46 protein-coding genes, 1 tRNA gene and 1 riboswitch (1 of these 48 running past the window's edge) are annotated in these 57,089 nt (G+C 73.3%); of the genes, 11 read left to right on the forward strand and 36 right to left on the reverse strand.

Annotated features, from left to right (window positions below; all coding sequences use genetic code 11):
• Window positions 1–49: 49 nt before the first annotated feature.
• The 3 genes from ACWCOM_RS15425 to ACWCOM_RS15435 form a co-directional block, all read right to left on the reverse strand.
• Window positions 50–1,219: a mannitol-1-phosphate 5-dehydrogenase gene (locus tag ACWCOM_RS15425; protein ID WP_454549636.1), complete on the reverse strand. Its 1,170-nt coding sequence runs from the start codon at window positions 1,217–1,219 to the stop codon at window positions 50–52.
• 232 nt (window positions 1,220–1,451) lie between these two features.
• A complete protein-coding gene (locus ACWCOM_RS15430) occupies window positions 1,452–1,646 on the reverse strand; it encodes a hypothetical protein (protein WP_454549637.1) in 195 nt (64 codons plus the stop codon).
• Between the two features lie 210 nt (window positions 1,647–1,856).
• Window positions 1,857–3,050 carry a nucleotide disphospho-sugar-binding domain-containing protein gene (locus ACWCOM_RS15435; RefSeq protein WP_454549684.1) on the reverse strand — a complete coding sequence of 398 codons (1,194 nt, stop codon included), beginning with the start codon at window positions 3,048–3,050 and terminating at the stop codon, window positions 1,857–1,859.
• A 181-nt stretch (window positions 3,051–3,231) separates the two neighbouring features.
• On the opposite strand from ACWCOM_RS15435, the gene ACWCOM_RS15440 reads away from it, so the two are divergent.
• Window positions 3,232–4,098, forward strand: coding sequence for a UbiA family prenyltransferase (locus tag ACWCOM_RS15440; protein WP_454549638.1), 867 nt, complete (start codon window positions 3,232–3,234; stop codon window positions 4,096–4,098).
• Entirely contained in the window at window positions 4,095–5,534 is a 1,440-nt protein-coding gene (locus tag ACWCOM_RS15445) for a phytoene desaturase family protein (RefSeq protein WP_454549639.1), read from the forward strand. Before ACWCOM_RS15440 ends, ACWCOM_RS15445 begins: the two co-directional genes overlap by 4 nt.
• Before the next feature lie 34 nt (window positions 5,535–5,568).
• Here ACWCOM_RS15445 and ACWCOM_RS15450 read toward each other — a convergent pair whose 3' ends face one another.
• Window positions 5,569–7,032 carry a protein adenylyltransferase SelO gene (locus tag ACWCOM_RS15450; protein WP_454549640.1) on the reverse strand — a complete coding sequence of 488 codons (1,464 nt, stop codon included), beginning with the start codon at window positions 7,030–7,032 and terminating at the stop codon, window positions 5,569–5,571.
• Between the two features lie 692 nt (window positions 7,033–7,724).
• On the opposite strand from ACWCOM_RS15450, the gene ACWCOM_RS15455 reads away from it, so the two are divergent.
• Entirely contained in the window at window positions 7,725–9,311 is a 1,587-nt protein-coding gene (locus ACWCOM_RS15455) for a ribonuclease J (protein WP_454549685.1), read from the forward strand.
• 122 nt (window positions 9,312–9,433) lie between these two features.
• On the opposite strand, the gene ACWCOM_RS15460 is transcribed toward ACWCOM_RS15455, so the two are convergent.
• Window positions 9,434–10,657 (reverse strand): glycosyltransferase 87 family protein, encoded by a 1,224-nt coding sequence (locus ACWCOM_RS15460; protein ID WP_454549641.1) that lies wholly within the window; start codon window positions 10,655–10,657, stop codon window positions 9,434–9,436.
• 64 nt (window positions 10,658–10,721) lie between these two features.
• A complete protein-coding gene (locus ACWCOM_RS15465) occupies window positions 10,722–12,029 on the reverse strand; it encodes a glycosyltransferase 87 family protein (RefSeq protein WP_454549642.1) in 1,308 nt (435 codons plus the stop codon).
• Window positions 12,030–12,314: 285 nt separating this feature from the next.
• On the opposite strand from ACWCOM_RS15465, the gene mptB reads away from it, so the two are divergent.
• The 4 genes from mptB to ACWCOM_RS15485 all read left to right on the forward strand — a co-directional run bounded on the left by mptB (window position 12,315) and on the right by ACWCOM_RS15485 (window position 17,579).
• The gene (mptB, locus tag ACWCOM_RS15470; protein ID WP_454549643.1) at window positions 12,315–13,889 is read left to right on the forward strand and encodes a polyprenol phosphomannose-dependent alpha 1,6 mannosyltransferase MptB; all 1,575 of its coding nucleotides are present in this window, start codon (window positions 12,315–12,317) and stop codon (window positions 13,887–13,889) included.
• A gap of 47 nt (window positions 13,890–13,936) precedes the next feature.
• On the forward strand, window positions 13,937–15,583 hold the full coding sequence (locus tag ACWCOM_RS15475; RefSeq protein ID WP_454549644.1) for a peptide chain release factor 3: 1,647 nt from the start codon (window positions 13,937–13,939) through the stop codon (window positions 15,581–15,583).
• Window positions 15,584–15,793: 210 nt separating this feature from the next.
• Window positions 15,794–16,351: a dihydrofolate reductase family protein gene (locus ACWCOM_RS15480; RefSeq protein ID WP_454549645.1), complete on the forward strand. Its 558-nt coding sequence runs from the start codon at window positions 15,794–15,796 to the stop codon at window positions 16,349–16,351.
• Between the two features lie 280 nt (window positions 16,352–16,631).
• Window positions 16,632–17,579 (forward strand): helix-turn-helix transcriptional regulator, encoded by a 948-nt coding sequence (locus tag ACWCOM_RS15485; protein ID WP_454549646.1) that lies wholly within the window; start codon window positions 16,632–16,634, stop codon window positions 17,577–17,579.
• A gap of 18 nt (window positions 17,580–17,597) precedes the next feature.
• On the opposite strand, the gene ACWCOM_RS15490 is transcribed toward ACWCOM_RS15485, so the two are convergent.
• Entirely contained in the window at window positions 17,598–19,097 is a 1,500-nt protein-coding gene (locus tag ACWCOM_RS15490) for an MFS transporter (protein WP_454549647.1), read from the reverse strand.
• Between the two features lie 145 nt (window positions 19,098–19,242).
• Between ACWCOM_RS15490 and ACWCOM_RS15495 the strand changes: the two genes are divergently transcribed.
• Complete coding sequence (locus tag ACWCOM_RS15495; protein ID WP_454549648.1) at window positions 19,243–19,863, forward strand: dihydrofolate reductase family protein; 621 nt, start codon at window positions 19,243–19,245, stop codon at window positions 19,861–19,863.
• A gap of 49 nt (window positions 19,864–19,912) precedes the next feature.
• Here the strand turns inward: ACWCOM_RS15495 and ACWCOM_RS15500 are convergent, their stop codons facing one another.
• The gene (locus tag ACWCOM_RS15500) at window positions 19,913–20,458 is read right to left on the reverse strand and encodes a hypothetical protein (protein WP_454549649.1); all 546 of its coding nucleotides are present in this window, start codon (window positions 20,456–20,458) and stop codon (window positions 19,913–19,915) included.
• Window positions 20,459–20,526: 68 nt separating this feature from the next.
• On the opposite strand from ACWCOM_RS15500, the gene ACWCOM_RS15505 reads away from it, so the two are divergent.
• Window positions 20,527–21,159, forward strand: coding sequence for a TetR/AcrR family transcriptional regulator (locus ACWCOM_RS15505; protein ID WP_454549650.1), 633 nt, complete (start codon window positions 20,527–20,529; stop codon window positions 21,157–21,159).
• A 187-nt stretch (window positions 21,160–21,346) separates the two neighbouring features.
• Here the strand turns inward: ACWCOM_RS15505 and nrdF are convergent, their stop codons facing one another.
• The 22 genes from nrdF to ACWCOM_RS15615 form a co-directional block, all read right to left on the reverse strand.
• Window positions 21,347–22,345 carry a class 1b ribonucleoside-diphosphate reductase subunit beta gene (gene nrdF, locus ACWCOM_RS15510; RefSeq protein ID WP_454549651.1) on the reverse strand — a complete coding sequence of 333 codons (999 nt, stop codon included), beginning with the start codon at window positions 22,343–22,345 and terminating at the stop codon, window positions 21,347–21,349.
• An 88-nt stretch (window positions 22,346–22,433) separates the two neighbouring features.
• On the reverse strand, window positions 22,434–24,593 hold the full coding sequence (nrdE, locus tag ACWCOM_RS15515; protein ID WP_454549652.1) for a class 1b ribonucleoside-diphosphate reductase subunit alpha: 2,160 nt from the start codon (window positions 24,591–24,593) through the stop codon (window positions 22,434–22,436).
• The gene (gene nrdI / locus ACWCOM_RS15520; protein ID WP_454549653.1) at window positions 24,590–25,084 is read right to left on the reverse strand and encodes a class Ib ribonucleoside-diphosphate reductase assembly flavoprotein NrdI; all 495 of its coding nucleotides are present in this window, start codon (window positions 25,082–25,084) and stop codon (window positions 24,590–24,592) included. The genes nrdE and nrdI overlap by 4 nt, the downstream gene beginning before the upstream one ends.
• A gap of 92 nt (window positions 25,085–25,176) precedes the next feature.
• Complete coding sequence (gene nrdH, locus ACWCOM_RS15525; protein ID WP_454549654.1) at window positions 25,177–25,413, reverse strand: glutaredoxin-like protein NrdH; 237 nt, start codon at window positions 25,411–25,413, stop codon at window positions 25,177–25,179.
• Window positions 25,414–25,712: 299 nt separating this feature from the next.
• The gene (locus ACWCOM_RS15530) at window positions 25,713–27,185 is read right to left on the reverse strand and encodes an aldehyde dehydrogenase family protein (protein ID WP_454549655.1); all 1,473 of its coding nucleotides are present in this window, start codon (window positions 27,183–27,185) and stop codon (window positions 25,713–25,715) included.
• A gap of 58 nt (window positions 27,186–27,243) precedes the next feature.
• Window positions 27,244–28,314 carry an App1 family protein gene (locus ACWCOM_RS15535; protein ID WP_454549656.1) on the reverse strand — a complete coding sequence of 357 codons (1,071 nt, stop codon included), beginning with the start codon at window positions 28,312–28,314 and terminating at the stop codon, window positions 27,244–27,246.
• A gap of 60 nt (window positions 28,315–28,374) precedes the next feature.
• Window positions 28,375–29,592, reverse strand: a complete 1,218-nt coding sequence (gene fdhA / locus ACWCOM_RS15540; RefSeq protein WP_454549686.1) for a formaldehyde dehydrogenase, glutathione-independent — start codon at window positions 29,590–29,592, stop codon at window positions 28,375–28,377.
• Between the two features lie 280 nt (window positions 29,593–29,872).
• Window positions 29,873–29,948, reverse strand: a tRNA-Ala gene (locus tag ACWCOM_RS15545).
• Window positions 29,949–30,063: 115 nt separating this feature from the next.
• On the reverse strand, window positions 30,064–30,486 hold the full coding sequence (gene rsfS / locus ACWCOM_RS15550; protein WP_454549657.1) for a ribosome silencing factor: 423 nt from the start codon (window positions 30,484–30,486) through the stop codon (window positions 30,064–30,066).
• Between the two features lie 105 nt (window positions 30,487–30,591).
• Window positions 30,592–31,470 (reverse strand): hypothetical protein, encoded by an 879-nt coding sequence (locus ACWCOM_RS15555; protein ID WP_454549658.1) that lies wholly within the window; start codon window positions 31,468–31,470, stop codon window positions 30,592–30,594.
• Complete coding sequence (gene nadD / locus ACWCOM_RS15560) at window positions 31,470–32,096, reverse strand: nicotinate-nucleotide adenylyltransferase (protein ID WP_454549687.1); 627 nt, start codon at window positions 32,094–32,096, stop codon at window positions 31,470–31,472. The genes ACWCOM_RS15555 and nadD overlap by 1 nt, the downstream gene beginning before the upstream one ends.
• 121 nt (window positions 32,097–32,217) lie before the next feature.
• Complete coding sequence (locus tag ACWCOM_RS15565; RefSeq protein ID WP_454549659.1) at window positions 32,218–32,466, reverse strand: hypothetical protein; 249 nt, start codon at window positions 32,464–32,466, stop codon at window positions 32,218–32,220.
• A gap of 120 nt (window positions 32,467–32,586) precedes the next feature.
• Window positions 32,587–33,945: a glutamate-5-semialdehyde dehydrogenase gene (locus ACWCOM_RS15570; RefSeq protein WP_454549660.1), complete on the reverse strand. Its 1,359-nt coding sequence runs from the start codon at window positions 33,943–33,945 to the stop codon at window positions 32,587–32,589.
• Window positions 33,942–35,195: a glutamate 5-kinase gene (gene proB / locus ACWCOM_RS15575; protein WP_454549661.1), complete on the reverse strand. Its 1,254-nt coding sequence runs from the start codon at window positions 35,193–35,195 to the stop codon at window positions 33,942–33,944. The genes ACWCOM_RS15570 and proB overlap by 4 nt, the downstream gene beginning before the upstream one ends.
• Window positions 35,196–35,284: 89 nt before the next feature.
• Window positions 35,285–36,850: a GTPase ObgE gene (gene obgE / locus ACWCOM_RS15580; protein ID WP_454549662.1), complete on the reverse strand. Its 1,566-nt coding sequence runs from the start codon at window positions 36,848–36,850 to the stop codon at window positions 35,285–35,287.
• A 154-nt stretch (window positions 36,851–37,004) separates the two neighbouring features.
• Window positions 37,005–37,262 carry a 50S ribosomal protein L27 gene (rpmA, locus tag ACWCOM_RS15585; RefSeq protein ID WP_017834601.1) on the reverse strand — a complete coding sequence of 86 codons (258 nt, stop codon included), beginning with the start codon at window positions 37,260–37,262 and terminating at the stop codon, window positions 37,005–37,007.
• Between the two features lie 61 nt (window positions 37,263–37,323).
• Window positions 37,324–37,635: a 50S ribosomal protein L21 gene (gene rplU / locus ACWCOM_RS15590; protein ID WP_454549688.1), complete on the reverse strand. Its 312-nt coding sequence runs from the start codon at window positions 37,633–37,635 to the stop codon at window positions 37,324–37,326.
• A 220-nt stretch (window positions 37,636–37,855) separates the two neighbouring features.
• The gene (thiD, locus tag ACWCOM_RS15595) at window positions 37,856–39,376 is read right to left on the reverse strand and encodes a bifunctional hydroxymethylpyrimidine kinase/phosphomethylpyrimidine kinase (protein WP_454549663.1); all 1,521 of its coding nucleotides are present in this window, start codon (window positions 39,374–39,376) and stop codon (window positions 37,856–37,858) included.
• On the reverse strand, window positions 39,373–40,053 hold the full coding sequence (thiE, locus tag ACWCOM_RS15600) for a thiamine phosphate synthase (protein WP_454549664.1): 681 nt from the start codon (window positions 40,051–40,053) through the stop codon (window positions 39,373–39,375). The genes thiD and thiE overlap by 4 nt, the downstream gene beginning before the upstream one ends.
• Complete coding sequence (gene thiM, locus ACWCOM_RS15605; RefSeq protein WP_454549665.1) at window positions 40,050–40,922, reverse strand: hydroxyethylthiazole kinase; 873 nt, start codon at window positions 40,920–40,922, stop codon at window positions 40,050–40,052. Before thiM ends, thiE begins: the two co-directional genes overlap by 4 nt.
• A riboswitch (TPP riboswitch) is annotated at window positions 40,914–41,007 on the reverse strand. (Overlaps the previous gene by 9 nt.)
• Before the next feature lie 39 nt (window positions 41,008–41,046).
• Complete coding sequence (locus ACWCOM_RS15610) at window positions 41,047–41,781, reverse strand: nuclear transport factor 2 family protein (protein ID WP_454549666.1); 735 nt, start codon at window positions 41,779–41,781, stop codon at window positions 41,047–41,049.
• Window positions 41,782–42,021: 240 nt separating this feature from the next.
• The gene (locus tag ACWCOM_RS15615; RefSeq protein WP_454549667.1) at window positions 42,022–45,366 is read right to left on the reverse strand and encodes an Rne/Rng family ribonuclease; all 3,345 of its coding nucleotides are present in this window, start codon (window positions 45,364–45,366) and stop codon (window positions 42,022–42,024) included.
• 416 nt (window positions 45,367–45,782) lie between these two features.
• On the opposite strand from ACWCOM_RS15615, the gene ACWCOM_RS15620 reads away from it, so the two are divergent.
• Entirely contained in the window at window positions 45,783–46,415 is a 633-nt protein-coding gene (locus ACWCOM_RS15620; RefSeq protein ID WP_454549668.1) for a vitamin K epoxide reductase family protein, read from the forward strand.
• 125 nt (window positions 46,416–46,540) lie between these two features.
• On the opposite strand, the gene ndk is transcribed toward ACWCOM_RS15620, so the two are convergent.
• From ndk to ileS, 4 genes are all read right to left on the reverse strand, one after another.
• The gene (gene ndk / locus ACWCOM_RS15625; RefSeq protein WP_454549669.1) at window positions 46,541–46,957 is read right to left on the reverse strand and encodes a nucleoside-diphosphate kinase; all 417 of its coding nucleotides are present in this window, start codon (window positions 46,955–46,957) and stop codon (window positions 46,541–46,543) included.
• Between the two features lie 43 nt (window positions 46,958–47,000).
• On the reverse strand, window positions 47,001–47,444 hold the full coding sequence (locus ACWCOM_RS15630) for a DUF4233 domain-containing protein (RefSeq protein WP_454549670.1): 444 nt from the start codon (window positions 47,442–47,444) through the stop codon (window positions 47,001–47,003).
• A 79-nt stretch (window positions 47,445–47,523) separates the two neighbouring features.
• Window positions 47,524–48,897 carry a bifunctional folylpolyglutamate synthase/dihydrofolate synthase gene (locus tag ACWCOM_RS15635; protein ID WP_454549671.1) on the reverse strand — a complete coding sequence of 458 codons (1,374 nt, stop codon included), beginning with the start codon at window positions 48,895–48,897 and terminating at the stop codon, window positions 47,524–47,526.
• Window positions 48,894–52,244, reverse strand: a complete 3,351-nt coding sequence (gene ileS / locus ACWCOM_RS15640) for an isoleucine--tRNA ligase (protein ID WP_454549672.1) — start codon at window positions 52,242–52,244, stop codon at window positions 48,894–48,896. The genes ACWCOM_RS15635 and ileS overlap by 4 nt, the downstream gene beginning before the upstream one ends.
• Window positions 52,245–52,582: 338 nt before the next feature.
• Between ileS and valS the strand changes: the two genes are divergently transcribed.
• Complete coding sequence (gene valS / locus ACWCOM_RS15645; protein ID WP_454549673.1) at window positions 52,583–55,219, forward strand: valine--tRNA ligase; 2,637 nt, start codon at window positions 52,583–52,585, stop codon at window positions 55,217–55,219.
• Between the two features lie 89 nt (window positions 55,220–55,308).
• Here valS and ACWCOM_RS15650 read toward each other — a convergent pair whose 3' ends face one another.
• Both ACWCOM_RS15650 and clpX read right to left on the reverse strand, forming a co-directional pair.
• Window positions 55,309–55,905 carry a mycothiol-dependent nitroreductase Rv2466c family protein gene (locus tag ACWCOM_RS15650; RefSeq protein WP_454549674.1) on the reverse strand — a complete coding sequence of 199 codons (597 nt, stop codon included), beginning with the start codon at window positions 55,903–55,905 and terminating at the stop codon, window positions 55,309–55,311.
• Window positions 55,906–55,972: 67 nt separating this feature from the next.
• Window positions 55,973–57,089: the 3' portion of an ATP-dependent Clp protease ATP-binding subunit ClpX gene (clpX, locus tag ACWCOM_RS15655; protein ID WP_454549675.1), read on the reverse strand. Its footprint extends 179 nt past the window's final position; 1,117 of the gene's 1,296 nt are visible here — the last part of the coding sequence; the start codon falls outside the window, past its right edge; its stop codon occupies window positions 55,973–55,975.

Consider the following 57,089-nt stretch of genomic DNA (forward strand, 5'->3'; position numbering starts at 1 on the left):
TCCCGGACTCGGGGTCCGGGACGCCCGCCCCGTGCGGCGCCGGCTCGCCTCAGCCGCGCCGCGACGCCCGCGCGGCGGCGACGACGCCCACGACGTCCTCGAAGAGCGGGTGACCGGGCTCCAGGCCGGTCAGCCGCCCCGCCAGGGCCTCGTCCGGGTCCGGCCCGTCCAGCAGCTGCGCGAGCTCGGCGGCCTCGGGGTCGTCCGGGGCGTCGAAGCGCAGGGCCGCGGACATGGCCTCCTGCAGGGCGGCGGTGCCCAGTCCGCGCTCGGCCAGCTCCGCGGCCGGCCCGGTGAAGCGCTCGTTCCGGCTCAGCTTGCGCAGCGGCGCCCGGCCCACCCGGTCCACGGTGTCCGGCAGCTCGGCGTTGGCGAAGCGGGTGAGGATCTTCTGCACGTAGGCCTCCTGCTCCGCGGGATCGAAGCCGTGCTTGGCCACCAGCAGCGCCTTGGTCTCCTGCAGCACCGCCTCGACCTTGGCCCGGATCCGCGGGTCGGCCAGCGCGTCCGAGAGCTTGTGCTTGCCGGCGGCGCGGCCGAAGTAGGCCGCCGCCGCGTGGCCGGTGTTCACCGTGAACAGCTTGCGCTCGATGTAGGGGCCCAGCGTCTCCACCCAGGTCACCCCGGGGATCTCCGGGACGGCGTCGCCGAACGGGCCCTGCTCGATCGCCCACTCGAGGTAGGGCTCCACCCGCACGTCCAGGCCCGCGCCCGGCTCCTGGTTCGGCACGATGCGGTCCACGGCCGTGTTGGCGAACAGCGCCCGGGCGTCGACCGCCGCGTCGTCGAGACCCTGGTCCCGGGCCGCGGCGCGCACCTCCCGCTCCAGGATGTCCGTGGCGTTGATCGCGTTCTCGCAGGCCATCACCGCCTGGCGGCCCGCCCCGGCCGGGCGCGCGGCCAGGCCCTTGGCGATGGCCGGGGCCACGAACCGCAGGATGTTCGGCCCCACCGCCGTGGTGACCAGCTCGGCCCGGCTCAGTTCGGCGACCAGCCCCGCCTCGTCCGCGGCGGAGTTGACCGCCCGGTAGCCCTCGACGACGTGGTCGCGGCCCCCCTCACCGGCCTCGTGCACCGTGTAGCTGGGGGTCGAGGCCAGCGCGTCGATCAGCGGCGCCGCCACGTCCGCGAAGACCACCTCGTAGCCCGCCTCGTGGAGCAGCAGCCCCACGAAACCCCGTCCGATGTTGCCCGCACCGAAGTGCACTGCCGTGCTCATGGGTTCACCCTTTCGAAGACGTCCATCACCTCGCCCACGGTACGCGCCGCCCGCGGACAGGACACCTGCCGGCGTCCCGGACGGCGTGGCCGCCGCCCCGGGGAGCCGGATTCCGGCCCGGGCACGGGTGCGCGAGCAGACCGGGGCCACGACGTGGCGCGTCGCCCCCCGGGGGCGACGGGCCGCGGGCGACACCCGGCGACATCTTCGACCCCGCCGGGGCCGCGGCGGGTCATCCGGCGGCGGCCCACCGTGACCGCACCGCGCGCGGGCGGGGCAGCGCGCTCCACACGGAGCCGACAGCCATGCCCACGAGCCACAGGCACGGGAACCACCACTGCCATCCGCCCAGGTGCAGGGCGAACCCCACGACGAGGACGATCGTCAGCAGCAGGTTCATGAACAGCAGCGTCATCTGGTTCGGCATGGCGGTCCCCCTCCGCTCGGCAACGTGCCTCGGGCATCCTGGCACGGGTGGACCGTCGCCGTCTGACCCCTCTTCCGGGGGCAGGCCGGGTGGCCGGACGCACCGACGGGGGCCCGGGCGAGCAGGGCGGGCCGCACGGGCCGGCGGAGCAGGAGCCGCACGACGCGCCGGAGGCACGGGGGGTGGGCGGCCGGGGCGGGCCGGCCCGGCTCAGAGACCGGTGAGGACGTCCAGTGCGCTCCGCAGCCCCTGCTCCCGGCGCAGGACGTGCCCCAACCGTTCGGCCTGCCCGGCCCGGGCCAGGGCCTCGCCCAGCGCCGGGACCAGCGTCTCCGCCGTCAGCCTCCGGTGGGGCACCGGGGCCGCCGCGATCCCCAGGCGGTGGAGCTGCCGCGCCCAGAACGGCTGGTCGGCGAGGAAGGGCACGACCACGGAGGGCACGCCCGCACGGGCGACGGCGTGCACGGTCCCGGCCCCGCCGTGGTGGACCGCCGCGGCGGCTCCCCGGAGCGCCGCGCCCAGCGGCGCGGAGGGCACGACCAGCACGTCCTCGCCGCGGTGCTCCTCCGGCAGGGCCAGACCGCCCCATCCGCTGAGCAGCAGGGTCCGCAGGCCGTGGGCGCGCGCCCCGGCCACGACCGCCCGGGCCCGGGCCTGCGCGTCGCCCGCCCGCATCGACCCGAAGGTCGCCACCAGGTGCGGTCCGCCGCGCACGAACTCGTCCACCGCGGGCTCCGCCGCGGGCCCCGCCGCCCCGTCGTGCCACGGCCCGGTCAGGTGGACCGCGGCCGGCCAGTCCGCGGGCCGCGGCAGCAGGTGCGGGCTGACCCCGATCAGCGTGGCCCGGGAGGGCGAGCGCGGCGCGGGGGCCCGGCCGCCGGGCAGCGCCGCGCAGGCATCCCGGACGTCGGCGCGGAACAGCCGCGCGGCGCCGCGGGGCACCGCGTAGGTGGCACGGTTGAACCGTCCGAGGTCCGCGCTGACCGTGGGCCCGCCCGGGGCGGAGAACTCGCGGGTGGGCGTGGCCACGGGGACGAACTCGCTCAGCACGCGCGGGACCCGCAGGGCGTCGGCCACCGCCGGGGCGGTGAGGACCAGCGGGTGGTGCACGACCAGGTCGGGGCCGAAGGCCAGCGTCTCGCGCACCGCGGCCGAGAGCATCCGCCGCATGCCGGGCCGCACCTCGGTGCGGTAGTGGCGCAGCGCCGTGCGCGGGGAGAGCCCGTCGGTGCGCAGCAGGCGGTGGAAGTCCACCCCGAGCGCCACGGTGTCGATCCCGGACAGGTCGGCGCCGGAGCGCTCCGGCACGCCCAGCCGGACCTCGTGCCCCCGGGCGGCGGCGTAGCGGGCCAGGGCGGCGAACGGCTCGACGTCGCCGCGGGTTCCGGAGGTCAGGAGCATCATGCGCACGCCCCCAGTCTGCCCGGCCGCACGGCCGGGCACGAACCGTCGCGGGCGCACCGTCCGTGCCGTGCCCGGCCCGGGCGCACCGTCCGGTCCGGAAGACCCGGCGGTGCCCGCGGCCACGTAGAGTGGAGGCCACCGGGGCCTCCCGGGTGCCCGCCGTCCGAGGAGGACCACCACCGTGCCAGCAGCAGGCCCCGCCCCCGCTCTCCGGCGGATGGTGCACATCTCGCGGCCGGTGCTCTGGATCAACACCCTGGGCCCGGGCGTGCTGGGCATGTGGCTGACCGGCGCGCTGCTGCGGTGGGAGGCGGTGCCGCTGCTGCTGTGGCTGACCCTGCCGTTCAACTTGCTGATCTACGGCGTCAACGACATCTTCGACCAGGACACCGACGCCCTGAACCCGCGCAAGGGGTCGCTGGAGGGCGCGCGGATCAGGTCCTCCGAGGTGCGCACGATCTGGCTGTCGGTGCTGGCGACCAACCTGCCGTTCGTCCTCTGGTTCGCCCTGGCCCTCCCCCCGGCGGCGCTGGGCTGGATCGCGCTGTACGTGCTGGTGTTCGTGTTCTACTCGGCCCCGCCGCTGCGCTTCAAGGCGCGGCCCGTCCTCGACTCCCTGAGCAACGCCGCCTACGCCTTCCCCCTGGTCATCCTGGCCTACGCGCTCGGGGACACCCCCGTGTGGCCGGCGGCGCTGGGCCTGATGGCCTGGAGCGTGGCCAAGCACGCGTTCGACGCCGTCCAGGACATCGAGGAGGACCGGGCGGTGGGCATCACCACGACCGCGGTCCGGCTCGGCGCGCGCGGCACCGGCTGGTGGAGCGGCGCGTGGTGGGCCGTGTCCGTGCTGGGCTTCGCGCTCGTCAGCGCCCCGGTGGCGGTGGTCAACGCGCTCATCGCCGGGTGGCTCGTGCTCTGCCTGCTGCGGGCCCCGTCACCGGCCACCGGCCACCGGCTCTACCGGCACTCCATCGCGTTCCCCTACGTCGCCGGCACCGTGGCCGGGGTCCAGCTGGCGGGCGCGCTGATCCTGGGACGGTACCCGTGAGCCGCGTGGTCGTGGTCGGCGGCGGCATCGGCGGGCTGACCGCCGCCGCCCTGCTGGGCCACGCCGGCCACCGGGTCACCGTGCTGGAGGCCGCCGACCACGTCGGCGGCAAGAGCCGGCGCATCGACCAGGACGGGCAGCGGACGGACACCGGCCCCTCGCTGGTCACGTTCCCGGGGGTGTGGCAGGAGCTCCTCCGGCGCCTGGACACGCTGCGCGGCGCGAGCGCCGGTGCCGGCGAGCCCGACGCGGCGGCGGTGGCCCGCCTGGAGCTGGAGCGGCTGCCCGACGTCGGGACGTACTACTACCGCGGCACCCGCAGCGAGCTGCCCGTGCCGCCGGGCCACCCCTGGCACGCGGCCTGGACGCGCTTCGAGGCCGAGCACGGCGGTCTGGGCCCGGACGTCACCCGGCTGCTCACCACCGCCCCCCTGGACCGCAGCGCCTATCCCGCGCTGGCCGCGCTCGGACGGCTCTACGGGCCGCGCCTGACCACCCGCAGCTACCTCGACGGCCTCGAGTGGATGCCGGAGGGCCTGCGCGAGGTGATCGCCATCCACACCCTCAACGCCGGCGTGAGCCCCGCCCGCACCCCGGCCCTCTACGCGAGCATGCCCGCGGTGATGGCCCGGGACGGGGTGTGGATCCCCCGCGGCGGGGTGTACGAGCTCGTGGAGGCCCTGGCCCGGCTCGCCCGGCGGGCCGGCGTGGAGATCCGCACCGGGGAGCCGGTCACCGCCGTCGCGCGACGGCGGGTCGAGACCGGCCGCGGCACCTACCGGGCCGACGCGGTGGTCAGCGGGGTCGACGCCCACCGGCTGGGCGGCCTCCTGGCCGGGCGCGCCCCCCGGCGGCCGCGCCGGCTCAGCTGCTCGGCGATCGCGATCTACGCCGTCCTCGACGCCGCGCTGCCCGAGGGCACGCCCCGGCACGGGGTCGTCCTGCCGGACCGCCCGGCGGAGCTCTACGCCAGCCTGGAGGCCGGGGAGGAGCCCGCCCAGACCATGGCCTTCGCGAACTACTACCCGGCCCACGGCGTCTACCCGAACAGCTCCCCCACCCTGGCCCTGCTCCTGACCGCCCCGGCCAACGGGAAGTCCTACACCCTCGACGACCCCTTCGTGGCCCGTGAGCTCGACCGCGTCGGCCGGGTCCTGGGGCTGCGGGCCCCGCTGCGGGAGCACTTCCGCCGCACGGAGATCCTCGACCCGGCCTCCTTCGCGGTGCACGGCTCGGCCCGGGGAGCGCTCTACGGGGCGGTGCGCCCGACGTGGCGGAGCGGGCCCCTGCACACCCCGTCCCACCGGAGCCTGCTGCGGCCGTGGCTGTGGCGGGTGGGGGCCTCCGTGCACCCGGGCGGCGGGCTGCCCGCCGTCCTGGGCGGGGCGATGATCTCGACGGAGAAGCTGCTGCAGCACCTGGGCCCGGCGGCCTGAACGGCGCGCCCGGCGGGCACCGCCCGCCCGGGTCTCAGGTCCCGCAGAACGTGGTGTACGGACCGAAGTCCTCCGCCGCGGGGGCGGCGTAGCGCTCCAGGCCGGGGCGCTCGTCGTACGGGGCGGTCACCGCCTCCAGGAGCCGTCCCAGCGGCTCGAGGTCGTCGTCCTCGGCCGCCGCGAGCGCCTCCTCGACGAGGTGGTTGCGCGGGATGTAGACGGGATTGGTGCGGTCCATGGTCTCGGGGTCCGGGCCCAGGGCCCGCCAGCGCTCGGCCCAGCGGTCGAAGCCCTGCAGGTCGAGCACCAGGTCCCGGGCGGGCCGGGCGTCGCCGCGGGCGGCCGCACCGAGGTGGCGGAAGAAGGACGTGTGGTCCACGTGGTTGGCCTGGAGCAGGGCGAAGAGGTCGTCGGCCAGCGCGGAGACGACGTCGGTGCCCAGTCCCGCGGGCAGGCCGAGCTTGGCGCGCAGGCCGGCGGTCCAGGCGGCGCTGAAGTGCCCGGCGAACGCGCCGAGCGACGTCTGCGCCAGGCCCACCGCACGGTCCTGGTCCTCGTCGAAGAGGGGCAGCATGGCCTCGGCGAGCCGCGCGAGGTTCCACTCGGCCACGACCGGCTGGTTGCGGTAGGCGTAGCGCCCGCGCTCGTCGATCGAGCTGTAGACCGTGGCCGGGTCGAAGGCGTCCATGAAGGCGCACGGCCCGTAGTCGATGGTCTCGCCCGAGATGGTCATGTTGTCGGTGTTCATGACGCCGTGGACGAAGCCCACCAGCATCCACTGCGCGACCAGGGACGCCTGGGCTGCGACGACGGCCTCGAACAGGGCGAGATGGGGCTGGTCGGCCGACGCCGCGTCGGGGTAGTGCCGGTCGACGGCGTGGTCGGCGAGGCGGCGCAGGAGCCCGAGGTCGCCGGTGGCCCGGGCGTATTGGAAGCTGCCGACCCGCAGGTGGCTGGCGGCCACCCGGGTCAGCACGGCTCCCGGCAGCAGGCGCTCACGGCGCACCCGGCGTCCTGTCGCCACGACGGCGAGGGACCGTGTCGTGGGGATGCCCAGGGCGTGCATCGCCTCGCTGACCACGTACTCGCGCAGCATCGGGCCGACCGCGGCGAAGCCGTCGCCGCCGCGCGCGAACGGCGTGCGGCCGGAGCCCTTCAGGTGCAGGTCGCGCACTCGTCCCCCGGCGTCGGCGATCTCGCCCAGCAGCAGGGCGCGGCCGTCGCCCAGGCGCGGGTTGAAGGAACCGAACTGGTGCCCGGAGTAGGCCTGCGCCACCGGGGTGGCGCCGTCGGGAACGGCGTTGCCGACCAGCAACCGCACGCCGGCCGGGCTCTCCAGCGCGGCGGGGTCGAGGCCCAGCTCGGTGGCGAGGGGTTCGTTGAGCACGAGCAGCCGGGGCTCGGGCACCGCCTCGGCGCGCCAGGGCACGGCCAGCTCGCCGAGCTCACGGGCGAAGCGCCCCTCGAGGGTGACGGTCGACAGCGGAGTGATGGTCACGCTGTCGACGATACAGGGGACGGCGGACAGCGGGAACGGCGGTCCTGTCCGCGGTCGCACGGCCGGTCGCCCGGGCAGCGGCCCCGGGGCCCCCCGGCCCCGACGCCACCTCCGGCCCGGGCGGGTCGCCCCGGAGCACGCCACCCCCGAGGCCTTCCGGCCTCCGGCGATTCCCGGGCCCGCGGTCCGAGCCGCACACCACCATACTGCTCAGTACGCTTAGTTGCATCTTCGCGGCGGACGCGCAGGCGTGATAAGGACGCGCCCGTGCCCTCCGTGCCGGAGGACGCCGCCGCGGCGGCGAGGCGCACGGCCGCGAATGGCCCGGAAGGAGAGCTCCGCACCCCCGGAGGAGCCGCTGCGAGCAACCGGCTGCCGGCCCGTCGCACGGGACCCGGGCGCCCTCCGCACCGGCTCACCTTCCCACCACGTTAGAGTTGACCCAGACTTCGCGGGGCACTTCCACCCCGCATGCGAGCCGCGCTCCGCGCGAGCCGGCCGCGCCACCGTGCCCGCACCGACCATGAAAGCGTGATCCGTTGACCGATTCCTCCCGTTCCTCCCGTTCCTCCCGTTCCTCCCGCTCTTCCCGTTCCCCCCGCTCCTCGCGCAGGCCCAAGTCCCCGCCGCCGCTGCCCGCCGGGGGCCTGCGGGTGACCCCGCTGGGGGGCCTGGGCGAGATCGGGCGCAACATGACCGTCTTCGAGCACGCCGGCAAGCTGCTCGTCGTCGACTGCGGGGTGCTGTTCCCCGAGGAGCACCAGCCGGGCATCGACGTCATCCTGCCCGACTTCACCTCCATCCGGGACCGGCTGGCCGACGTCGTCGGCATCGTCCTCACCCACGGGCACGAGGACCACATCGGCGGCGTGCCGTACCTGCTCAAGGAGCGCCCGGACATCCCGCTGATCGGCTCCGAGCTGACCCTGGCGTTCATCACCTCCAAGCTCACCGAGCACCGGATCACCCCGAGGACGGTCCACGTGGAGGCCGGGGACCGTCACCAGGCGGGCCCCTTCGACTGCGAGTTCGTCGCGGTCAACCACTCGATCCCGGACAGCCTGGCCGTGGCCGTCCGCACGGACGCCGGGCTGGTGCTGCACACCGGGGACTTCCGCATGGACCAGTTCCCGCTGGACGACCGGATCACCGACCTGCGCCACTTCGCCCGGCTGGGCGACGAGGGCGTGGACCTGTTCCTCACCGACTCCACCAACGCGGAGGTCCCCGGGTTCACCACCTCGGAGCAGGAGCTGACCCCGGCGATCGACCACGTCTTCGCCACCGCGCCGAAGCGCATCATCGTCTCCAGCTTCGCCAGCCACGTGCACCGGATCCAGCAGGTCCTCGACGCCGCCCACGCCCACGGGCGCAAGGTCGCCTTCGTGGGCCGGTCCATGGTGAAGAACATGGGCATCGCCAGCGAGCTGGGCTACCTGAAGATCCCGCGCGGGCTGGTGGTCGACTTCAAGAAGCTGCACTCCATGCCCGACGCGAAGGTCACCCTGGTGTGCACCGGCTCCCAGGGCGAGCCCCTGGCCGCGCTCTCGCGGATGGCCAACGAGACCCACCAGATCCAGCTCAACCCCGGGGACACGGTGCTGATGGCCAGCTCGCTGATCCCGGGCAACGAGAACGCGATCTACGGGATCATCAACAAGCTCACCGACCTCGGCGTGAAGGTCGTGCACAAGGGCAACGCCAAGGTGCACGTCTCCGGTCACGCCTCCGCCGGTGAGCTGGTCTACTGCTACAACATCGTCAAGCCCACCCACGTGATGCCCGTGCACGGGGAGTCCAAGCACCTCCACGCCAACGCCGCGCTGGCCGTGCGCACCGGCGTGGACCCGCAGAACGTGCTCATCGCCAAGGACGGCAGCACCATCGACCTCGTCGACGGCCGGGCCCGGATCTCCGGGCAGGTGGAGGCCGGTCTGGTCTACGTCGACGGCCACACGGTGGGCAAGGTCACCGAGGAGACCCTCGTCGAGCGGCGGCTGCTGCAGGAGGGCGGGGTGGTCACCGTCGTGGCCATCGTCGACGCCGACACCAACGCGCTGGCCGAGCCGCTGGAGTTCATCGCGAAGGGCTTCGTCCACGACGAGCACATCTTCGACAAGGCCGCCGAGAAGGTCGAGCACGCCCTGGCCCGCCCGGCCACGCAGAAGCTCGAGGACCTCGACGAGCTCGAGTCGCTCATCGGCGACACCGTGGCCCGCCACCTGGAGCGCGCCTACCGGCGGGCGCCGCTGGTCACCGCGGTGGTCATCGACGCCTGATCCACACCCCTCCGGCCGCCCCGGCGGACCTCCCCGATCCTCCGGGAGGTCCGCCGGGGCGGAGCACGTCGGAGGGCCGTCCGCCCCGGCGCCAGGGCCGGGCCCGGCGCCGGTCGGCGGGCTCAGGCGTCGACGGTCCGGGGTGCCGGGCGGGCGGGGCGGCCCAGCTCCACCGTGCGCCGCACCGACCAGCACAGCAGGAGGACGAGGAGCGCGTTGCGCACGGTGAGGACGGCCGCCATCACCGGGTGCGCGTGGATGAGCGGGGTGTAGAAGAGCGGGTAGATCACGAACGTGGTCACCGCGATGCCCATCAGCAGCGCCGCCGGGGCCCTCCACCGCCGGGGGTCGTGCACCAGGCCGACCACGACGACCGGGGCGAGCCAGATCATGAACTGCGGGGAACCGACCTTGTTGAAGACGATGAACACGGTGGTCATCATCAGCGCCCCCTCGTAGAAGAGCTCCTCGCGCTCGGCCCCGCGCCGGAGCGCACGGACCAGCAGGGCGGAGCCCGCGAGGACGGCCAGCACGAGCAGGGGCTGCATGAGGAACGCGGCGACCTCGGTGCCGGGCCCGTAGACCTCGGTGGAGTTGATGGCCACGTTGTCGGCCATCCGCGCCCAGGCCGCGTCGAGGACGCTCAGCCAGACCCAGGGGGTGGAGAACGTGGCCTCCAGCTGCATGCCGCGTTCGCCCTGGTTGACGAGGAAGTCCGCGATGCGCGCGATGCCGCCGGACAGGTACGTGCCCAGCACCACCACGGCGGTGACCACCACCCCGGCGGCCACGATGCGGAGCCGCTGCCGGGAGGCGATGACCAGGGCGAGCAGGACGGCCGCCGGCCAGACCTTGATCCAGGTGGCGACGCTGAGCAGCACCGAGCCCAGCACCGGACGCCCGGTCGCACAGAGCAGCCCGACGAGCACGATCGGGGCCGCCACGCCCTCCACCCGGGCGAAGCCGAGGTAGCCCAGGAAGACGGTGAAGACCAGCCACCACCATGCCGGGAGGACGCTGCGGGGCCGCCACGGGCCACGGGTGAGACAGGCCAGCGCCACGGCGTCGAGCACCGTGATGAGCAGCGTCCACACCAGCAGGTAGGGGCCGGGCCCGGCGATCCCGGCCAGGTGGATCGGGATCTGCGCCAGCACCGGGTACACCCACGGGCTGATGTCGTCCGCGCCACCGGTCGGGTCGTAACCCGCCATGGCCCACCGGCGGTACTGCTCGGTGTCGCTGAAGGCGTCGCCGTGGACGACGAAGGACATCATCCAGCCCAGGAAGTAGAGGTGGACGACGGCGAAGCCCCACCACACGCTGGACGGGCGGGCGAACCAGGCCACGGCGCGGGCGGGCAGGACGGTGTCGCGCAGACCGGTCAGCCGGTCGCGGAGGGCGGCGGGGATCTCAGGACTCCTTGCCCGTGAGCACGGCGGCCGGCCGCGGTGAGCCGAGCCGGTACAGGCGGCGCCCCGACCACCAGAGCAGCACCACGAGCATGGCGTTGCGCAGGGTCAGCACCAGGGCCATCAGCGGGTCGTTGTGGCTGAGCTCGTAGTAGAACAGCGGGTAGACGAAGAATGTGGCCACGGCGATGACGATCAGCATCGCCGCCGGCACCCGCCACACCGTCCGGTGGTGGGTCAGCCCCACCGCCACGGCCGGGGCGAGCCAGACCATGAACTGCGGGGAACCGACCTTGTTGAACACGATGAAGGCGGTCACCATGGTGAGCGAGCCGGCCAGCAGCAGCTCGGTGCGGTCGACGGCGCCGGACTGCTCCCCGCGGCGCAGCCCCCGGGCGATCAGGAGCGTCACCACGGCGGCGGCCAGCAGCAGCAGGGGCTGCATCAGCACTGCCATGGTCGCGGTCCCCGGACCGTCCACCTGCATGGAGTTGATCTCGGTGTTCATGTACATCCGGGACCCGCCCACCCCGAGCACGGACAGCCACAGCCACGGGGTGGTGAACGTGGCCTCCAGCTGCATGCCCCGGTCCCCCTGCTGGGTGAGGAAGTCGAGCAGGCTCGGCAGCTCGCCCATGGCGGCGGCGACCCCCGCCGCGGCCACGCTGACCAGCAGGCCCGCCACGACGACCTGCACCCGTCGGCGCACCACGGTGACCAGGGCGAGCACCACGGCGGCCGGCCAGACCTTCATCCAGGTGGCCACGCTCAGGAGCACCGAGGCGACGACCGGCTGCGCCGCGCCGTGGACCAGGGCGACGAGCACCAGCGGAGCCGTGAGCCCGTCGACCCGGGCGAAGCCCAGCCAGCCCATGAGGAAGACGAAGCCCAGCCACCACCACGCGGCCGGAACGGCGTGGCGGTCGCGCCCCCAGTCCGTCAGCTTGCCCACGGCCCAGCCGTTGAGCACGGTGATCATGAGCACCCACAGGAAGAAGAACGGCCCCGGCCCGGCCGCTCCGGCGACCGCGATCGGCAGCAGCGCCAGCACCGGGTAGACCCAGGGGCTGGGCTCGGGCCCGAGGTTCTGCTCGTCGAAGCCGGCCTGGGCCCAGGCACGATAGATGTAGGTGTCGCTGAAGGCCCCGCCGTGCAGGGACGTCACCAGGGCGAACACCAGGAACACCAGGTGCACCGCGACGAAGCCGGTGAGCAGTCCGCGCGGGGAGTTCGCCCGGACCTGCCACCGCCGGGGCAGCAGGCGGTCTCGGAACCGGGTGAGCAGGCTGAAGGTCTTGTCCGTGGACATGCGGCGATCCTCGTCAGGGGCGGAGAGACAGGGCCGCGGAGCGTCCCGGCGAGCCGTCGCCGGGACCGTCGCGCGGCGCTCCCATGCTACGTGCCCGGGCGGGGGCGGGCGGACACCCGTGCCCCGGACGGGCCGGCCCGGTCACCGCCTCCGGGGCGGGATGCCCGGCGAAACCCGGCGTTCTCCCGGGGCCGGGACGCCCGCGACTGCTAGGATCGGGCTCCCGGAGAGATCCGGCACACCTGTCCGCCCAGCAGCGACACACCTAGGGGATCAGCACACGTCATGACGGCAGGTGGTTCGCGTCGGGGGGCACCGGGGAACCGTCACGCGCGGGCCGAGGAGCCCGCCGGAGCACGGCCGGCGCCGGCCGCCGCACGGCCGCCGCGAGCGCACGTCGCCGTCCTGCAGGGGTTCGTCGGCTCCGTGCTGATGTTCCTCGGATCGATCGGCACCGGGTGGATCGCCAGCGGCTCCCCCATGGTCCGCCATCCCCTGGTCATCGCGCTGCGCGTCGAGGGGTGGGGCGTCTACTGCTCCACCGTCCTGCTGACCGTGGGCGCGATGCTGCTGGTGCGCTCCTGGCTGCGGCTCGGGCAGCGGCTGCAGGGCTGGCCCGCCGGCGCGCGGCGCACCGTCCTGGTGGCCGTGTGTGCCTGGTCGCTGCCCCTGCTGTTCGCGGTGCCGATCTACTCCCGGGACGTCTACGCCTACATCGGCCAGGGGCGGCTCATGCTGGCCGACCAGAATCCCTACACCACCGGGATCTCCACGCTCGAGAACTGGTTCATGCTGGGCGCCGATCCGGCCTGGGCCGAGGCCCGCACCCCCTACGGGCCGTACTTCCTGTGGGCGGCGCGGGGGGTCGTGGCCCTCACCGGCGCCCAGCCGGACCTCTCGGTCCTGCTCTTCCGCCTCCTGGCCTGCGCCGGCGTCCTCCTCTGCGTGGTCTACGTGCCCCGGCTGGCGCAGCTGCACGGGGTCGACCCGGCCCGCGCCCTGTGGATCGCCGTGGCCAATCCCCTGTTCCTCATCAGCTTCGTGGCCAGCGCGCACAACGACGCGCTGATGCTCGGGCTGGCCGTGGCGGGCACCTACGCCGCCGCCACGGGCCGGCCGGTCGCCGGTGTCCTGCTCGTGACCGCATCGATCGCCGTCAAGCCCATCACCATCCTGCTGCTGCCGTTCATCGGGCTGCTGTGGGCGGGGCCGAAGGCGTCCTGGGGTCGGAAGTTCGGCCTCTGGGCGGCGACGGCGGCCCTGAGCCTCGGCGTGCTGCTGCTGAGCGGGCTCCCCTACCAGCTGGGCACCGGGTGGGCCTGGGCGCTCGTGGATCCCACCCCGGGCTTCACCGGCTACTCGCCGTCCGGGTTCCTGAGCCAGCGGGTCGGCCACCTCGCGGACGCGGTGGGCCTGCCGGGCGCCCAGCTGGCCTCGGCACTGCGCAGCGCCCTGCAGTACACCGCCATCGGCCTGGTGCTGCTCCTGATGTTCCGCGGCGACGACCGGCGCGTGGTCCGCAGGCTCGGCCTGGCCTTCGCGGCCGTGGTGCTGCTCTCGCCGATCATCCAGCCCTGGTACATCCTCTGGTTCCTGCCGTTCCTCGCCGTGACCGGCATCAAGGACGACTGGCAGATCCGCTCGCTGTACGTCGTGATCACCTTCTTCGTCATCTTCGGCGCCCAGGACCAGCTCTCGGTGTGGCCGTTCATCGAGCTGCCGGTGGACGCGTCGACGATCGCGTTCGTCACAGCGCTGGCGTTCACCGCCTACCTGATCCTGCTGGACCCCCACACCCGGCACCTGCTGCTCCGCGGAGGGCCCGTGCGCTGGCTGGCCCGCCGGCGCCTCCGGCGCTGAACCCCGCGCCGGCGGGCCCGTCGGGGCGTCGGGCTAGAGTCGTGGGCATGGCCGGACAGCAGACAGCACGCACCCCGTCGAGCCCGCTCGAGGAGTCCGCGCCGGAGACGGTCGCGGCGGAGGCCGCGCGCCGGCGCACGTTCGCGGTGATCTCGCACCCGGACGCGGGCAAGTCGACGCTGACGGAGGCCCTGGCCCTGCACGCGCGCGCCATCGAGGAGGCGGGGGCGACCCACGGGAAGGCCAGCCGGAAGGCCACGGTCTCGGACTGGATGCAGATGGAGCAGGACCGGGGCATCTCGATCAGCTCGGCCGCGCTGCAGTTCAGCTACCGGGACACGGTGGTCAACCTGCTCGACACCCCCGGCCACGCCGACTTCTCCGAGGACACCTACCGGGTGCTGGCCGCGGTGGACTGCGCGGTGATGCTCGTGGACGCCGCCAAGGGCCTGGAGACCCAGACGCTGAAGCTCTTCGACGTGTGCGCACGGCGGGGCCTGCCGGTGGTCACCGTGATCAACAAGTGGGACCGCCCCGGCAAGGACGCCCTGGAGCTCATGGACGAGGTGCAGCAGCGCACGGGCCGGGTGCCCGTGCCGCTGACCTGGCCGGTGGGGCTGTCCGGGGACTTCCGGGGGACCCTGGATCCCCGCAGCCGCGCCTACACCCGGTACCGCCGGGTGGCGGCCGGGGCCGCCCGGGCCGAGGCCGAGGTGCTCGATCCGCAGCGGGCCGCCGAGCTCGAGGGCGCGGCGTGGGCGGAGGCGTGCGAGACGGCCGATCTGGTGGCCGAGAGCAACGGGGAGTTCGAGCCGGGGGCGTTCCTGGCCGCACGGTCCACCCCCGTGCTGTTCGCCGCAGCGGCCCTGAACTTCGGGGTGGACACCCTGCTCGACGTCCTGGTGGACCTCGCTCCCCCGGCCGGCGCGCGCCCCGACGCCGACGGCGCTCCGCGCCCGGTGGACGCGCCGTTCTCCGGGTTCGTGTTCAAGCTCCAGGCCGGGATGGACCGCGCCCACCGGGACCACGTGGCGTTCCTGCGGGTCTGCTCCGGGGTGTTCCGGCGCGGGACGGTGCTCACCCACGGGGCCACCGGCAAGCCGTTCGCCACCAAGTACGCCCACCAGGTCTTCGGGCGGGACCGGGAGACCGTCGAGACCGCCTTCCCCGGGGACGTGGTGGGCCTGGTCAACGCCTCGGCCCTGCGGGCCGGGGACAGCGTCTACGTCGGCGCGCCGGTGACCTTCCCGCCCATTCCGCACTTCTCGCCCGAGCACTTCCAGGTGGCCCGGGCCGTGGACGCCGGCCGGGCCAAGCAGTTCCGCCGCGGGATCACCCAGCTCGAGCACGAGGGCGTCATCCAGGTGCTGCGCTCCGAGGCCCGCGGCGACCAGGCGCCGGTGCTCGCGGCGGTCGGCCCGATGCAGTTCGAGGTCGTCGCCGACCGGATGGCCCAGGAGTTCGGCGCGCAGGTGCGCCTGGAGGCCCTCCCCTACACCCTGGCCCGGCGGGTCGTCGCCCCCGATCCCGGCGTGCTGAACCGGGTGCCCGGCGTCGAGGTGCTGTGGCGCTCCGACGGCGAGGCGGTGGCGGTGCTCACCGACAAGTGGAAGCTCGGCCGCATTCCCACCTACGCCCCCGAGGTCGTCCTGGAGCCGATCGGCGGCGACGCCGAGCTGAGCGCCCCGGCCTGAGCCGGGCCCGGCGCGGCGGCGGGGGCCCCGGAGCCGGGGTCCGTGCGGCGGCTCGGCGCGGGACACGGGCCCCCGGCGGTCGCCCACCCGCCACCCGCAGATCCCCGTTCTGTGACGGTCCTCCCGGCGCGTCACTTCCGCGGACCGCGAGGTGCCGCCAGAGTAGGAAGCACGGCGCGACCGGCCGTACGTCTTCGACAGGAGTGCTCCATGGGCCAGCTGATCATCACCGAGTTCATCACGCTCGACGGCGTCGTCGACTCCCCCGGCGGGGGCCCGCACCCGCACGCGGGCTGGACCTTCCGGCAGGTGGAGTTCGACGAAGCCGCCTACGAGATCAAGGACCGGGAGCAGCAGGAGGCCGCCGCGATGCTGATGGGCCGGGTCAGCTACGAGGAGTTCGCCCCGGTCTGGCCCTCGATGGAGGACTTCGCCGAGTACAACGCCATGCCGAAGTACGTGGTGTCCTCCACCCTGGAGAACCCGCAGTGGCACAACACCTCGGTGCTGCGCTCCCTCGACGAGGTCGCCCGGCTCAAGGAGACCGTCGACGGCACCGTCCTGGTGCACGGCAGCGCGACGCTGGCCAAGGGTCTGGCCGCCGCCGACCTCGTGGACCGGTACCACCTGCTGGTCTTCCCCGTGCTGCTCGGTGCGGGACGGCGTCTCTTCGACGACACGACCGACACGCTGCGCAAGCTGGACCTCGTCGAGCACGAGGCCTACCCGAACGGCATCGTCAAGGCCGTCTACGACGTCGTGCGCTGACGCACCCCGCCCGCCGTTCCGCAGACCCCGCCGCGGGGCGGGCCCCGGCCGCCGGACCGGGCGGCCGGGACCTGCCCCCGGTGCGTGCCCCCGGTGCTCCTCCGCGGACGGCGCCCCGGGGACCACGCCACATGTCGTCGATGCGTGCGCATGTGACGGCGCCGGTCGTGCATTCCGGCGGGCCGAGCCATACTGGGGCGAGATTTCCGCCGACCGAGGCAGGGGCGGTCGGAGCTGAGGCGGTGCCGGACGCGGCGCGTGCGGAAGGTGGTACTGGTTCATGGGCGAGGTGTTCCGCCACGAACTCACGGTCTCGGATCCGGACGTGTTGCCCGTGCTCGGGGAGCAGACCGGGATGCGCTTCGGCTACGGCTCCGCCGATCCCGCGTTCTGCTACCGGCTCTCGCGCGCCGGGGACGCGCGAGGTGCTGTCTCCCGGGTGCACGTGGGGGGCGCGATGTCCCTGTGGGGGGACACCGCGAGCCTCACGGTGGCCCATGTGAACGGCAGCCGCTACGACTGGCAGACGCGGCAGGAGACCGGCACCGCCGTCACCGGATCGCCCCTGCTGTTCCGCCCGGGGCATCCCGTGCTCGTCGTGGCCGAGGACGTGGACGTCACCCTCGCACACCTTCCCGTCGACGTGGTGCAGCAGACCGCCGACACCGTCTACGGCGCCGAGATACCGGTGGACTTCACGTCCTCCGTGCCCCTCAGCAGCCGGCTGGGGCAGTACTGGTCCGAGCTGGCGCGCTTCAGCGCCGGCGTGATGGCGTCCGCGGCCTTCGACGAACCCGTGGTCCGCGCCGATCTCACCCGGCACCTGGCCGTGGGGCTGCTCGAGTGCTTCCCCCTGCGCGGGGACCGCGCGGAGCTGCACCAGTCCATGGAGGCCCAGGGACGCCGGTACCGGGTCGCGCTGCAGTACTTCGACGACCACGCCGCGGAGCCGATCACCGTGGAGGACGCCGCCCGCGCGGCCCGGACGACCACCAAGGCCCTGGTGCGCGCCTTCCGCGCCAATCACCCGACGGGCCTGACCCCGGCCCAGTACCTGCGCCGGACCCGGATGGACGCCGCCCACCGCGAGCTGCAGGACGGCGACCCCGCCCGGGGGGACACCGTGAAGGAGATCGCCGCCCGCTGGGGCTTCACCCACCCGGGCCGCTTCGCCCAGTACTACCGGCAGGTCTACGGGACGACGCCGAGCCGCACCCTCGGCCGCTGACCGACCAGCACGCTCCGCTCAGCCCGAGGACGCGGTCGTCGGGGCGACGGCGTCGTCGCCCGCCGCGGCCACCTGCGCGTACGACGCCGAGACCCGGCGGTAGACCGGGGTCAGGAAGGCCAGCAGCGCGGCCAGGATCATGACGACCCCCGCCACCAGGAACACGAGGGCGATGCCGCGGGAGGTGCCCTCGCCCAGCAGCGGAGCCAGCTGGGCGGCGCCGTCGGCCGACCGCGCGTACGGGATGATCCAGACCTGGGCGATCGGGGCGATGAGGAACGCGGTGACCGGCGCGGCGGCGGACTCGAACGCCATGGCGAAGCCGAAGACCCGGCCCTGCCGCTCCAGCGGCACGACCCGCTGGATCACCGTCTGTTCGGCCGCCTCCACGAACGGGACGAGCACGAGGTAGAGCCAGATGCCGAGGACGTACAGCCACGCCCACTCCCGCAGGGTGAACACCGCGCCGAGCACGCCCATCGCGACCACCGCGAGCAGCATGGTGCGCAGCGGGTTGGTCCCGAGCCCGAACTTGCCGATCAGCGCCCCGCCCACGATGAACCCGGTGGCGCCGAGGGCGAAGACCGCTCCCCAGATCTCTACGGGGAACATCTCCAGGCCGTAGGGGTCCATCAGCGCCATGTAGACGCCGCCGATGAAGTTGTTGAACGTGGAGAACAGGATCAGCGCGAACAGCCCGGACACGGCGAGCACGGCCGCGAAGGCGCCCCGGAGGTCGAAGCCGCCGTGCGCGTCCGTGGCCGCGGCGCGCACCTCCTCCGGCATGCGCAGCGTGAGCAGGTGCACGAGAGCCACGGCGGTGAGAGCCACGGCGACCACGACCGTGCCGCCCATGCCCAGCAGCCCGACGGACAGTCCGGAGAGCACCGAGGTGACGATGAACATCAGTCCCTGCACCATGCCCACGAGCCCGTTGGCGTTGGCCCTGCGGTCCGGCTCGATGAGGATCGTGACCGTGGTGGACAGGGCGATGTTGCGCATGTTCTCCACCACGGCTCCGACCAGGACGACCAGGGCGAAGACCCACAGCCACGGCCGGGTCAGGTCCGCCATGTCGGCGGCGGGGGTGAGGAGGTACAGGATCCCGGCGAGCACGAACATCACCAGGGTGAAGACGGCGGCGAAACGCATCACCACGAGCTTGCGGTAGCGGTCCACGAAGGTGCCGAAGCTGATGCTGGAGAGCGCGATCAGCAGCATGTAGGCACCACCGACCACCCCGGTGGCGATCACGTTGCGCGTCTCCAGGTACACCCAGAACGTCAGGGCGAACCAGAGGTAGCTGGTCGTGATGTTGGCGAGCGCAGTGTTCACGAGGATCCCGGCGAAGGTGCGGGACCGCTGGGCCGGGCTGCGCACGGACGTGTCGACGGCGGCGGCGTCGAGCAGATCGGGCGGCCCGCCGTCCTCGTCCGGCACGGGCGCGCCCGCGGGACCGGCCACGGAAGTGGCGGGAGCATCGACGGCCCGGGCGGGACCCGGTTCCTGCTCGTTCATGCCGCCAGTCTAGTGACGGCCGCGGACACGGTAGCCGCCTCCCGGTGCGGTGCGCGGCGTCATGCACCGTCCCGGGATTGACCCCCGGGCGGGGTCCGGACAGGATGGTGCGCCCGGACGTCATCGCACCCCGAAGGACCACCCCATGGGCATCATCCAGGCCGATCTCTTCCTCACCCTCGACGGCGTGTACCAGGGCCCGGGCGGGCCCGACGAGGACCGTGCGGGCGGCTTCCGGCTCGGCGGTTGGCAGGGGGCGTACTTCGACGACGAGACGGGTGAGACGATCGGCGCCGGTATCGCCGGCCTGGACGCGCTGCTGCTCGGGCGCAGGACGTACGACATCTTCTCCGGCTACTGGCCGGACCGCGGGAACGACGACCCGATCGCCGGGACGTTCAACGCCGTGCCGAAGTTCGTCGTCTCGCGCACGCTGACGGAGCCGTCCTGGGCGGGCACCACGGTCCTGCGGGACGTCGCGGCGGAGGTCGGAGCGCTCCGGGACCGGTTCGACGCGGTGCACGTCATCGGCAGCGGCGAGCTCGTGTCGGCCCTGCTGCGGGAGGACCTCCTCGACCGGCTGAACCTGATCGTCTATCCGCTGGTCCTCGGCTCGGGCAGGCGCATCTTCGGCGGTGGCGCCGCTCCGGCGGCCTTCGCCCTGGCGGCGCCGCCGCGCGCGTTCCCGAAGGGAGCCGTCTCCCTGGTCTACGAGAGGGCCGGAGCCCCGGTGACCGGCGTCGACGTCGCGCAGGCCGGCCGGTAGGCGGGCGCCGGCGCTCACGCGCGTACCGGGCCACCGGCGGCAGGACCGGCTACGGCACCGGGGCCGGCTGCCTCCTCGGCCAGAGCGTGTAGCTGAGCGCCCAGAGCAGCTCGATCAGGAGAACGATGCCGAGGACCGGGTAGAGGCCGGTCAGCGCGCCGGTCCGGCCGGCGTCGGCGACGAGCACGGTGAGCAGGTGGAGCAGCCCGGCGGCGATCGACACCGCCACCGCGGTGCGCCCGACGTCCCGCCAGCACTCCTTCGCGTACCGGGCCCCGTGGGAGCGGGTCGGGGCGGGGCCGTCGGCGTACCGGTGGGCGAAGCGCGTGTCGGCCCACGTGATGAGCTGGTGGCCGTAGGCGACCGAGAAGCCGAGGTAGACGGCGGCGAGGCCGTGGGTGATGCCGGCGGTCGCCCCGGCGCGCAAATCCAGGACCGTGGCGGCGAGCAGGACGAGGTCGACCACCGGTGTCGTCGCCAGCAGGACCACCCCGGCGCGCGGCCGCCGCAGCACGTAGCGGGCGAGCAGTCCGGCGACGAGGAGCACCCAGAAGCCGATCTCGCACGCCAGGATGAGGGCGAGGATCATGGTCATGGGCGCTCCTTCGTGGCACGGGTGTGCTTCCACGATGAAATTAGCACGACTGTGCTAATTTCGGGGACATGCCGAGGAGAATCGACCACGACGCGCGCAGGGAGCAGCTGGCGGAGGCGGTGTGGAGGGTCATCGTGGAGCGGGGCATCGGCGCGGTCTCGGTGCGCACGGTGGCCGAGCAGGCGTCCGTGGCGGTGGGATCGCTGCGCCACGTGTTCCCGACCCGGGCGGAGCTGCTGGCGTTCTCCGCCGAGCTGATGGTGCGGCGGGCCACGGAGCGCATCCTGGCGGTCCCGCACGCGGAAGACCCCCAGCAGTACGCGCTGGACGTCGTGCGGCAGCTCCTGCCCCTGGAGGCGGACAGCCGGGCGGAGCTGGAGGTCAACATCGCCCTGATCGCGGAGAGCCCCGCCCTGCCCGAGCTCGTGGCGATCCGGGATCACGCCTATCAGCAGCTGGGCGAGGCGTGCCGGCGCCTGGTGGAGATGCTGACGGGCCGGGACCGCGACCGGGGCACCGACCTGGCGGCCCGGCGGCTGCACGCGGTGATCGACGGACTCGCGATCCACCTGCTGATGCAGCCGGCCTCGGCGGAGAGCGAGTGGGCGCTGGCGATCGTGCGGGAGGAGCTGGGGCGCATCGTCCGCACCGAGGGGGCCGGCGACCCGCAGGACGCGGACGCCGACCGTCCACACCCGTGACGTCCGGGTCCGCCCTGCCGTCCGCAGCATTCCGGGGACGACGACCGCCGGAGCCGCCCGCGCCGCGCGCGGGCGAGCGCCGTGGCGGTGCGCCGAGGCGCCCGGCCCGCGGCGGAGAGCGACGGGACGGGGCGCCCGGAGGATGTCCTCCGGGCGCCCCGTCCCGTGGCCGGCACCTCACCCGGGATCAGAAGTCCCAGTCCTCGTCCTCCGTGTTCACGGCCTTGCCGATGACGTAGGAGGAGCCCGAGCCGGAGAAGAAGTCGTGGTTCTCGTCGGCGTTCGGGGACAGCGCGGAGAGGATCGCCGCCGAGACGTCGGTCATCTCCTTCGGGAACAGCGCCTCGAAACCCAGGTTGTTGAGGGCCTTGTTGGCGTTGTAGTGCAGGAACTTCTTGACGTCCTCGGTCCAGCCCACGCCGTCGTAGAGGGACTCGGTGTAGAGCACCTCGTTCTCGTAGAGCTCGTCGAGCAGCTCGTAGGTGTAGAGCTTCAGCTCGTCCTGGCGCTCCTGCGACTCCTGGGCCAGAGCCCGCTGGAACTTGTAGCCGATGTAGTAGCCGTGCACGGCCTCGTCGCGGATGATCAGGCGGACCAGGTCGGCCGTGTTCGTCAGCTTCGCCCGGGAGGACCAGTACATGGGCAGGTAGAACCCGGAGTAGAAGAGGAAGGACTCGAGCAGGGTCGAGGCCACCTTCTTCTTCAGCGGGTCGTCCCCCTTGTAGTACCGGATGACGATCTCGGCCTTCTTCTGCAGGTACGGGTTTTCCCGGGACCAGCGGAAGACGTCGTCGATGTCCTTCATGGAGGACAGCGTCGAGAAGATCGAGGAGTAGGACTTCGCGTGCACGGACTCCATGAACGCGATGTTGGTGTACACCGCCTCCTCGTGCAGGGTCACGGCGTCCGGGATCAGGGAGACGGCGCCCACGGTGCCCTGGATGGTGTCCAGCAGCGTCAGGCCCGTGAAGACCCGCATGGTGAGCTCCTGCTCCTCCGGGGTCAGCGTCTTCCACGAGGGGACGTCGTTGGAGATCGGGACCTTCTCGGGCAGCCAGAAGTTCGCGGTCAGGCGGTCCCAGACCTCGTCGTCCTTCGGGTCCTCGATGCGGTTCCAGTTGATGGCCTGGGCCTGGTGGTGGAGCAGCTGCACCTTGTCGATGCTCTCGCTCTTCTCCAGCGTCATGGTCTGTCTCTTCCTTGGACGGGGTGGGCCCCCGCGCGCGTCCTGCGGACGCGCGCGGGGAGTTCGTGGTGGTCGCCGGGGGCGGCGGTCAGAGCATGCAGGACACGCAGCCCTCGACCTCGGTGCCCTCCAGCGCCAGCTGGCGGATCCGGGAGTAGTACATCGTCTTGATGCCCTTGCGCCAGGCGTAGATCTGCGCCTTGTTGATGTCGCGGGTGGTGGCCGTGTCCTTGAAGAACAGGGTCAGGGACAGGCCCTGGTCCACGTGCTGCGTGGCCGCGGCGTAGGTGTCGATGATCTTCTCGTAGCCGATCTCGTAGGCGTCCTGGAAGTACTCCAGGTTCTCGTTGTCCATGAAGGGCGCCGGGTAGTACACGCGGCCCAGCTTGCCCTCCTTGCGGATCTCGATCTTCGAGGCGATCGGGTGGATCGAGGACGTCGAGTTGTTGATGTAGGAGATGGAACCGGTCGGCGGGACGGCCTGGAGGTTCTGGTTGTACATCCCGTGCTCCATCACCGAGGCCCTGAGCCGCGCCCAGTCCGCCTGGGTGGGGATGTGCACGCCGGCCTCGGAGAACAGCTGCCGGACCCGCTCGGTGGCCGGGGCCCACTCGCGGTCGGTGTACTTGGCGAAGTACTCCCCCGTCGCGTACTGGGACCGCTCGAAGCCGGCGAACGTGGCCCGCCGCTCCTTCGCGATCTCGTTCGACGCGCGGATCGCGTGGTACGTGACCGTGTAGAAGTAGATGTTCGTGAAGTCGAGGCCTTCCTCGGAGCCGTAGTGGATGTGCTCCTTGGCGAGGTAGCCGTGCAGGTTCATCTGGCCCAGCCCCACCGCGTGGGACATCTGGTTGCCGCGCTCGATCGAGGGCACCGAGTTGATGTTGGACATGTCCGAGACCGCGGTGAGGCCCCGGATCGCGGTCTCCACCGACTGCCCGAAGTCCGGGGACTGCATGGTGAGGGCGATGTTCAGGGAGCCGAGGTTGCAGGAGATGTCCTTGCCGACCTCGTCGTAGTCCAGGTCCTCGTGGTACGTGGACGGCTCGGAGACCTGGAGGATCTCGGAGCACAGGTTGGACATGATGATCTTGCCGTCGATCGGGTTCGCCCGGTTCACCGTGTCCTCGAACATGACGTACGGGTAGCCGGACTCGAACTGCACCTCGGCGAGGGTCTGGAAGAACTCGCGGGCCTTGATCTTCTTCTTCTGGATCCGGCCGTCGGCGACCATCTCGTGGTACTTCTCGCTGACGTTGACGTCCGAGAACGGCATGCCGTAGACCCGCTCCACGTCGTACGGGGAGAACAGGTACATGTCCTGGTTCTTCTTGGCCAGCTCGAACGTGATGTCCGGGATGACGACGCCCAGGGAGAGGGTCTTGATCCGGATCTTCTCGTCCGCGTTCTCCCGCTTGGTGTCCAGGAAGCTGTAGATGTCCGGGTGGTGGGCGTGCAGGTACACCGCGCCCGCGCCCTGGCGGGCGCCGAGCTGGTTGGCGTAGGAGAACGAGTCCTCCAGCAGCTTCATGATCGGGATGATGCCCGAGGACTGGTTCTCGATCTTCTTGATCGGGGCGCCGGCCTCACGGATGTTGGTCAGCGCGAACGCCACGCCGCCGCCGCGCTTGGACAGCTGCAGCGCCGAGTTGATGGAGCGCCCGATGGACTCCATGTTGTCCTCGATGCGCAGCAGGAAGCAGGAGACGAGCTCGCCGCGCTGCTGCTTGCCCGCGTTGAGGAACGTGGGGGTGGCCGGCTGGAAGCGCCCGGAGATGATCTCGTCCACGAGCTGGGCGGCGAGGGTCTCGTCCCCGTCGGCCAGGTACAGGGAGACCATGACCACGCGGTCCTCGAAGCGCTCGAGGTAGCGCTGCCCGTCGAAGGTCTTCAGCGTGTAGGACGTGTAGAACTTGAACGCGCCCAGGAAGGTCTCGAAGCGGAACTTCTTCGCGTAGGCCCGCTTGGAGAGCTCCTTGATGAAGTCCCGGCTGTACTTCGCCAGGACCTCGGGCTCGTAGTACTGGTGCGAGACCAGGTAGTCGAGCTTCTCCTCGAGGTCGTGGAAGAAGACGGTGTTGTTGTTGACGTGCTGCAGGAAGTACTGCCGCGCGGCCTGCCGGTCGGCGTCGAACTGGATGTTGCCGTCCGCGTCGTAGAGGTTCAGCAGGGCGTTGAGCTCGTGGTAGCCCAGGCCCTGGTACTTCTCCGGAACGCGCTTGTCCTCGTGGCCGGGCTCGACGCTCACGCCCGGGGCTGCGGAAATTGTCGCCAAAACTGTTCCAATCCTTCGTTTACCTTGCGGACATCCTCGGAGGTGCCCATGAGTTCGAACTTGTAGAGAACGGGGACGTCGCACTTGGCCGCGATCTTGTCCGCGGCCAGGCAGAACGCCGGCCCGAAGTTGGTGTTGCCGGCCCCGATCACGCCGCGCAGCAGCCGCCGGTTGGCCTCCCGGTTGAGGAACTTCACGACCTGCGGCGGAACGGCCCCGCTGCCGCTGGGCCTCCCGTAGGTCGGGGCGACCAGCACGAAGGGCTCGGTCATCTCGGGGGGCTCCTCCCCGGTCAGAAGAGGAAGGCGCACCGCGCGGGCGGCGAGCTTCGCGACGAAGCGGTGCGTGTTGTTGGAGACCGAGGAGAAGTAGACGACCAGGGGGGCGCAGGGCTCAGACGCCGCGCGGGCGGCGCCGGGGTCCTGCAGAGCGGTCCCGGGGGTGCCGGGGAGGTTCGTGCTCATGTGCTTCCGCGCTCCGGGGTGGGTCGGGGGCCGGTGGTCCTGCATCCGGGTCCGGGACCGGGCGCCGCGGGGAAGCGGGCGGCGCGCGGGCCTCAGGCCGAGAGCAGGACGGCCAGGGAGGTGATCTTGTCGGGACGGTAGCCGGACCAGTGCTCGGTGGCCGTCTCGACGACCGGGACCTGCTGGTAGCCCAGCGCCAGGACGTGGGCCAGGGCCGCCTCGTCCTCGGTGACGTCGACGACGTCGTACTCGATGCCCTTCTTGGTCAGGGCCCGGTAGGTGGCATTGCACTGGACGCAGGACGGCTTGCTGTACACGGTCACGGACATCGCTGTTTCCCCTTGGTCGATCGGGTGGTTTCTCGGGGGAGATCCGGGACTTCCGCAGGCTCTGCGGCGGTGAAGGGGTCTCTCCGGGTGGCTGATTTCAATACTACATCTAGTGTCCGGAAGGGGAAGTGACCCCTAGATGCAGTGGTGGAGGTTGTCCACAGCTCCTCTCTCGCTATCCCCAGGGCGGGCTCCGGCCATCCACAGGGCACCCTCCGCGGGGGTCGCGGAATTCCGCGACCGGGGCCCCGATATGCACAGGCTGTGCGGTCCGCGGGGCCCCCGAGCGGTGGACGGAATTAAATTTCGGACACGGCGTGTCGGCTCCGGCGGCGGGGCCGGCGCAGACCGACCGCCGCGCCGGCGAGCAGGGCCCGCAGGCCCCGGTACGGCGGGTAGACGACCCGCAGGGTGTCGGGGGCGAGCGGCTTGTCCAGGACCGCCCGCGCGTGGGAGAACGTGGTGAACGAGAACTTCCCGTGGTAGGCGCCGGTGCCGCTCTCCCCCACCCCGCCGAAGGGCAGCTGCGGGCTGCTCAGTTGCAGCAGCGGGGCGTTGAAGGACAGCCCGCCGGAGGACGTGCGCCGGCGGAAGAGCTCCTTGACCGCCTTCTCCTCCGTGAACACGTAGAGGGCCAGGGGCTTGTCCCTCGCGGCGACCAGCTCCACGGCGTGCTCCGCCGACTCCACCGGCACCAGCGGCAGGACGGGTCCGAAGATCTCCTCGGCCATCAGCGGGCCGTCGGGCGCCGAGCGCACCACCGTGGGCGCCAGGTAGCGCGCCTCCGGGTCGGCCGTCCCGCCGCACACCAGGTCCTCGGCGGGGACCTGGTCCAGGAGGCCGGTGAGCCGGTCGAGGTGGCGCCCGGTGACGATCCGCCCGTAGGAGTCGCTGCGGCGCGGGTCCTTCCCGTACAGCTCCCCCACCGCCCGCACCAGCTCGGGCTCGAGGGCGGCCAGCGTCCCCGGCGTGCCGAGGACGTGGTCCGGCGCCACGCAGGTCTGGCCGGCGTTGAGGAACTTCCCCCACACGATCCGCCGCGCGGCGGTCCGCAGGTCGGTCGAGCCGTCCACCCAGACCGGGGACTTCCCGCCCAGCTCGAGGGTCACCGGCGTGAGGTGCCGGGCGGCCGCGGCCATCACGGTCCGGGCGACCGTCCCGTTGCCGGTGTAGAAGACGTGGTCGAAGCGGTGCTCCAGCAGCCGGGTGGTCTCCGGGACCCCGCCCTCGACCACGCTGACGCAGTCCCCCAGGTACGTGCCGAGCAGCCCGGCCAGCACCGCGGAGACCGTGGCGGAGACCTCGGAGGGCTTGACGACGACGGTGTTGCCGGCGGCGAGCGCCCCCGCCAGCGGGCTCAGGACGAGCTGGACGGGGTAGTTCCACGGCGCCATCACGAGCACGGTGCCGAGCGGCTGGTGCTCGATCCGGGAGCGGGCCGGGGCCAGGCTCAGGGGGACCGGGATCCGCACCGGGGCCATCCAGCGGTGCAGCTCCCTGCGGATCCCGGCGATCTCCTCGAGGGTGAAGCCGATCTCGGTCAGCCACGCCTCGGCGGCGGGCTTGCCGAGGTCGGCGGCGAGGGCGTCCTGGAGCGCCTCGCGGTTCTCCCGCAGGAGGTCCTCCAGCCGCTGGAGCCGGTCGAGCCGGGCCGCCAGACCGAGGTCCGGGACGAAGGCCGCCCGGGCCCGCTCGACGGCGGCGTCGACCGCCGGGAAGCCCTCGGTGGGGGCGGCCGGGGCGGCGGTGAGGGTGCTGCGGGTGCGCGTCATGGGTCCAGCCTAGGACCGTGCTCGGACGTCCCACGGCGCGGGCGGGACGCCGTGCCGCTCAGAGCAGTCCGTGCTCGGCGAGCTGGCGCGAGATGGAGGCGCCGTCGTTGCCCTCGATCCACAGCGTCCCCTCCGGGATGCTCACCCGCCGCTCCTCGTTGACCAGGGGGTTCCCGGCCAGGACCGCCTCGGCCGGGGACAGGTTGCGGATCACGATCGCGGCCACGTGGTCGGGGTAGCGGTGCACGAACCCGCTGTAGATCTCGGGGTCGTGCTGGCCGTCGTCGCCGATGAGGATCCAGCGCACCTCCGGGAAGTTCCGGGCCAGGCGCTCGAGGTTCTGCACCTTGTGGGCCGCGCCGGCCCGGAACCAGCGGTCCGTGGTGGGCCCCCAGTCGGTGAGCAGCAGGGTCCCGTCCGGATAGGCGTTGCGGGTGAGGAACCGGCGCAGGGTGGGCGCCACGTTCCAGGCCCCCGTGGAGAGGTAGACGAACGGCGCCTCGTGGTGGCGGTGCAGCAGCCGGTCCATCATCACCGCCATTCCCGGCGTCGGGGTGCGGGCGTGCTCGTTGAGCACGAAGGAGTTCCAGGCCGCCAGCAGCGGCCGGGGCAGGGCGGTGACCATGACGGTGTCGTCGACGTCGGAGACCACGCCGATCCGCTGCTCGTCGGCGACGACGAACACCCGGGCCTCGACGACGTCCGAGCCCTCCGTCTGCATCCACACGATGTGCTCGCCGGGGGACAGGGACACCTGCAGGTCGACGTCGACCACCCCGCCCCTGTCCGCCACCAGGTGGAACTCGTACTCGTCGATCCAGACGTTGACGTGGGCGAAGGCGATGGGCACGGAGGTGAAGGACCGCCAGCCGCGGATGGACTCCGCGCTCTCGTCGGTGGACTCGATCAGCCCGCGGGTCTTCAGCAGCGCCCGGCCCAGCACCCGGACGTGGTGCTCGGACCCGTAGCCCTCGAAGGCGACCATGACGGGGACGTCGCCCCGGGACTCGGCGCGGCGCTGGCGGAACCGGTGGAAGCGCTGTTCGAGGCGGTAGCCCACGTTGATGGCTTCTTCGGTGACGTGGTCGACGGTCTGCAGGAGGTCCGAGCTGTCGGATTTCTTCGCCATGCGCCCAGTGTTTCACAGGGGGCGCCCAGGTCACGGCGACCCCCGCGCGGGGTGCCGCGGCTAGTTCTTGATGTAGCCGTTGGGGTTGAGCACGTACTTCGTGGCGGCCCCGGCGTCGAACTCGGCGTAGCCCTGCGGGGCGTCCTCCAGCGGGATGGCCTTGGCGTTGACGGCCTTGGCGATGTGGATCCTGTCGTGCAGGATCGCCATCATCAGCTGCCGGTTGTACTTCATGACCGGGCACTGGCCGGTGGTGAAGGACAGGGACTTCGCCCAGCCGGTGCCGAGGCTGATGGACAGGGAGCCCTTCTTGGCGGCCTCGTCGACCGCCCCCGGGTCCCCGGTGACGTAGAGGCCCGGGATGCCCAGGGCCCCGCCGGCGGCGGTGATGTCCATCAGCGAGTTCAGCACGGTGGCCGGGGCCTCGTGGGAGGCGTCCTTGCCGTGCCCGCGGGCCTCGAAGCCCACGGCGTCCACGCCGCAGTCGACCTCCGGCACGCCGAGGATCTGCTCGATCTGCTCGGCCGGCGCGCCCTTCGACACGTCCACGGTCTCGCAGCCGAAGCTGCGGGCCTGGGCCAGGCGCTGCTCGTTCATGTCCCCCACGATCACCACGGCCGCCCCGAGCAGGTGGGCCGAGGCCGCCGCGGCCAGGCCGACGGGGCCGGCGCCGGCGATGTAGACGGTGGAGCCGACCCCCACCCCGGCCGTGACCACGCCGTGGTAGCCGGTGGGCAGGATGTCGGAGAGCATGGTCAGGTCCATGATCTTCTCCAGGGCCTGGTCCCGGTCCGGGAACTTCAGCAGGTTCCAGTCCGCGTAGGGCACCAGGACGTGCTCGGCCTGCCCGCCGACCCAGCCGCCCATGTCCACGTAGCCGTAGGCGGAGCCGGGCCGGTCCGGGTTGACGTTGAGGCAGATGCCGGTCTTGCGCTCCTTGCAGTTGCGGCAGCGCCCGCAGGAGATGTTGAACGGCACGGAGACGATGTCCCCGACCTTGATGAACTCCACGTCGGGGCCGACCTCCACCACCTCGCCCGTGATCTCGTGGCCCAGGACCAGGTCCGTGGGGGCCGTGGTGCGCCCGCGGACCATGTGCTGGTCGGAGCCGCAGATGTTGGTGGCCACGGTCCGCAGGATGACCCCGTGCGGGACCTTGCGGCCGATGTTGGCGGTGTTGATGCCGGGTGCGTCCTTGAGCTCGAACTCGGGGTAGTCGGTGTCGATGACCTCGACCTTGCCGGGCCCCTTGTAGGCGACCGCTCTGTTGCCTGCCATCATGACCTCTTCCGTTGAGGATGTCCGCTGGACGGTGCGCTGGGAGGCGACCGTTCCCGGCGGATCCCACGCGCCGTGACATAGCTCACGGAGGTCGGCCGCCGGTGGAGCAGACGCTAACAGGACACATCAACGAGTGGAAGGGATGCGGACGAGTTCGGCTTTTGTGGCACGGCGGCCCGGGCCGGGGCGGTGCCGGACGGCGCGGGCGGCACCGGGGGGCCGGGGCGGGACAGCGAAAGAGCCCGCTCCGCGTGCTGCGGAACGGGCTCTTTCGGCCTGGTGGAGCTGAGGGGACTCGAACCCCTGACCCTTTGCATGCCATGCAAATGCGCTACCAGCTGCGCCACAGCCCCAGGTCGTTACCTCCGGAACACTATCACAACCTCGGAGTTCCCTTTTCGGTCACCCTTTTCCGGTTGATCCTGCGCCCCGCTGGGCAACGCATTCATAGTAGACAGCTGATCCGGATCAAGGCAAATCGTCGGACGCGGGGGCCGGCGCGGACTCCTCCGGCGCGGTGGCGCCCCGCGCGGGCAGCTCCAGGTCGACCACGGGGCTGTCCCGCCAGAGCCGCTCGAGCGCGTAGAAGGCCCGGTCCTCGTCGTGCTGGACGTGGATGACCACGTCGCCGTAGTCCAGGAGGACCCACCGGCCCTCGGAGCGGCCCTCGCGCCGGATCGGGCGCAGGTCGAGCCGCTCGACGAGCTTCTCCTCGATCTCGTCGACGACGGCGTTGACGAGCCGCTCGTTGGAGGCGGAGGCGACGAGGAACGCGTCGGTGATGCCCAGCGCCTCGCTGACGTCGAGGGCCACGATGTCGTGGGCCTGCTTGGCGTCGGCCGCGGCGGCCGCGACCTGGAGGATGGACAGGGAGAGATCGTTGACAGTCAAGGAGGATCCTTTCCCGGCGGACCGGTGGTTCCGCCCCACGGGGGGACGGTGTCGAGGGGATGGTGTCGAGCGAAGGGACGAATGAACGGAAGGGAGGAGGCGCCCTCAGAGGACGAAGAGCACCAGCACCACGGCCAGGGCGGCCAGCAGGACCAGCAGGAGGACGAGCCAGCGGCCCCCGGCCCCGCGCCGGTACTCACGCGGTTCGAGCAGGTCCAGCCCGCCCGCCTCGGTGGCGGGCACCGGGGCGGCCGGCGGCTCCGGCTCCTCCTCGGCCCAGGCCGGCTCCGGCGGGACGGCCTGCTCCGGCGGGACGGCCGCCGGGAGGGCGGTTCCCGGCGGGGCCGGCGGTGGCGCCGGATGCGGTGCCGGCTGCGGGGCCGCCGTGGCACCGGGCTCCTCGGGGGCGGCCGCGTGCGAGCCGTGGTGCTCGGCGGGGGCGAGGATCTCGATGTGCGTGAGCGCGGCCAGCTCCTCCGGCGCGAGCCGGTTGCCGAACAGGGCGGGGTCGACGTGCACCGGGTCGTGGCCCACGTGCCCGTCCGCCCCGGCCGGGCCGTCCGCGCCGGGGAACACGACGGTGATCTGCTCGGACTCCCCCGGGGTCGCGGGCTCCCCCGGTGCGGGCTCCGCGGGCGTCGCACCGACGGGAGCCGGCGGCGCCGCGGGCGGTGGCGCCGCCTCGGGCGCCGGGACGCCGGCGGAGTCCGCGTTGGCCTGCTCGGCCTGGGCGGCGAGCTCGGCGAACCGGCGCTGCCGCTCGAGCAGCTGCGGGTCGGCCGGGCCCTCGCCGGTCTGCTCCAGCTCGCGGGCGCGCTCGGCCAGCTCCCGCTGCAGGCGGGCCAGCCGCCGCGGCCCGAGGGGCTTCACGGGCCGCACCGGCACGGCGTCCCCGCCGAGGTCGATGATCGGGGCGGGTCCGGAGGGGGCCGGCGGCCCGGCGGCCCGGGTCCCGTCGTCCCGGATGTCGTCGTTGCCGGACATCAGGGGGCCTCCGCCGGGACGGTGCCCCGGTGCGCGCCGACGTGACCGGCCTGCGCGCCCGGCCCGGGGCCGAGGTACAGGCCGTACTTGTTGATGTACTGCACCACGCCGTCGGGCACGAGGTACCAGACGGGCTTGTGCTGGGCCACCCGGGCGCGGCAGTCCGTGGAGGAGATCGCCATGGCCGGCACCTCCAGCAGGTTCACCCCGCTGGACCCGACGGGCGCGGCGAGGTCGTGGCCCGGGCGGGTGACGCCCACGAAGTGGGCGAGCTCCCACAGCTCCTCGGCGCCCTTCCACGTCAGGATCTCCGCCATCACGTCGGCGCCGGTGATGAAGAACAAGTCGGCCTCCGGGCGCTGACGCTTGAGGTCGCGCAGGGTGTCCACCGTGAATGTCGGGCCGTCGCGCTCGATGTCGACGCGGCTGACGGTGAAGCGCGGGTTGGACGCCGTGGCGATGACCGTCATCAGGTAGCGGTGCTCGGCGGGGCTCACGGCCCCGGCGGCCTTCTGCCACGGGCGGCCGGTGGGCACGAACACGACCTCGTCGAGGTCGAACTCCCCCGCCACCTCGGAGGCGGCCACGAGGTGGCCGTGGTGGATGGGGTCGAACGTTCCGCCCATCACGCCCACCCGGGTGCGTCCCGGCCTGCGGGGCGGGATGGCCGTCCCCGTCGCGGGCAGGTCCCGGGAGCGGGCGGAGGCGTCCTGCGCGGCGGTCGTCACGACGAAGGGGCTCCCCGGCTCAGCCGTGCCGCTTGGCGGCGTAGTCGGCGAGCAGGGCCCGCTCGTCCGCCGGCAGGTCCGCGGGGTCCTGGTGCTGGCCGACCTCCGGGCTGAGCCCGCGGTTGGCGAAGGACATCGCCACGATCATCAGACCGATCAGCACGACGAACACGGAGGCGCCCCAGACGACGGGCGAGACCCCGGCCTCGGCAGCGGCGTGCCCACCCTCGGCGGCGGCGAGGACGGTGGTGACGGTCTGCTGGAACATGGGGATCCCTTCTGGTGCCGGCGCGGGGCCGGAGGTCGGTGAGCGGCCCGTGCCGCCTCGGCCGGCGGGCCCGGACGGTTCTCATGGTACTGAATCCGCGGCGGGCCCGCCGCGCACGGCTCAGGCGCGGACGTGCCCGTCGCCCTGGACGATCCACTTCGTGGTGGTCAGCTCCTCCAGGCCCATCGGGCCGCGCGCGTGCATCTTCTGGGTGGAGATGCCGATCTCGGCGCCGAGGCCCAGCTGCCCGCCGTCGGTGAACCGGGTGGAGGCGTTGACCATGACCGCGGCGGCGTCGATCTCCGCCACGAAGCGCTCCGCGTGGGCGAGGTCGTTGGTCACGATGGCCTCGGTGTGCCGGGTGGACCAGCGGTCGATGTGCTCGAGGGCCTCGTCCAGCGAGTCGACCACCTTCACGGCCAGGTCCATGGACAGGTATTCCGTGGCCCAGTCCTCGTCGGTGGCGCGCACGTGGTGGCTGCCGGCCGGCAGCATCGCCTCGGCGCGCTCGTCGACGTGCAGGGTCACCCCCGCGCGGTCGAGCGCCGCCAGGACGGTCGCCCCGTGCGCGAAGCCGCTGTGCAGCAGCAGCGTCTCCGTGGTGTTGCACGTGCTGGTGCGGTGGGTCTTCGAGTTCACGACGAGCTCGACGGCCATGTCCTTCGACGCGGAGTGGTCGACGAACAGGTGGACGTTGCCCTCGCCGGTCTCGATCACGGGGACCTTCGCGTTCTGCACCACCGACTGGATCAGCCCGTGGCCGCCGCGCGGGATGAGGACGTCGACCTTGCCGCGGGCGCCCATCAGGGCGTTCGCGCCGTCGCGGCCGTACTCGTCGATGCTCTGGACGCAGTCCACGGGCAGCTTCACGTCGGCGAGGGAGTCGCGGATGATCCCCACGAGGGCCCGGTTGCTGTCCTCCGCGGCCGAGCCGCCGCGCAGCAGCACCGCGTTGCCGGACTTCAGCGCGATGCCGGCGATGTCCACGGTCACGTTCGGCCGGGCCTCGTAGATGGCGCCGACCACGCCCATCGGCACGCGCACCTGGCGCATCCGCAGGCCGTTGGGGAGGGTGCTGCCGCGGACGAGCCCGCCCACGGGGTCGGGCAGCGCGGCGAGCTCGCGCAGGCTCTCGGCCAGGCCGGTGATCCGCTGGGCGTCGAGCTTCAGGCGGTCCAGCAGGGCCGCGGAGGTCCCGTTCACGCGGCCGCGCTCGAGGTCCTTGGCGTTGGCGGCGAGCACGACGTCCTGCTTGCGCTCGATCCGGTCCGCGATGGCCAGCAGCGCGCGGTCCTTCCAGGCGCGGGTGGCGCGGGCGAGCATGCGGGCGGCGTCGCGGGCGTCGTCGGCCATGGCGGACACGCCGGCGACCGGGTCCTCGCCGAAGGTGGCGATCAGGCCGGTGTCGGAGACGACCGCCCGGCCGGTCGCGGGGGTGGCTTCGTCGGTGGTCACGGCATCGTGTGCGGCGGAAGTCATTTCGTCAGTTTAGTCCGCGCGCCCCGGGCCCGCAGGACCACCAGGTTGTCCACGTGCACGAGCTCCCGGCTGTAGTCGTCGCCGAGCTCGTCCGCGAGCACGGAGGTGGACTTGCCGAGCATCGGGGGGATCTCGTCCGAGGAGTAGTTGCTGAGCCCGTGGGCGACCTCCCGGCCGTCCGGGTCCCGCAGCGCGACCGGCTCCCCCGCCTCGAAGGTGCCGGAGACCCCGGTGACGCCGGCGGCCAGCAGGGAGTTGCGGTCGCGGATCGCCTCCACGGCGCCCGGGTCCAGGGTCAGCGAGCCCTTGATGTCGGCGAGGTGGGCCAGCCACAGCAGGCGGACGTTGCGCCGCCCGCCGGAGGTCGCGAACCAGGTGCCGACGTCCTCGCCGTCGAGGGCGCGGGTGATGTTCTGCGCCGAGGTGACGAGCGCGGGGATGCCGGAGGCCGCGGCGATCCGGGCGGCCTGGACCTTGGTGACCATGCCGCCGGAGCCGACGCCGGCGCGGCCGATCGACCCGATCTGCACGCCCTCGAGGTCCTTGACGGGGTCGTTGACCACCGGGATCCGGTCCCCGCCCTGGCGGGGGTCCCGGGTGTAGAGGGCGTCGACGTCGGAGAGCAGCAGCAGGACGTCCGCCTTGATGAGGTGGGCGATCAGGGCGGCGATCCGGTCGTTGTCGCCGAACTTGATCTCCTGGGTGGCCACGGCGTCGTTCTCGTTGACGATGGGCAGCACGCCGAAGTCGAGCAGCCGCTCGATCTGGCGGTGCGTGTTCTGGTAGTGGTTGCGCCGCATGAGGTCCTCCGCGGTCACGAGCACCTGGCCCACGGTGACGCCGTAGCGGGCGAAGGACTCGATGTAGCGGCCCATGAGCAGCCCCTGCCCCACGGCGGCGGCGGCCTGCTTGCCGGCCAGGTTCTTGGGCCGCCGGGACAGCCCCAGCGGCGCGAGGCCCGCCGTGATCGCCCCCGAGGAGACGAACACGATCTCGATGCCGCGCGCCTTGGTCTCCCCCAGGGCGTCCACGATCATCCGCACGGCCTGCTCGTCGATGGAGCTCTCGATGGACGTCAGCGACGACGAGCCGACCTTGACCACCACCCGGTGGGCGCGCGGGATGTCCTCCCGGCGCTCGATCGGGCTGCGCCGGTTCTTGCCCCGGTTCTCGCTGCTGAGCTGGACCGCGGACTTCTCCGCGACCTCCTCGAGGCGTTCGACGTCGATCTCGGTCGTCTGCTCGTGCATCCTGTGCGTCTCCCTGTGCGGTGGGCGTCGTCCGTAGATGGTCGGCCGGCGGACGGCCGGGCCCGGGCGGGTCGTGCCCGCGGCGGTCGTCAGTCCTCGGCGCCGGGCTCCGGCTCGGCCCCGCCCCGGCGGGCGTCGACCGACTCGGTCCACACCCCGGCGGTGCGCTCGGCCTCGAGCTCGGCGCGGGCCGCGGCCTTGGCGTCCTTGCGCTCCTGGTACTGCTGGCGCTTCTGCTCGCGGGTGGGGCGGTCGATGTCGGCGAAGCGCAGGTCGGTGCCGCGCGGGCCGGCGAGCAGCTCCGCGCCGCCGACCATCGTCGGCTCCCAGTCGAAGACCACGCCGTTGTCCTCCGGGCCGATGAGCACGGCGTCCCCGGGCCGGGCGCCCTGCTTGAACAGCCCGGCCTCCACGCCGAGCTTCGCGAGCCGGTCGGCGAGATAGCCCACCGCCTCCTCGTTGTTGAAGTCGGTCTGCAGGATCCAGCGGTCGGGCTTGTCCCCGCGCACGTGCCACAGCGGCTCGAGGTCGCGCTCCTCGCGGGTGATGGTGAACTCGGGTCCGCGCACGCCCCGGGGCCGCAGCACCACGCGCGGGGCCTCCGCCGGGGTGGGGAGGGCCGCCCGGGCCTGCTCCACGACCTCGCCCATCGCGAAGGTCAGCGGGCGCAGGCCCTCGTGGGAGGCGGTGGAGACCTCGAAGACGCGGTAGCCGCGGGACTCGAGCTCCGGGCGCACGAAGTCGGCCAGCTCGCGGGCCTCGGGCACGTCGATCTTGTTGAGCACCACCAGCCGGGGCCGCTCGTTGAGCGGCAGCGCGTCCCCGCCGCCGAGGTCGTCGTCCACGGCGTAGCCGGCGAGCTCCGCCTCGATGGTCTCCAGGTCGGAGACCGGGTCCCGGCCGGGCTCGAGGGTGGCGCAGTCCAGGACGTGCACGAGGGCGGCGCAGCGCTCCACGTGGCGCAGGAACTCCAGGCCCAGCCCCTTGCCCTCCGAGGCCCCCGGGATCAGGCCGGGCACGTCGGCGACGGTGTAGCGCACGTCCCCGGCCTGGACGACCCCGAGGTTGGGCACGAGCGTGGTGAACGGGTAGTCGGCGATCTTCGGCCGGGCCGCGCTGATGGCCGCGATCAGGCTGGACTTGCCGGCCGAGGGGTAGCCGACCAGGGCGATGTCCGCGATCGACTTCAACTCCAGGACCACGTCCCGGGACGCGCCCGGGGTGCCCAGCAGGGCGAAGCCGGGGGCCTTGCGCTTGACCGAGGCCAGCGCGGCGTTGCCGAGCCCGCCCTGCCCGCCGGCGGCGGCGACGAACTCGGCGCCCTCGCCCACGAGGTCGGCGAGCACGTTGCCGTCGCCGTCCTTGACCACCGTGCCGTCGGGCACGGACAGCACCAAGTCCTCGCCCTGGTGGCCGTGCCGGAGGTCGCCCTTGCCGGGTCCGCCGTTGGGCGCGGAGCGGTGCGGGGCGTGGTGGTAGTTCAACAGGGTGGTGGTCTGGCCGTCCACACGCAGGATCACGTTGCCGCCGTCCCCGCCGTTGCCGCCGTCCGGTCCGCCGAGCGGCTTGAACTTCTCGCGGCGGATGGACACGCAGCCGTGCCCCCCGGCACCACCGGAGACGTGCAGGACGACGCGGTCGACGAAACTGGCCACGGGGAGCTCCTCTGGGTCATGAACGGGCGGGCCCGCGCACGGGCCACGTTAAAACTGTAGAGGGCGGGCGCTGGACGCACCCACCCTCCACAGATCAGACATGGGTGGTGCGGGACGGAGCCCGCACCGGGGGCCGGCGGACCGGCCCGGTCGACTACTCGGCGGCAGCCTGGATGTTGACGACCTTCCGGCCCCGACGGGTGCCGAACTCGACCTGGCCGGCGGCCAGGGCGAAGAGGGTGTCGTCGCCACCGCGGCCGACGTTCAGGCCGGGGTGGAAGTGCGTGCCGCGCTGGCGGACGAGGATCTCGCCGGCGTTGACGGTCTGGCCGCCGAAGCGCTTCACGCCGAGGTACTGCGCGTTGGAATCCCGACCGTTGCGAGTGGAGCTCGCGCCCTTCTTGTGTGCCATGAGGTGTGCCTACCTTCGTGTTGGGACTGGCGTCCGGTATGTGGAGGGGGAATCGCGCCGATCAGGCGTCGATACCGGTCACCTTGACGGTGGTCAGCTCGGCCCGGAAGCCCTGGCGCTTCTTGTAGCCGGTCTTGTTCTTGAACTTCTGGATGGAGATCTTGGGACCGCGCAGGTCGCCGACGATCTCGGCCGTGACCTTGACGCTGGCCAGGGTCTGGGCATCCGAGGTGATCTTGTCCCCGTCCACCAGCAGGAGGGCAGGAAGCTCGATGGTGCTGCCTGCTCCGCCGGCGACGCGGTCAAGGGTAACGAGGTCTCCGACGGAAACCTTTTCCTGGCGGCCGCCAGCGCGGACAATCGCGTACACCACTTGGGAACTCACTTCTCTCGACGTCATGTGTAAACAGTGTGGGTCGAGCGCACCCCTGTCAGGACCAACGACGTTGAGACGAGCTGACGGTGACCGGCCCGTGGGACCAGGCCGTGGTCAGCGCAGGTTCGCCGCAATTCAGGAACTGCACCCGCATGTGCCGCCAGGTGGGGTGTCGAGTTGGAACACGCGCGCACCGGCATGGCACCGAAGATCAAGACTACTCGATCCCGTCAATGCCCGCCAACCGAACCGCCGGGACCGGCGCGGCGAAGAAGTCCCGCTCCAGCGCGCACGCCTCCAGGAACACCTCCCGCATCCGCTCGCGCACGGCCGGGGTCGCGCCCCGGGCGGCCTCGTCGAGCAGCTCCCGGGCGGTGCGGGTCGCCTCCTGGAAGCCCTCGTCGGCGTAGGTGGCGAGCCAGTCCGCGTAGGGGTGCTCACCGGTCCCGGCGGCGGCCGCGAGCTCCCCCAGGTGCCGGCCGACGTCGGCGTAGACCCAGAAGCACGGCAGCACCGCGGCGAGGCCCACCGGGTAGGGCTCCGCGGCGGTGGCCGCGAGCAGGAAGGTGGTGTAGCGCCGGGTCACCTCCCCGGGACCGGAGCCGGCGGCCCCGGTCCCGGCGTGCCGCAGGCGGGCCCGGTGCAACTCGCTCTCCGTCTCGGTGCAGGACACCGCGCCGGCCGCGAAGAACAGCCGCTGCCGCTCGTCCGGGGCCCGGGCCGCGAGCAGGGTCAGCGCCCGGCCGTAGCCGTCGAGGTACTGCAGGTCCTGGTCGAGGTAGGCCAGGAACCGCTCCGGCTCGAGCCGGCCGTCGCCCAGGCCGCGGACGAAGTCGAGCTCCTCGATCTCGCGGCGCACCCCCGCGGAGGCCGCCCAGAGCTCGTCGCTGAACCGGGCCGGCGCCGCACCCCAGCCCTCCAGCGCGTCCTGGACGTGGTGGAAGTGGTGCACGGGTCCGCTGCCCCGGCCGACGTCCAGGTCCGCGGAGTGCTCGAGCGCCCCGCGCAGCCACTCGCGGGCGATCCCGAGGCTGTGCGCCCAGTCCCCGTGCCGGGCCTGCAGGGTGGCCAGCGCCGAGGAGAGCGAGCAGCCGGTGCCGTGGGAGTTCTCGGTGGGCACCCGGGCGCCGTCGAAGGCGACGAGGGGCTCCGGCGCGTCCGGGCCCACGAGGGCGTCCGGCGTGCGGTCCCCGGCGAGGTGCCCGCCCTTGACGAGCACCAGGGTGCCGTGCGCCCGGGCCACCCGGTGGCCCTGCGCCAGGGCCTGCGCCCAGGAGGAGGCGGTCTCCTCCTGGGCGAGCACCGCCAGCTCCGGCAGATTGGGGGTGACGAGGTCGGCGTGGGCGAGCATCGCGCGCAGCGCGTCCTCGGCCTCCGGCTCGAGCAGGCGCCCGCCCGACGTGGCGACCATGACGGGGTCCAGCACCACCACCGGCGGCCGCCGCTGCTCGAGCCAGCGGGTCACCGTCTCGATCACCGGCACGGAGCCGAGCATGCCGATCTTCACCGCGTCGATCCCGACGTCCTCGGCCACGGCGTCCAACTGGGCGGCGAGGACCTCCGCCGGCGGGACGTGGACGGAGCGCACCCCGAGGGTGTTCTGCACCACGACGGCGGTCACGGCGCTCATGCCGTAGCCGCCCATCGCCGCGATCGACTTCAGGTCCGCCTGCTGTCCCGCCCCGCCGGTGGGGTCGGTGCCGGCGACGGCCAGGACGCGGGGCACCCGGGCGCTCATCGGGCCACCTCCTCGGGGACGCGGCCGAAGGCGAGCACGTACCGGGCGGCCGCGGCCCCGGGATCGGGGTCGGCGCAGATCCCGGAGACCACGGCCAGCCCCGCCGCACCGGCCGCGCGCAGGGCGGCGGCGTCCTCGACCCGCACCCCGCCGATCGCCAGGCACGGCAGGGTGGCGCGGGCCGCGGCGCGGGCGAAGCCCTCGACGCCCAGCGGCTCGGGGTGGTCGGGCTTCGTCCGGGTGGCGCGCACGGCACCGACCCCGAGGTAGTCGACGGTGCCCGGGGGCAGGGCGGCAGCGGCGTCGAGCTCCGGCGCCGTGGCGGCGCTCAGCCCCACCACCGCGTCCGGCCCGCAGATCCGCCGGGCCAGCTCCACGGGCAGGTCGCTCTGGCCGACGTGCACCCCGGCGACGGGCGCCCCGGCCGCCCGGGCGGCCAGGTAGGCGTCGGCCCGGTCGTCGACGAGCACGGGGACGTCCCGTCCCACGCGCTCCGCGACGGCCACGAGCAGGGCCACCAGCTCCCGGGCCGGGGCGTGCTTCTCCCGGACCTGGACCATGGTGGCTCCCCCGGCGACGGCGGCCGCCACGACGTCGGGCACGCTGCGCGGGGCGCTGAGCGCCGTGTCGGTCACGAGGTGCAGGGCCAGGGCGGCGGGGTCGAGGCGGGCGCTCACCGGCCACCCTCCTCGCGCACGAGCTCCGCCCGGGCGGCGAGCTGCTCCGGGGTGATGGCGTGCAGCCGGTCGAGCAGGGCCACCGCGAAGGAGCCGGGACCGGCGCAGCCGGCGGCGGCGTCCTCGGCCGCCAGGGTGTAGACCGCCGTGGCGGCGATCGCCGCCGCGGCGGGATCGGCGCGCACCGCGGTGAAGGCGGCCATGAGGGCGCCCAGGGCGCAGCCGCCGCCGGTGACCCGGGTCAGCAGCGGCGTGCCGTGCGGCACGCGCACCACGCCCCCGCCGGGGGCGTGCACGAGGTCGACCGGGCCCGAGACGGCCACGGCCGAGCCGGCCTGCGCGGCGAGCGCGGCGGCGGCGTCCCGGGCGGCGTCGACGCCGTGGGTGGCGTCCGTGCCCCGGCCGCCGGCGCCGCCGGCGAGACCCAGGATCTCCGAGGCGTTGCCGCGCACGATCGCCGGGCGGTGCCGCAGCAGGTCGCGGGCCAGCGCGGTGCGCACGGGCAGGGCGCCCACGGCCACGGGGTCCAGGACCCAGGGGCGGCCGGCCCGCTGGCGGGCGCCGACGGCCTCGTAGGCGGCGCCGCGCTGCTCGGCGGTGGGCGTTCCGGTGTTCACGAGCAGCCCGTCGGCGAGCTCGGCGAAGACTCCGCCCTCGCCCTGGATGTCGGTCATGGCCGGGGAGGCGCCCACGGCCAGCAGGACGTTGGCGGTGACGTTGGCGACCACGGTGTTGGTGATGCACTGCACCAGCGGCGCCGCGGTGCGCAGCTCCTCGAGGGCCGTGGCGGCGTCCTCGGCGAGCGCGGGGTCCGGTGGCGCCCCCTCGGCTCCTGCGGTGCGGGCGGGCGGGGGTACGGCATCGCGCATCAGCGACATCCCTTCGCTAGTACTGGCTAGATCAGGTTCGACGGGTGTGATCTCAGCCGCTCGCGCGGCACCCCGTGTCAGGTGTTCCGCCAGTCTAGCCCCCGGCCGGCGCCGGCCCGCCCGGTCAGAAGAAGCCGTTGCCGTGCGGCATCCGCTCGGGGACGGGCTGGACGACCTCCCAGTGCTCGAGGATCCGCCCGTCCACGACCCGCCACAGGTCGTAGCAGCCGGCCGGTCGCCGGCCGCCGTGCTCCGGGTCCGCGCCGTCGGGCGCGAGCGTGCCCTCGGTGACGGTCAGGACGAGGTCGCCCTCGCCGAGCACCCGGTGGAGGACGCGCCGGGAGAGCGGGGCGTCCGGGCCGGCGCCGTGCTCGGCGTAGCGCGGATCGCGGGCCAGCTCCCGGAGGGCCTCACGGTCCGCGCCCAGGAGCCGTTCGTGCACCCACTCGGTGATCAGCGCCTTGTTCGCCGCGGTGTGCTCGTGGTCCGTGACCTGCCGGGGGCCGTCGATCCGGTGCGCCCCGGCGGCCCCGCCGGGCAGCGGCGCGAGGGCGTCCCAGTGCTCGGCGAGGCGGTCGCCGGCCACGCGGAAGACGTCCACCGCCACGAGCGGCTCCGGGCCGAGGCCGTGGTAGACGCAGTGGACGGCGACCATGTCCCCGTCCTCGAGCACGCGCAGGGTCTCGATCCGGAAGTCCTCCGGCAGCCGGTGGAGGACGGCGCGCAGCCCCTCCCGGCCGTCGGGGCCGAGCCCGGAGTGCTGCCGGAAGTCCGGGGCCCAGTGCCGGTCCAGGGCCGAGGGGTCCCGGTGCCCGAAGAGCTCGGTGCCCGCGGTGAGTACGATCTGCTTGCTGCTCATGGCCATCCCCTCGGCGCTGCGGGCCGGGGGTCCGCCCGGTCGGGCCGCCCGCGTGTGGTGCGACCACGCTACTCCCGCACCCGGGCGGCCGGACAGGAGGGCGGGTCGTGTGACGGCCGGGGGTCCGGCGGGAGGCTGGCAGGCACCGGTCCCGCGCCGGGCCGGAGGACGGGCCCGGTGACGGCGAAGGACCCCGACCGGCGGGTCGGGGTCCTTCGGGGTGCCTCGGCGGGCGGGCGCTCAGCCCTGGCCGGCGGGCCGGCCGCTGGTGAGGTCCTCGGCCTTGACGCCGACGCCCACGACGGTCGGCCCGTCCCCGGCGGCGCGCTGCGGGAGCGCAGCGGCGGTGGTGGCCTCGTGCCGTCCGCCCTCGGCGGCGGCCGCCTGACCGGCGGTCACCTGGGCCTCCCCCGGTCGGGCGGCCGGGGCCGAGGCGCGGCGCGAGCGGCGGCGCGGGCGCGCCGGCTCCGCGGGCGCCTCGACCGGCGTCCCGACCGGCGTCCCGGAGGAGGGTCCGGCCGGGGCGCCGCCCGTGGCCGGGCGCTCCTCGGCGGGACGCGGCGCCGGTCCGGCCGTCTCGTCCGGGGCCGCGGCGGCGGGCGCCCCGGTGTCGCCGGCCGGCGCGGGGGTGCGCCGCTCCGGCGTCCGCGGGCCGAAGGCCTCCGCCAGCGAGTCCAGGCTCAGGTGGGGCGCCTCGGCGGGCTCCTCGGTGTCGGACGCGTGGCCCTGCGGGAGCTCGATGACCTCGCCCTTGATCGTCAGGCGCGAGCCCTGCTCGGCGGTGGGCTCCTCGGCGGTGGGCTCGGGCTCGGCCGGGGAGCGGGTCTCCCCGGTCTCCTGCGGCTCGGCGGCGGTCTCCGCGCCCTGGCCGCGGCTGCGGCTGCGCTTGCCGCGGCGCTTCTTCCGCGAACGTCCCGAGCCCTCCGGGCGGGACTCGGCGGCGGCGTCCGGCTCCTCGGCGCGGGGCGTCTCCGCCTCCTCCGGGGCCTCGTGGTGGGTGGCGGCCGCGATGGTCGCGAACGCCGTGCGCGCGGCCTCGGCCTTCGCCTTCTCCGCGGGATCCGGCTCGGCGGGGCGGGCCTCCGGGCGGGCGGGCTGCTGCTCGCCCTGGCCGCGGCGGCTGCGCTTGCGGTCGGTGCGGTCGGTGCGGTTGGGCCGCTGGTCGCGGATCTCGCCCGGCACGCCGCCGGTGCGGCCCTCCAGCGGGTGGTCGTGCACGACGACGCCGCGGCCGGCGCAGTGCTCGCAGGGCTCGGAGAACACCTCGAGCAGACCCGTGCCCATCCGCTTGCGGGTCATCTGCACCAGCCCCAGGGAGGTCACCTCGGCCACCTGGTGCTTGGTGCGGTCCCGTCCCAGGCACTCCACCAGGCGGCGCAGCACGAGGTCGCGGTTGGACTCGAGCACCATGTCGATGAAGTCGATGACGATGATGCCGCCGATGTCCCGCAGCCGCAGCTGCCGCACGATCTCCTCGGCCGCCTCCAGGTTGTTCTTGGTGACGGTCTCCTCGAGGTTGCCCCCGGATCCGGTGAACTTGCCGGTGTTGACGTCGACGACCGTCATGGCCTCGGTCCGGTCGATCACGAGCGAGCCGCCCGAGGGCAGGAAGACCTTGCGGTCGAGTGCCTTCTGGATCTGTTCCTCCACACGCTGGTTCACGAACAGGTCCTCGTCCTCGTCCCACTTCTGGAGCCGGTCGAGCAGGTCCGGCGCGACGTAGGTCACGTACGCCTCGATGTTGTCCCACGCATCCTCGCCCTGGACCACCATGGTGGTGAAGTCCTCGTTGAAGACGTCGCGGACGGTCTTGATGGTCAGGTCCGGCTCGGCGTAGAGCATCTCCGGGGCCAGGGTCCTGGTGGAGCCCGCCCGCTCCTGGATCTGCTCCCACTGGGCCCGCAGCCGGTTGATGTCGTGGGTGAGCTCCTGCTCGGAGGCCCCTTCCGCGGCGGTGCGCACGATGACGCCCGCCCCGTCCGGCAGCCGGTCCTTAAGGATCTTCTTCAGCCGGGCGCGCTCGACGTCGGGCAGCTTCCGGGAGATCCCGGTCATCGACCCGCCCGGGACGTAGACCAGGTAGCGGCCGGGCAGGGAGATCTGGCTCGTGAGCCGGGCGCCCTTGTGCCCCACCGGGTCCTTGGTGACCTGCACCAGCACCGAGTCCCCGGACTTCAGCGCGACCTCGATCCGGCGCGGCCCGCCCTCGAGGCGGGAGGCGTCCCAGTTGACCTCGCCGGCGTAGAGGACGGCGTTGCGGCCCCGGCCGATGTCGACGAACGCCGCCTCCATGGAGGGCAGCACGTTCTGCACCTTGCCCACGTAGACGTTGCCGATCAGCGAGTCCTGCTGCGTGTGGGAGACGAAGTGCTCGGCCAGCACGCCGTCCTCGAGGACGCCGATCTGGATCCGGTTGTCCTTCTGCCGCACCAGCATCCGCCGTTCGACGGACTCGCGGCGGGCGAGGAACTCGGCCTCCGTGATGACCTGGCGGCGGCGGCCGGTCTGGCGGGACTCCCGGCGGCGCTGCTTCTTGGCCTCGAGCCGGGTGGAGCCCTTCACCGCCACGACCTCGTCGACCGTGGCGCTGTCCGCGGCGCGCGGGGCGCGGACCCGCGTGACGGTGTTGGGCGGGTCGTCGTCGCTGCCGCCCACCAGCTCCATGTCCATGTCACCGCGGCGCCGGCGGCGGCGCCGGCGGCTGGTCACGCCGCCGCCGGTGCCCTGGTCGGCCTCCTCGGCCTCCTCGGCGAGCTCGGCAGCCTCCGCCTCGGCCCCGTCGCCCGGGTCCTCGGCGGTCGCGTCGTCCTCCTGCTGCCGGCGCCGGGCCTCGCGGCGGCGGGCCGCGCGCTGCTGCGCGGCCTCGCGCAGCTCGTCGAGGTCGGGGGCGTGGAACATGAGGGAGGTCGCGGTGACGGCGGCGGCCAGCGGAGTGCCGGGCTCCTCCGGCTCCTCGGCGGCGTCGGGCTCCTCCGGGCCGGAGCCGTCCGGGCCGGGCGCGGCGTCCTCCGGGGAGGCCTGCTCCCCGGGCGCGGCGACGACGGCGGCGGCGGCCGCGGCGGGCTCCGGCTCGCCGGCGGACGGGCCCGGCGCGCCGTCCTCGGCGGGGGCCTCCTCCGCGGGCGCGGCGGGAGACTCCGCGGTGTCCACGGCGGCGGGCGGGCCGCCGGCCGCGGGGGCCGTGTCCGGGCCCGCCGGAGCGGCGCCCGTCCCGAGGTCCTGCGCCTCACCGGCCGGCTCGATCTCCTCCGCGGACTGCTCGGCCCCGGACGTGCCCGGTGCGGGGCGGGTCGGCGCGGCGACCTCCTCGGCCACCGAACCCGGCGTCTCGTCGCCGGGCACGGCGGTGCCCGGCGCGACGTCGAGGGTGTCGGTCCCGGCGGGGTCGCCGGGCGCCGGGGCGGAGGACTCCGTCCCGGCGGGCTCGTCCAGGACGTCGCCCGGCGTCTCCGACAGGGTCCCGGGGGCGCTCCCGCCCGCCGGGTCCACCGCCGGGGGTTCCCGGCGGGCGTCGTCCGATGTGTTCTGCTGACCAGCGTCCAGGGCGTCCTGCGCCCCGTCCTGGTTCACCTGTTCGGCATCCATATACAGCTGTGCTCCATGCCGCGGTACGCCGTCCGTACCCGGTCACCGCAGCGGCTTGGTCGGCGTTTCGCCGGTGGGGTCCACGCGGCGGCCAGAAGTCCTGTGCGTACCCGCCGCGTCCCGCACGCCACGCGAACGGGCGGGGACGGCAACGAGCCAGTCCGGGGCTCCGAGCCGCTGCTCACAAGGGCAACGGTCTTGGGCCGGCGGCGGACGCGCTCAATCCGATGAGAGCCGCGGGTCCTGCCGACCGGCGTCGAAGTCCGGCTGGGCCGAGATTCCGCGTACGGGCGGGCTCGACCGTGGCCAGTATCTCACAGACGCCCGGCTCCGACCCGGATTGTCCTCGTCACGGCCCGCAACCGGCCCGCCGGGCTCCCCGCCGACTCCGGGGTGCATCGCCTAGGATCGGGCCTGTGACCACCTCTGCCCCCGCCCTCGACGGCTCCCCCGCCCAGCCCTCCGAGCACGCCGCGCGCGCCGACCGGCGCTGGGGCCTCGTGGCCCTCGTGACCGGCCTGCTCGGCTTCTACGGCGCGGCCACGCTGGTCTACGAGCGGGTCCAGCTCTTCCTCGACGCCGGCCACCGCACCAGCTGCGACATCAACTCGTGGCTGTCCTGCGGCACGGTCATGCGCACCCCGCAGGCCGAGGCCTTCGGCTTCCCCAACCCCTTCATCGGCCTCGTCGCCTACGCGGTCGTGGTGGCCGTGGCCCTGGCGGTGCTGGCCGGGGCCCGCTTCGCAGCCTGGTACTGGTGGGGCGTGCAGCTCGGGGTGACCCTCGGGTGGCTGTTCGTGCTGTGGCTGTGGTACCAGACCACGTTCGAGATCAACGCCCTGTGCCTGTACTGCATGCTCGTCTGGGTGATGCAGACGGTGCTGGTGGTGCAGACCACCGCCCGGAACCTGCGCGCCGGCGTCCTGCCCGCCCCGGCCGCCGTGGCGCGCGGGGCGGAGCAGTGGGCGTGGTTCGCGGCCGCCGCGCTTCTCGTGCTGATCTTCGGGACGGTGCTCATCCGCTTCGCCGGCGTGATCTTCCCGGCCTGACCCACCCGCCCGATCCGCCCCGGCACGACCGGCCGCGGCGGTCCTCCCCGCGCCGCGGGCGCGGCTCCGGACGACGACGGCCCGCCTCCCCCACGGGGAAGGCGGGCCGTCGTCGCGTGCGGCGCTCAGGCGAACCAGATGCCGATCTCGCGCTCGGCGGACTCCGGGGAGTCGGAGCCGTGCACGATGTTCTGCTGGACCTTCTGGCCCCAGTCCCGGCCGAGGTCCCCGCGGATGGTGCCCGGCGCGGCGGTGGTCGGCTCGGTGGTCCCGGCCAGCGAGCGGAAGCCCTCGATCACCCGGTCGCCCTCGACGACGGCGGCGACCACGGGCCCGCTGAGCATGAACTCCACCAGCGGCTCGAAGAACGGCTTGCCCCGGTGCTCCGCGTAGTGCTCCTCGAGCACTGCGCGCTCGGCCTGGAGCAGCCGCAGGTCGGCCAGCCGGTAGCCCTTGGCCTCGATCCGGGCGAGGACCTGGCCGGTGAGGCCGCGGGCCACCCCGTCGGGCTTGACGAGGACGAGGGTGCGTTCCGTGGTCATGAGGATCCTTCCGGAGGACGGGTCGGGGATGTCGGTGCCCAGCCTATCCGTCCGGGTGCTCGCGCTCCCACTGCGCCTGGGCCGCGTCGCGGGCGGCGTTCTCCCGGTCCAGCCGCGCCCCGGTGCGCACCGCGTACCACCACGCCAGGGCGGAGAGCACGCCGACCACGAACATGGCGGGGAGCACGAAGCCCGTGGCGATCAGCACGACCTGCAGGACCCAGCCCACGGTGTACCCCCAGGGGCGGCCCAGCACGGCCGGGGCCAGCAGGAGGACGACGGCGAGGACGCACCCGCCCGCGAAGATCGCCGTGCGGGTGCTGTCCCCCAGCTCGCGCCCGAGCACCCCGTAGGCGGTCAGGGCGGCGAAGAAGGCGATGAACGCCTCCATGACCAGCACGGAGGAGGCGAACATCGTGCGGATCGAGCGGCGCGGGCGGGGCTGCCCGGGACGCCACTCGCGCTGGGCCTTGGTCATGCGTGCCACGGGGAACGGTTCCTCTCCTGCGGGTGGGCCGGTGGGTGGGCCGGCGGGGTATCCGGCGGCTGCGGGGCGCGAGGCACGGTCACAGGCCCAGCAGGGTCCGGGCCTCGCCGACCACCGTGATCGAGCCGGTGACGAGCACGGCGCCGTCGAACTCGGGGCGGCCGGCCGCGTCCTGAACGGCCTCGGCCACGGCGTCGTCGAGCGTGCCCACGGCGTGCACCACGTCCTCGGGGAAGCCGAGGTCCACGGCCAGCTCCGCGAGCTCCTGCGGGTCGACGGCCCGCGGCGAGGAGGAGCGGGTGAACCAGAACTCCGTGTGGAACTCCTCGTACTCGTCCAGCAGCACCCGCAGCATCGCCTCGGCGTCCTTCTCGTGGAGCACGCCCACGACCAGGTTGAGCTTGCCGAACGTGAAGGCCTCCTTCAGGGCGGCGGCCGCGGCCGTGAGCCCGTGCGGGTTGTGCGCCGCGTCGAGGAGCACCGGCGGGGCCTTCCGGGCCAGCTCCAGGCGCCCCGGGGACTCCACAGCGCCCAGACCGGCGCGCACCAGCTCGGGGTTGAGCTCCTTCTCCCCACCGCCCAGGAACGCCTCCACGGCCGCCACCGCGGTGGCGGCGTTCTCCGCCTGGTGCACGCCGAACAGCGGCAGCAGCACCTCGGGGTAGCGTCCGGCCAGGCCCTGCAGGGACAGCACCTGCCCGCCGACGGCCGTGGCGCGGGACTCCACGCCGAACTCGACACCGCCGAAGCGGAACGGGATCCCCAGCTCGCGGGCCCGGGCCAGGAGCACCTCGGCGGCCTCCGGGGCCTGCGGGGCGGAGACCAGGAACCCGTGGGGCTTGAGGATCCCGGACTTCTCCGTGGCGATCTCCCCCAGCGTGTCGCCGAGCATGTCGGTGTGGTCCAGGTCGATCGGGGTGACCACGGAGACCGCGGCGTCGGCCACGTTCGTGGCGTCCCAGGAGCCGCCGATGCCGACCTCGAGCACCACCACGTCCACCGGCGCGTCGGCGAACACGGCGAAGCCAAGCGCGGTGACCGTCTCGAAGTAGCTGAGCCGCGGCTCGCCGCGCTCGGCCAGCTCGGCGTCGACGAACCCCAGGTACGGGGCGATCTCGCCGTAGACCCGCACGAACGTGTCGTCGTCGACGGGCTGCCCGTCCACGCTGATCCGCTCGGTGACCCGGGCCAGGTGCGGGCTCGTGTAGCGGCCCACGCGCAGGTCGTGGGCCAGCAGCAGGGCCTCGATCATCCGGGCGGTCGAGGTCTTGCCGTTGGTGCCGGTCAGGTGGATGACCGGGGCGGCGCGCTGGGGCTCGCCGAGCACCTCCATGACCCGGCGCATGGCGTCCAGGCGGGGGGCCATCCGGTTCTCGGGGGCGCGCTCCAGCAGCCGGGCGTAGACCTCCTCGACGGTCGAGGCGTCCCCGGCCTCCGCGAACGGGGCGCTCACGCCTGCACCGTCCCGGCGCCGGTGGTGGCCGGGCTGGTGGGCGCGCCGAGCACGGCGACCTCCACGGAGGGCTCGCCCACCCGCAGCTCGAGCTCGGTGGCCAGCGTCTCCCCGGCCACGAGCGCCCGGTGGGCCTCCAGGGCGGCGACCGTGCGCTCGTCGGCGGTGACCACGGCGCGGATCCGGTCGGAGACCTTCAGATCGGCGTCCTTGCGGGCCTGCTGGACGGCGCGCACCATGTCCCGGGCGGTGCCCTCGGCCTCGAGCTCGGGGGTGAGCTCGGTGTCCAGGACCAGGAAGCCGCCGCCGGGCAGCACGGTCACGGCGCGGGAGCCGGCCGCGGCGTCCTCGGCCACGACCGTCTCCAGCTCGTACTCGCCCTCGTGCAGCGCGACCCCGCCGGCGGTCACGGCGCCGTCCTCGGCCGCGGACCAGTCCCCGGCCTTGGCCGCCCTGATCACCGTCTGCACGCCCTTGCCCAGACGCGGGCCCGCCGCCCGGGCGTTGACCTTCAGCTGCTGGGAGATGCCGAACTGCTCCGGGGAGGCCTGCGCCGCGTCGAGCAGGGTCACCGACTTCAGGTTGAGCTCGTCGGCGACGATGTGCTCGAAGGTGCCCGCGAGCGCGTCGCCGCCGGGGACGACGACGGTCATCCCGGCCAGCGGCTGGCGCACGCGCAGCTTGTGGGCCTTGCGCAGGGCGGAGCCGGCCGAGCAGATGCCGCGGGTGGTCTCCATCCGCTGCACCAGGTCGGTCTCGGCCGGGAACAGCGACGCGTCCGGCCAGTCGGTCAGGTGCACGGAGCGCCCGCCGATGAGCCCGCGCCAGATCTCCTCGGTGACCAGCGGCAGCAGCGGGGCGGCCACCCGGCAGACGGCCTCCAGGCAGGTGTACAGGACGTCGAAGGCGACGGTGTCCTCGTCGAAGAACCGGTCCCGGGAGCGGCGCACGTACCAGTTGGTGAGGGTGTCCATGTAGGCGCGCAGGTGCTCGGCGGCCCCGGAGACGTCGTAGCGGTCGAGGGCCTCCCGGACGTCGGTGACGAGCCGGCCGGTGGCCGCCAGCACGAAGCGGTCCATGACGTTGCCGGACTCGTGGCGGGTGCGCGCCTGGTACCCGGCGCCGCCGTCGGCGGCGTTCGTGTAGAGGCCGAAGAAGTGGTAGACGTTCCACAGCGGCAGCATCATCTGCCGCACCCCGTCGCGGATGCCCTGCTCGGTGACGACCAGGTTGCCGCCGCGCAGGATCGGGCTGGACATCAGGAACCAGCGCATGGCGTCGGCGCCGTCCCGGTCCAGGACCTCGTTGACGTCCGGGTAGTTGCGCAGGGACTTGGACATCTTCTGCCCGTCCGAGCCGAGCACGATGCCGTGGCTGATCACGTTGCGGAACGCGGGCCGGTCGAACAGGGCCGTGGCCAGGATGTGCAGGGTGTAGAACCAGCCGCGGGTCTGGCCGATGTACTCCACGATGAAGTCGCCCGGGTTGTGGGTCTCGAACCACTCCCGGTTCTCCATCGGGTAGTGCACCTGGGCGTAGGGCATGGAGCCGGAGTCGAACCAGACGTCCAGGACCTCGGGCACGCGCCGCATCGTGGAGCGGCCCGTGGGGTCGTCCGGGTTGGGGCGGGTCAGCTCGTCGATCCACGGCCGGTGCAGGTCCACCTCGCCGCGGTCGTTGCGGGGCACCCGGCCGAAGTCGGCCTCCAGCTCGGCGAGGGAGCCGTAGACGTCGCGGCGCGGGTGCTCGGGGTCGTCGGACTCCCAGACCGGGATGGGCGAGCCCCAGTACCGGTTGCGGGAGATCGACCAGTCCCGGGCGTTCTCCAGCCACTTGCCGAACTGGCCGTCCTTGACGTTGTCCGGGATCCAGTTGATCTGCTGGTTGAGCTCGACCATCCGGTCCTTGAGCCGGGTGACCTCCACGAACCAGGAGGACACGGCCCGGTAGATCAGCGGGTTCCGGCAGCGCCAGCAGTGCGGGTAGGGGTGCTCGTAGGTGGCCTGCCGCACCAGCCGGCCCTGGGACCTGAGGTCCCGGACCACCGTGCGCGCCACCTCCTTGTCGAAGACGTTGCGCCCGGCGATTCCGGCCAGCGGCGCGCCCGGGGCGAGCCGCTCGTCGGCGAAGGTCTGGTGGAAGACCCCGGATTCGTCGAGGGAGAGCACCACGGGGATGTCGTAGCGGGCGCAGACGTTCTGGTCGTCCTCGCCGTAGGCCGGGGCCTGGTGGACCAGTCCCGTGCCGTCGGTCGTGGTGACGTAGTCGGCCACGACGAACTGCCAGGACGTGCCCGTGCCGAAGCGCTCGGCGTCGGCGTAGTAGTCCCACAGCCGCCGGTAGCGCAGCCCCTCGAGGTCGGCCCCGCGGTGGCGGGCGGTCACGGCGGCCGCCGCCGCGGCGGCGGGGTCCTCCGCCTCGCCCCAGCCCAGGTCCCCGGCGTAGGCGCCCAGCAGGTCCTCGGCGATCAGGAAGCGGCGCCCCGCGAGCTCCCCGGCCCCGGGGACCACCGCGTAGACGATCTCCGGGCCCACGGCGATCGCCTGGTTGGTCGGCAGCGTCCAGGGCGTGGTGGTCCAGGCGAGGGCCTCCACCCCGGCCAGCTCCGCGGCCAGCTCCGGCCGGACCGCCCAGGAGGCGTCGTCGAGCACGGGGAAGGTGACGGTGACGGTCTGGTCCTGGCGGTCCTGGTAGACGTCGTCGTCCATCCGCAGCTCGTGGTTGGACAGCGGCGTCTCGTCCTTCCAGCAGTAGGGCAGCACGCGGTAGCCGGAGTAGACGAGGCCCTTGTCGTCGAGCGCCTTGAACGCCGCGATCACGGACTCCATGTACTCGGGGTTGAGGGTCTTGTAGTCGTTGTCGAAGTCGACCCAGCGCGCCTGGCGGGTCACGTAGTCCTGCCACTCGGCGGCGTACTTCATCACGGAGGACCGGCAGGCGTCGTTGAACGCCGCGACGCCCATCCGCTCGATCTCCTGCTTGTCCGCCATGCCCAGCTGCTTCATGGCCTCCAGCTCGGCGGGCAGCCCGTGGGTGTCCCAGCCGAAGCGGCGCTCCACCCGGCGGCCCTGCTGGGTCTGGTAGCGGGCCACGAGGTCCTTGACGTAGCCGGTGAGCAGGTGCCCGTAGTGGGGCAGCCCGTTGGCGAAGGGCGGGCCGTCGTAGAAGACGAACTCGTTGGAGCCGTCCCGGCCGGGGTCGCGCTGGTCCACGCTGGCCTGGAAGGTGCGGTCCTGCGCCCAGTAGGCGAGGACCCGCTCCTCCACGGCCGGGAACGCGGGGGCGGCGGGCACGCCGCGGGCGGCGGGGTCGGTGGTCGCCTTGGGGTAGACGGGCTGGTCGGGCACGGGGTCCATCCTCGTTCTGACGTCGGTGCTGCTGGTGCGGGTCAGGGAGCAAGGACGCTGCCGGCCGGTCACCCGGGGCGCAACGCGGTACCACCTCGCTTGCGGTCCGCTCCCCCGGAGGAGGCGCGGGCCGCCGCTCGTTGACTGCTGTGACGGGCTTACCCGTTCGGTTCTACTGGGGGCCCTCCCGCGGCGGGACGGTCCTGTTCTTCCGAAGGCTCCCCGGTGATGGCCGGATCGACGCCGTGATGACTGCCCCCAGCTTAACCCACGCGCGGGCCGGTGCCGAGGCCGGGGCCGCCCCGGGCCGGACCCGGCCTCGTGAGAGACTGGTCGGCATGGCTGACAACACGCAGGGCACAGACACGCCCGCACCGACGACCGTGACCGTTCCCGACAGGCCCGCCCTGGAGGGGCTGGAGCAGACGTACTCGCGGAAGTGGCGCGAGGAGGGCACCTTCGCGTTCGACGAGGACACGACCCGCGAGCAGGTCTACTCGATCGACACTCCCCCGCCGACCGCCTCCGGCTCCCTCCACGTCGGCCACATGTTCTCCTACACGCAGACCGACGTGATCGCCCGCTACCAGCGGATGCGCGGCAAGAACGTGTTCTACCCGCTGGGCTGGGACGACAACGGCCTGCCCACCGAGCGGCGGGTGCAGAACTACTACGGCGTGCGCTGCGACCCCACCCGGCCCTACGTGGAGGGCTACCGCCCGCCGGAGAAGCCCGCGCGGAACCAGCGCGACTGGGACGTGGTCTCGCGCCGGAACTTCATCGAGCTCTGCGAGGAGCTGGCCGTCGAGGACGAGAAGGTCTTCGAGCACCTGTTCTCCACCCTGGGCCTGTCCGTGGACTGGACCCGCACCTACCGCACCATCGACGCCCACTCCCGGGCGGTCTCCCAGCGCGCCTTCCTCGAGGACCTGGCCGCCGGCAACGCCTACCTGGCCGAGGCCCCCACCCTGTGGGACGTCACCTTCCGCACCGCCGTGGCCCAGGCCGAGCTGGAGGACCGCGAGCGGGAGGGCTTCTACCACCGGGTGGCCTTCCACCGCCCCGACGGCGGGGCCGTGCACATCGAGACGACCCGCCCCGAGCTGCTCCCCGCGTGCGTGGCCCTCGTGGCCCACCCGGACGACGAGCGCTACCAGCCGCTGTTCGGCACCACGGTGCGCTCCCCGCTGTTCGACGTCGAGGTCGAGGTCCGGGCGCACCCGCTGGCCAAGCCGGACAAGGGCTCCGGGATCGCGATGATCTGCACCTTCGGCGACCTCACCGACGTCACGTGGTGGCGGGAGCTGGAGCTGCCGACCCGCGCGCTGGTCGGCCGCGACGGCCGCTTCGCGAGCGAGACCCCCGAGTGGATCGCCGCCGGCGCCCCGGCCGAGCGCTACGCCCGGGTGGCCGGGCTGACGGCGTTCTCCGCCCAGCAGGCCGTCGTGGAGATGCTGCGGGAGTCCGGGGACCTGGTGGGCGAGCCGCAGAGGGTCGTGCACCCGGTGAACTTCTACGAGAAGGGCGACAAGCCCCTGGAGGTCGTCACCTCCCGCCAGTGGTACATCCGCAACGGCGGCCGCGACGCCGAGCGCCGCGAGGCGCTGCTCGCGCGGGGCCGGGAGATGGACTGGCACCCCGCGTTCATGCGCTCCCGGTACGAGAACTGGATCGAGGGCCTCAACGGCGACTGGCTGATCTCCCGCCAGCGCTTCTTCGGGGTGCCCTTCCCGGTCTGGTACCGCCTCGACGGCGACGGCAACCCGGACTACGACGCCCCCGTCCTGCCCGCCCACGACCAGCTGCCGGTGGACCCGGCCGCCGAGCCGGCCCCCGGCTTCGACGAGTCCCAGCGGGACCGGCCGCACGGCTTCACCGGCGATCCCGACGTGCTCGACACCTGGGCCACGTCCTCGCTGACCCCGCAGATCGCCACCGGCTGGGGGTTCGACGAGCAGCTGCACGCCAACACCTTCCCGATGGACCTGCGGCCGCAGGGCCACGACATCATCCGCACCTGGCTGTTCTCCACGGTCGTGCGCTCGCAGTCGCTGGCCGGCACGGTGCCGTGGACCGACACCGCGCTCTCCGGGTGGATCCTCGACCCGGACCGCAAGAAGATGTCCAAGTCCAAGGGCAACGTGGTGGTCCCCACCGAGGTGCTCGAGAAGTACGGCGCCGACGCGGTGCGCTACTGGGCCGCCTCGGCCCGCCTGGGCGCGGACACCGCCTACGACGAGGGGCAGATGAAGATCGGCCGCCGGCTGGCGATCAAGCTGCTCAACGCCTCGAAGTTCGTCCTCGCCCAGGGCGTCACGGAGGCGTCCGTGCTCGGCGCCGGGGCCTCCGCCGAGGTGCTGACCGAGCCCCTGGACCGGGCGCTGCTCGAGCAGCTGCGCACGGTCGTGGAGCGCGCCACCCAGGCCTTCGCGGACTACGAGTACGCCCGGGCGCTGCAGCTGACCGAGCAGTTCTTCTGGACGTTCACCGACGACTACGTGGAGCTCGTCAAGGACCGGGCCTACGGGGCCCGCGGGGAGGCGGCGCAGGCCTCTGTGCACGCCGCGCTCGCCACCACCCTCGACGCCCTGCTGCGGCTGTTCGCCCCGGTGCTGCCCTTCGCCACGGAGGAGGTGTGGTCCTGGTGGCGCACCGGGTCCGTGCACCGGGCGGCGTGGCCGGCGGCCGACGCCTTCGCCGCGGCCGTGGAGGGGGCCGACCCGGAGATCCTCACCACCCTGGGCGAGGCGCTGTCCGGGCTGCGCAAGGCCAAGTCCGAGGCCAAGGTCAAGCAGCGCACCGCCGTGCGCTCGGCCACCATCAGCGCCTCCGCCGAGGACGTGGCCCGGCTCGAGGCGGGCCTGGACGACCTGCGGGCCGCCGGCAACGCCGCGGCGCTGACCCTCGTGGCCGGGGACGAGGGCCTCGGCGTGCGCGACGTCGAGCTGGCCCCCGCCGAGGAGCCGGCGCGGTAGCCGGCGGTTCCCCGGGCACGAGGACGCCCCCCGCGGCCGGCCGCGGGGGGCGTCCTCGTGCCCGGTGCGAGGCACCTGGGAACGGTCGGTCAGGAGAAGTCGGGGCCCTGCTCCCGCCCGCGCTTGAGCTCGTAGAACCCCGGGTAGGAGGCCAGGGTCAGGGCGGCGTCCCAGATCCGCGCGGCCTCCTCGCCCTTCGGCGCGGGGGTGAAGACGGGGCCGAAGAACCCGGTGCCGTTGACGGCGATGCAGGGGGTGCCGATGTCACGGCCGGCCACCGCCTGGGCGGCCTCCGTGGAGGCCCGCAGGGCGTCGTCGTGCTCCGTGGAGTCCTTGGCCGCCGCGAGCTCGGCCGGCAGCCCGACCTCCGCGAGGGACTCGGCGATGATCTGCTCCAGGTCCTCCATGCCGCCGGGGTGGCGGCGGGTGCCCATCGCGTCGTAGAGCTTCTTGCGCTGCTCGTCGCCGTGGGCGCTGGCCGCGGCCTCGACCACGCGCACCAGCCACATCGACTCGTCGCTGCCGTGGTGGTGGTTGTCCGCGTTGTCCTCGTTGAGGATCCCGAGCGAGATGATCCGCCACGTGACCTCGACGTCGCGGCGGGACTGCACCTCCTCCATCCAGCGGGAGGTCATCCAGGCCCAGGGGCACAGGGGATCGAACCAGAAATCGACCTTGTCCGTCATCAGCTTCCTCTCCTCGCGGGTGCGCCCGCCGGGACCGGCGGGCGCCTCACGCAGTACAAGCCACGGCTCAGGCGGTTTTGTTCCGGTTCTGCTCCTCGCGGATCATCTCGTGCGTGATGACCTCCGGCTCGGCCTCCTTGGCCACGGCCTCCGCGGTGACGAGCACCGCGGCGATGTCGTCCCGGCTGGGCAGCTCGAACATCACCGGCTGCAGGACGTCCTCGAGGATGGCGCGCAGCCCGCGGGCGCCGGTGCCCCGCTGGATCGCGAGCTCGGCGACGGCCGTGAGGGCCTCCGGGTCGAATGTCAGCTCGACGCCGTCGAGCTGGAACATCTTGCGGTACTGCTTCACCAGGGCGTTGCGCGGCTCGGTGAGGATCCGGGTGAGGTCGGCGACGGTGAGCTCCCGCAGGGTCGTCACGACGGGCAGCCGGCCGATGAGCTCCGGGATGAGGCCGAACTTCAGCAGGTCCTCGGGCATGACGTCGGCCATCACGTCCCGGCGCGGGCCGCTCTCCCGCAGCGCGGCGCCGAAGCCGATGCTGGTGTGCCCGGCCCGGGAGTCCACGATGTCCTCCAGGCCGGCGAAGGCGCCGGCCACGATGAACAGCACGTTCGTGGTGTCGATCTGGATGAACTCCTGCTGGGGGTGCTTGCGCCCGCCCTGCGGCGGCACGGAGGCCACGGTGCCCTCGAGGATCTTCAGCAGCGCCTGCTGCACGCCCTCCCCGGAGACGTCGCGGGTGATGGAGGGGTTCTCGGACTTGCGGGAGATCTTGTCGATCTCGTCGATGTAGATGATGCCCGTCTCGGCCCGCTTGACGTCGTAGTCCGCGGCCTGGATGAGCTTGAGCAGGATGTTCTCCACGTCCTCGCCCACGTAGCCGGCCTCGGTCAGGGAGGTGGCGTCGGCGACCGCGAAGGGGACGTCGAGCCGGCGGGCCAGCGACTGCGCCAGGTAGGTCTTGCCGGAGCCGGTGGGACCGACGAGCAGGATGTTGGACTTGGCGATCTCCACGTCCTCGTCGCCGGCCGCGGTGGCCAGGGACAGGGGCTTGCCGTTCTCCCCGGCGCGGACCCGCTTGTAGTGGTTGTACACCGCCACGGACAGCGCCCGCTTGGCGGTCTCCTGCCCGATCACGTACTGGTGCAGGTGCTGGTAGATCTCGTGGGGCGTGGGGAGC

The sequence above is a fragment of the Kocuria sp. KH4 genome (assembly GCF_053711175.1).

Bases quoted from the DNA above. Each gene is read 5' to 3' on its own strand.
- ACWCOM_RS15495 (WP_454549648.1), top strand. From the start codon at position 19,243: ATGGGCATCATCCAGGCCGATCTCTTCCTCACCCTCGACGGCGTGTAC.
- proB (WP_454549661.1), bottom strand. From the start codon at position 35,195: ATGCACGAGCAGACGACCGAGATCGACGTCGAACGCCTCGAGGAGGTC.
- ACWCOM_RS15555 (WP_454549658.1), bottom strand. From the start codon at position 31,470: ATGTCCGGCAACGACGACATCCGGGACGACGGGACCCGGGCCGCCGGG.
- ACWCOM_RS15475 (WP_454549644.1), top strand. From the start codon at position 13,937: ATGGCCGGACAGCAGACAGCACGCACCCCGTCGAGCCCGCTCGAGGAG.
- ACWCOM_RS15480 (WP_454549645.1), top strand. From the start codon at position 15,794: ATGGGCCAGCTGATCATCACCGAGTTCATCACGCTCGACGGCGTCGTC.
- ACWCOM_RS15615 (WP_454549667.1), bottom strand. From the start codon at position 45,366: ATGGATGCCGAACAGGTGAACCAGGACGGGGCGCAGGACGCCCTGGAC.
- fdhA (WP_454549686.1), bottom strand. From the start codon at position 29,592: ATGGCAGGCAACAGAGCGGTCGCCTACAAGGGGCCCGGCAAGGTCGAG.
- valS (WP_454549673.1), top strand. From the start codon at position 52,583: ATGGCTGACAACACGCAGGGCACAGACACGCCCGCACCGACGACCGTG.
- ACWCOM_RS15465 (WP_454549642.1), bottom strand. From the start codon at position 12,029: ATGTCCACGGACAAGACCTTCAGCCTGCTCACCCGGTTCCGAGACCGC.
- ACWCOM_RS15485 (WP_454549646.1), top strand. From the start codon at position 16,632: ATGGGCGAGGTGTTCCGCCACGAACTCACGGTCTCGGATCCGGACGTG.
- ACWCOM_RS15570 (WP_454549660.1), bottom strand. From the start codon at position 33,945: ATGACTTCCGCCGCACACGATGCCGTGACCACCGACGAAGCCACCCCC.
- ACWCOM_RS15610 (WP_454549666.1), bottom strand. From the start codon at position 41,781: ATGAGCAGCAAGCAGATCGTACTCACCGCGGGCACCGAGCTCTTCGGG.
- thiM (WP_454549665.1), bottom strand. From the start codon at position 40,922: ATGCGCGATGCCGTACCCCCGCCCGCCCGCACCGCAGGAGCCGAGGGG.
- nrdI (WP_454549653.1), bottom strand. From the start codon at position 25,084: ATGAGCACGAACCTCCCCGGCACCCCCGGGACCGCTCTGCAGGACCCC.
- ACWCOM_RS15565 (WP_454549659.1), bottom strand. From the start codon at position 32,466: ATGTTCCAGCAGACCGTCACCACCGTCCTCGCCGCCGCCGAGGGTGGG.
- ACWCOM_RS15535 (WP_454549656.1), bottom strand. From the start codon at position 28,314: ATGGCGAAGAAATCCGACAGCTCGGACCTCCTGCAGACCGTCGACCAC.
- rpmA (WP_017834601.1), bottom strand. From the start codon at position 37,262: ATGGCACACAAGAAGGGCGCGAGCTCCACTCGCAACGGTCGGGATTCC.
- nadD (WP_454549687.1), bottom strand. From the start codon at position 32,096: ATGGGCGGAACGTTCGACCCCATCCACCACGGCCACCTCGTGGCCGCC.
- ACWCOM_RS15490 (WP_454549647.1), bottom strand. From the start codon at position 19,097: ATGAACGAGCAGGAACCGGGTCCCGCCCGGGCCGTCGATGCTCCCGCC.
- ACWCOM_RS15530 (WP_454549655.1), bottom strand. From the start codon at position 27,185: ATGACGCGCACCCGCAGCACCCTCACCGCCGCCCCGGCCGCCCCCACC.
- ACWCOM_RS15500 (WP_454549649.1), bottom strand. From the start codon at position 20,458: ATGACCATGATCCTCGCCCTCATCCTGGCGTGCGAGATCGGCTTCTGG.
- nrdF (WP_454549651.1), bottom strand. From the start codon at position 22,345: ATGACGCTGGAGAAGAGCGAGAGCATCGACAAGGTGCAGCTGCTCCAC.
- ACWCOM_RS15505 (WP_454549650.1), top strand. From the start codon at position 20,527: ATGCCGAGGAGAATCGACCACGACGCGCGCAGGGAGCAGCTGGCGGAG.
- thiD (WP_454549663.1), bottom strand. From the start codon at position 39,376: ATGAGCGCCCGGGTGCCCCGCGTCCTGGCCGTCGCCGGCACCGACCCC.
- ndk (WP_454549669.1), bottom strand. From the start codon at position 46,957: ATGACCACGGAACGCACCCTCGTCCTCGTCAAGCCCGACGGGGTGGCC.
- nrdH (WP_454549654.1), bottom strand. From the start codon at position 25,413: ATGTCCGTGACCGTGTACAGCAAGCCGTCCTGCGTCCAGTGCAATGCC.
- mptB (WP_454549643.1), top strand. From the start codon at position 12,315: ATGACGGCAGGTGGTTCGCGTCGGGGGGCACCGGGGAACCGTCACGCG.
- ACWCOM_RS15425 (WP_454549636.1), bottom strand. From the start codon at position 1,219: ATGAGCACGGCAGTGCACTTCGGTGCGGGCAACATCGGACGGGGTTTC.
- ACWCOM_RS15435 (WP_454549684.1), bottom strand. From the start codon at position 3,050: ATGATGCTCCTGACCTCCGGAACCCGCGGCGACGTCGAGCCGTTCGCC.
- ACWCOM_RS15455 (WP_454549685.1), top strand. From the start codon at position 7,725: ATGACCGTCTTCGAGCACGCCGGCAAGCTGCTCGTCGTCGACTGCGGG.
- ACWCOM_RS15430 (WP_454549637.1), bottom strand. From the start codon at position 1,646: ATGCCGAACCAGATGACGCTGCTGTTCATGAACCTGCTGCTGACGATC.
- ACWCOM_RS15650 (WP_454549674.1), bottom strand. From the start codon at position 55,905: ATGACGGACAAGGTCGATTTCTGGTTCGATCCCCTGTGCCCCTGGGCC.